Origin of the sequence: Rhodohalobacter sp. 8-1 (assembly GCF_038150125.1) — a bacterium.
Classification (GTDB): domain Bacteria; phylum Bacteroidota; class Rhodothermia; order Balneolales; family Balneolaceae; genus SW132.
In genome coordinates, this window is record NZ_JBBVMF010000026.1 from 1 (window position 1) to 48,359 (window position 48,359).

Sequence of the window (48,359 nt, forward strand, 5' to 3'; positions counted from 1 at the left end):
CTAAAATTTGGGAGCGCCGTAGGTGCGGTATATCCGCGCCCTTGCAAAAGGACCATACCCTCTTTACCCTACATTATTTTATTGAATCCGATTCAGATGATCTGTTCGAATTTTATGACTGAGGGTGAATTCAGATTCCGAATGATGCCGCACCTACTACGGAGCTTCTTTTCAACGAGGCATCATTATACCCCACGGAAATGCTGCGCATTCCAATAGGGCTACGGATATGCCGCCCCGAAACGGGTCTGGTTAAACCCTGAATAAGTGAATTCCATTCTTTTTGCCTGTGGTCTACAGGTTTAAATGAAACTTATTTTGTAGCCACTACATCCCCATTTTGCGGAAGTTGAGTTATGTAATATTCCTGAGTACGGCATTTTCAACTGTAAAATTATAGGCCAATAAAAACAATTATGTAGATGCTCTATTATTGAACATTGGGGTGTTTCAGGATCGACCTAGGTGTCATCCGCTTCGCGGATTAACGGGAATGTGCTGGCTCTTCCCAACTAAGCTGTCCAAAAAGTGTGCGGGCATCAAAAAATGTATCTATTAATATCGTCATGCCGGACCCGATCCGGCATCTCCTGACTCTTTTGAGAGGGGAGATCCCGCGTCAAACGCGGGATGACGAACTTTTTGGACAGCCTCGCTAAGTCTAATACGTCAGAACAGCCTGGCGGTCAACCCATCCATAAAGGCCATTTGCCAGCCTCACGTAATACCAATCTCCGTCTGCCTCGGGCGCCCGCTCGGTGGTGTGAACCCGCATGGTGTATCCTTCATACGCAGTACTTACAATTGCAGAGTCGGTAGCCGGCTGATCGTAAACGGTTGCTTCATTCTTCACGATCACACCCACATCATACCAGTTGTCCTGCAGAGACAGGAAAATGGAAAAGAAGAGAAGCATAATCGTAAGTACAGCGGAAACGGAGCTAAGCCGCTTGAAGAATTTTTTTAAGCCGGGTCGAAACCAAGCCGCAAGCATAAAGGCCGCTGTTAAATTCAGAAACAGGAGCCCGAGGACCATCAAACCGGTGCGACCGGGGTAATGATCCAGAAATTCAAAAAATCGATCCCATGGGAGCATTGGCAACACGGCAGACCGGCGGCTTAATCTGTTTTCGATCACGTCAAGCGATTGTCTTGCAAGTTCCTCTGTTTCACTGAACTCTGAAGCTCGCAGCATGTAGAATTTTGCTTTTCCAAGACTGTCGAGCTGAGCGTAGGCAACACCTAAATTTAACCAGAGCGCGCCTGATTCATATCCTTCCTGGTAAATATTTTTATACTGATTGATTGCATCTGAGTACTGCTGTTCCTCAAGCAAAGTGGTAGCCCGGTCGAACGCGGCTTGCTGTCCAAACGCAGCAGCTGCCTGAAATCCAAGGAACAGGATCATTATGGAGATAAAATGTTTCAAAGTGCCTTCTTTAAACTGGTGATAAGTTCTTCTGCTTTCTGAATATCAGATTCGATATCATCTTTTCCGGCCGTTGGGGCAAAGCTGATGGTATTGCATTTATCAAGAATGTACTTCGTTGATTTCAGTGTCTGCCCATTCACGGATTGCTGCTCAACGTTTTCAATGATTTCATTGTCGCTCAAGCCCGCTTCGGGAAGGCCAAGCTTATCGCTCACGTAGCCCGACACGGCTTTATGAATTTGACTGTACAGCTCTTTTGTGTCTTCGCCATCTGCCAGTTTAGATTTCGCCAGCTCGAGGCGTTCTGATGCAATTTTCTCAGCAAATTCAGATCGGCGGAATTTATTATCCCCCATAAGGCGGTCGATGTAATATTTTCTCCACCGGCCGATGATCAGTGCTAATACCGGAATCAGCAGAAATATCCAAAACCAAGCCCGCTGATACACAGCAGGCGATTGAACAGCTTGCCATGAGGCAAGGCCTGTTACAGGCTGGAGAACGTTTGCAGGCGTGTCTGCCGAAGATACAGTGGCGGGTGCGGGCGTCACTTCCAGCTCAATGGCCGGAAGCGTTCGATATCTATATCGGCCGGTAGCCGGGTCAAAAACAGCCACTTTTGCCGACGGGATAGTAAGCGAGCCGGGGGTACGGGTTACAAGCTGCTGGGTATAAATTTTTTCGCCACGTATCGTCAGGCCAACGCGTTCAATAGAGTTGGTTTCGTTAGGTGTGAACGTTTCGATTTCTTCAGGGATCGTAAATTCAGGCCGGCGGATCAGCGGAATATTTCCTTCCCCAGAAATTCGGGTTTCCAGCTCGAACGTCTCACCCGCTTCAATGCGTGTTTTATTCACAGTCCGCTCAACCTGAATATCACCGACAGCATTAATGTTTACAGAGGATTCATCCCGTTCGGGAAGGGGCCGAACCGTGAGTTCAACAGGTTCAGATGTTAATTCAACCCGTCGCTGGTTTGTCCCGGATCCGAAAAAACTGCCAAATGGATCATTCCGGCTGGTTTGTGTACGCATTCCGACGGTGAGGCCATATTCATTCAGCGTAAGTGAACCGCTACGAGATGGAAAAAGTGCGTATCGCAAAAGCGTCGCTTTCCTGTAGCGCACGCCGCTCAAAATAGTGGATTCAGCCCGGGGCTGTGATGCATTTTCAAGATCCTCTTTCCAGAAACCATCGGTGCTCCACCCAAAAGACGGCTGAAATGAGGTGACTTCAATACCCTGTTTAAAATAGAGGACGATATCGGCTACGATTTGCTGGCCCGGTACAGGTTCTTTATCATCGACCTCAACCTGCACAAAAATGTCGGGCATCTGCGGCCCGGTGTCTGAAAGATTTCCTTTTTCAATCACCTCAAAGCTGATGGGATCGGTTCGACGAATTTCTCCATCAACGACAACCTCAATGGCCGGCAATGTGTAAGTACCGATACTTGTGGCTATAAGTGTGTAAATGTACGAGGTAGTGCGTGAGGTTTGTCCATTAACAATCGAAATGCTCGTGCTCCTGGACGGGTTCGACGATATGACGTGCGCACCATTAATAACCGGAAGCTGTGGAAGCTGAGTACTGTGCGTACCTGAACTCTGCACCTCAATGCTGAGTGTAAACTGTTCGCCTGTAAATATTTTGGTTTCCGATAGCACCGCATCCAGAGAGACATCCTGGGCCTGTGCCCGGGTAGGGTGGAGGGCAGACAGGGCAAGCATCAGGAAAAGAAACAGTGTGGGTCCGTTTAAATAATTACCAATCTTTATCATTTGTGGATCCGGGGTCTTCGGCTTCTTTTTTCCTATTTTCAAGTAGTTGTCGCTCGAGCTGTTCGAGGGCATTTAAAATATTTTCGGCTTCCTCGCGGCTAATTTCATCGGGCTGAGGCAGATTCTGTTCTCCGGCTTCCTGGTCCTGGGGAGATCCCTCACTTTCATTATCCTGCTGATCCTGATCCTGATCCTGATTCTGCTGCTGATCTTGTTGGTTTTGGTCCTGCTCCTGTTCTTCTTCATTTTCATCCTGATTATCAGATGAATCCTGCTGTTGTTGCTGCTCTTGTTCTTGTTGTTTCTTCACCGACATCTCGTAGTTATGCTTAGCATCCGGGTCGCCGGGATTATTTTTCAGTGCGCTGCGGTAGAAATCAAGGGCTTCATCGTACATTTCTGCTTCTGACAGGGCTGTGCCTGCATTGTAATCGGCCCGGGCTTTTTCTTCCGGGTCAGTCATAAGCTGTTTGGCCATCTGAAATGACTGAACGGAAGCTTCCGATTCTCCTAATTTCGCCAGTGCACTGCCGAGGTTATAATGAAGGCGTGCATCATCCGGGTTTTCGTCAATCGCCTTTCTGTAGAGTTCCACGGCCATTTCATAATCCCCGCTTCGAAACGCGTCATTCGCTTTCCTCGCATCGTTCAGGGAAGATGCTGAAAGCACGGCAGTAAGAAGAATCAGAATAAAAATTCTCATATTCGTAAATAATTTATTGTGAATTTGAGCGAACTATGAAATTAGTGTCATTCAATTCTCATTTGTCGAATAAAGACCTGACAGCATTGCCGATCCCTCGGGGCTTTTCCGTCCCGACCCCTCGGGATGTCAGCGTCAAAAACAACGCTGTCAGATCCCCCATAGGGATCCCTTCGGGGCAGTGGGTGTAACGCTGTGGCAGTACCTTCGGCGGACAGGTTGCTTACGACATTTCATATTTGACTTAACGTTACTCGGTTTCGGCAAGTTCTAACGTTTCATCATCCATTTTCATATTCGTAAAAATCTCTGAAACATCATCATTCTCATCAAAACTGTCCATCATTTTAAGATTGGTACGTGCGGTATCGGGCTCGGCTTTGACTTCGGTGGCGGGAATACGAATCAAATTTGCCGATTCAATCTCAATTCCCTGCTCTTCGAGTGCATTGCTTACATCAAACAAATCTTCACGTGCCGTAATGATCTCAACAAAGTCATCTTCATTTATAACATCCTCAGCACCGGCTTCGATAGCGATCAGCATCAGTTCTTCATCGTCGAGCTCGGAATTTTCTATTTTGATGGATCCTTTTTGATCAAACATATAGGCCACTGAACCGTCAGTCCCCAGGTTACCGCCATGCTTGGTAAAGATATGTCGAATTTCGCCAACGGTTCGATTAAGATTATTGCTTGTTGCCTCAATGAAATAAGCGATACCGCCGGGGCCGTACCCTTCGTAGGTCACTTCTTCATAATTTCCCGACCCGTCATCAAGCTCGCCGGTGCCTTTCTTGATGGCTCTTTCAATATTATCTTTGGGTAAATTGACAGCTTTGGCGTTCTCTATAGCCAGTGAAAGCCGTGGGTTTGCGTCCGGATCACCACCGCCTTCACGCGCCGCTACGGTTATTTCACGGATATGCTTGGTGAAGGCTTTAGCGCGTTTAGCGTCTTCTTTCGCCTTCTTGTGCTTGATGTTGGCCCATTTGGAATGTCCTGCCATAATTAATAGAGCTATATGCTTGAAATGGATTTTTTGTCAATTTTGAATATAAGGGAAAAGCTAATTTTCACCTAATGCCGAATAAATCCTGGCGAGCTGCAATGGCTGTATCGGTAGATAGTGTACCCGGAGATTTATAAACGGTCTCGGGATTTGTTGAAAACCAATTCAGACTGTACACAAGTTAATATTACGGGCATCAGGTAACGTTCCGCAGTATCACAAACGTTTACAAAGTAGCCGAACGTATCCCTCACTTATTTTGTGTAAATTTAGACTGTAAATTTATAGGGTAAAAATTGTAAAAATGAATATAGGAATTGTTTGTTACCCAACATTTGGTGGAAGCGGTGTTGTAGCTACAGAGCTCGCGAAAGGGCTCGCCAATAAAGGGCATAAACTTCACATTTTAAGCTATTCACGGCCCGCCCGGTTAGACTCGCTTCGGACCGATATCACCTTTCATGAAGTAGACCTGAGCAGCTACCCGCTCTTTGAATATCCGCCCTATGACCTTGCGCTGGCCAATGTAATGGTTGATCTGATAAAGTTTGAGAAACTTGAAGTACTTCATGTCCACTATGCGATTCCGCACGCCACCAGTGCATATCTCGCTAAGCAGATATTGGGAGAACAGGCACAGCACGTGCCGATTATTACCACACTCCACGGAACAGATATTACCCTGATTGGAAGCGACCCAAGTTACAAAGATGTGGTTGATTTTTCCATCAATCAAAGCGACGGAGTAACGGCTGTTAGTGAGTACTTAAGGGAGGAAACCTATAAAAAATTTGATATCAAAAAGAAGATAGAGGTCATTCCGAATTTTATAGATCTTGACCGGTTTAAGAAATCCGACAAAAACCACTTCAAAAAAGCTCTTTGCCCGAATGGTGAAAAAGTGATCACGCACGTCTCGAACTTCAGGGAAGTGAAACGGGTGCCGGATGTTGTGTCTACGTTCCACAAAATAGTTGAAGGGGGTGTAGACGCCACGCTTTTGATGGTGGGTGACGGTCCAGACCGGCAACGGGCCGAACAGAGATGCCGGGAACTGAAAGTCTGCGGCAAAGTTCGATTTTTGGGTAAGCAGGAGCAGGTTGAAGAGGTGCTCTCAATCAGCGACCTGTTTTTGATTCCATCCGGCAGTGAAACATTCGGCCTTGCAGCACTTGAAGCCATGAGTTGCGGCGTACCTGTGATAAGCTCAAATATCGGCGGATTACCGGAAGTGAATGTTCACGGAGAAACGGGTTTTCTGTGTGAGCTCGGTGATATAGACGCTATGGGCGACTACTCACTGAAAATTCTGAAAGATGAAGAATTGCATTCTGAATTATCTAAAAATGCACGGAAAAGAGCGGAGCATTTTGAACAGAGCCGAATTGTTGAGGTGTACGAGGACTATTATAAAAAAGTTCGCGAAAGCTTATTAAGTTCAGCCCAATAACTTTTGGTTCTACCAGAAACATCGTGGGGTGGTTGTAAAATTTATGAACGATCGATTCAATCATATTAAATGTCGTCACTTATCAAACTTAACGCTATTGCAGATCCTTTGATTGCATCCCTTCGGGACCACTCGCCCCGAAAACCACGGGTCGCGTGTTCAGGATGACACGCTCATTAGTTGACGCGTAGGCGGCGTGGTTACGACTTAGATGTTCATTCCTGATGTGTGATCACGCCGCCGTTTCATCCTTTTAATTTGACGTCATTCTGCCTGCCCCGTGAGGGATGCCCAGGGCAAAGAATCTGTAAAAGCAGACAGTCTCGCACTATCAACCGCAATTAATTACAGTGCTTATCAGCTGCACGAGTCAATCGCTTTTATTAGATTTTATGAGAAAATATCCTTACAGGGTTATTTTAATTGCCCACAAACTTTCCGGTAGAACCTAAATTTTTGATCAACTTGTTGGATCCAAAGTAAGTTGCTCTACAACCTGGTCTCCAATAGCCAGTCCAGCAGTAGCAGCCGGACTCGGCGCATTTAACACATGAACCTGGTCCTGGCGTTTTTTGATCCAAAAATCATCCAGTATGTCGCCATTCTTTTTGAGCGCCATAGCCCGCACCCCAGCCGGTGATGGCGTAATATCATTAATTGTTATAGAGGGGATGAGTTTTTGGAGGTTTTCTAAGAATGCCCGCTTCGAAAACGAGCGGTAATATTCGTCAATTCCCTGCTGCCAGTGCTTGCCTGCGAGCTTCCAGAAGCCGGGAAAATTAACTGTTTCAATGGTATCCTGGAAATTGAAGGAAGTTTTGTCGTACCCCTCACGGTTAAATGCAAACACAGCGTTGGGGCCGCATTCAACCCCGCCTAGTGCCATTCGCGTAAAATGAACACCCAAGAATGGGAACTCAGGATTGGGCAGTGGATAAATCAATCCTTTAACTTTGTGTTCAGCATCGGGCGTGAGTTCATAGTATTCGCCCCGAAATGGAACAATTTGAATTTGGGGATCAACACCGGCTGATTTTGCCACCAGGTCGCTCTGTAATCCCGCGCAATTGATAACCTGTTTTGTCTGGAAATTCTCTTTTTCAGTTTGAACCCTCAGGTGCCCGTTTTCTGAAAAAACACCGGCCACTTTACGATTGAAGAGTATTTTGTTGTCTGATGGAGATGTGATCAAATCTGCGAGTACCCGGCAGACACCCCTGTAGTCAACAATTCCTGCACAGGGGACCCGAATAGCCTCAACGCCATTAACATAGGGTTCAATATCGTGGAGTTCTTTTTCGCCAATGAGCTCAATTCCTTCGATGCCGTTTTCAAGACCACGTTCGTAAATGCCATGGAGCCTCGGTCGTTCTTCCTCATCAGTAGCAACAATCACTTTTCCGCAAATGTCGTACTCCACCCCATGTTCTTTGCAAAAATCAACGAGTTGGTGCCGTCCGTTGATGCAGTTCTTTGCTTTGTAGGAACCGGGTGTATAATAGATCCCGGAATGAATGACACCGGAATTCCGGCCGGTTTGATGCACGGCCACGTCATTTTCTTTTTCAAGAACGAGTATGCTCAGCTCTGGGTGAGCGAGAGTAAATTTATAGGCAGATGAAAGTCCGACAATTCCTGCCCCGATGATGGTGATATCAAAAGTAGGATGAGTATCCATTTATTAAACCTGTTATTAAATTTATCTCAAAAAGATAGACCATGATTTTATTGAGAACAAATCAAAAGGTAACCGATGGCAAGACCAGCGTTACGAAAAAGTAAAATTGGAGGGCACCATTAAGTGCAGATATTCCGTTGAATAAATGCTATATTTATAGGATGTAATCAACGACAAGTTTTACCGATAAAAAATAATCACTTCATGAATATAAAGAGTTTTATTTTATTTATCTGCTCAGCGGCTTTGATGCTTTTGGGCGGGTGTTCTCAGGAATCTTCAGAACAGCAACAAACCTCTTCCAGTTCAGAAACATCCGGTGTTCCCGGACAGGACCTGACTGAACAGAGGGCTATTATTGAGAATGCAACGTTTACGGACCTTGATGGCAATCCTGTTGAACTTGATCAGTTTGAGGGCAAACTTGTACTGATTGATTTTTGGGAATCGTGGTGTGGACCGTGCCTGCAGGTGTTTCCGGCGATGGCAGATCTTCGCGAAGAGTATCCTGATCAGTTTGAAGTACTCGCCGTTACCGTTGGATTAACCGAAGGGCCCGAGGAAGCCCGGGCGTTTGCTGAAGAAAATGACTATCCCTTTACGTGGCTGTATGACGAAAACGGAGTGTTTGAAGAGCTTGGCGGCGCAGGTATTCCGTTTAAAGTTTTCATTTCACCCAGCGGTGAACTCCTTGAAATTGAAATGGGTTCGAGAGGGCGCGAAGGAGACTACAATAAGACAGAAGCAAAAATTCAGGAATATTTCTAAGAAAGCACATGCCTCTAAAGATTTGACCATAAAAGTGTTACCGTGAATGGGAAGAATTATTCACTTTTAATGAACACTTTTTTAAGGTTATCTGTTAAGTAGACGATCCAAAAATACAATTACAAAAAAAAGTTTGATGGAAAAAGAAGTCGACAAATTACCATATAAAGTTAAAGATATAACGCAGGCTAAATTTGGCCGTCAGGAAATTCGCCTGGCGGAAGCTGAAATGCCCGGCCTGATTGCAACGCGAGATGAGTTTGGGGAGGAAAAACCACTAAAAGGTGCCCGTATTGCGGGATGTTTGCACATGACCGTACAGACGGCTGTATTGATTGAAACGCTTGTAGAGCTCGGTGCAGAAGTACAGTGGTCTTCATGTAATATTTACTCAACTCAGGATCATGCGGCGGCTGCTATTGCTGAGTCCGGTGTGCCTGTGTATGCGTGGAAAGGAATGACAGAAGAAGAGTACGAATGGTGCATTGAACAGACACTCTTTTTTGAAGATGGCCAGCCTTTGAATATGATTCTGGATGATGGTGGTGATTTGACGAATCTTGTACTTGATAAATATCCCGAACTGGCTCAAAACATCCGTGGTATTTCTGAAGAGACCACAACTGGTGTTCTTCGCCTTTATGAAAGAATGAAAAATGATACTCTCACAATACCTGCAATTAATGTTAACGATTCGGTTACAAAATCGAAGTTCGATAACAAGTACGGCTGCCGGGAATCATGTTCAGACGCAATTCGCCGCGCTACAGACGTAATGATGGCTGGGAAAGTAGCCGTTGTTGCCGGGTATGGCGATGTGGGTAAAGGCTCTGCAGCCTCTCTTCGGGGAGCCGGAGCTCGTGTGATCGTTACTGAAATTGATCCAATTTGTGCGCTTCAGGCCGCAATGGACGGCTATGAAGTCAAGAAAATGATTGACGCAGTTAAGGAAGCTGATATTGTAGTAACAGCGACCGGAAACAAAGACATTCTCACGGAAGAGCATTTCCGCCTGATGAAAGACAAAGCAATTGTCGGTAACATCGGTCATTTCGATAATGAAATCGATGTGAAATGGCTGAAAGCGAACTCTGAAGAGGAGAACATCAAGCCGCAGGTAGATCTCTTTAAACTTGAAGATGGTAAAGAGCTGATCCTGCTTTCGCAGGGACGCCTGATGAATCTTGGAAACGCCACCGGCCATCCAAGTTTTGTAATGAGCAACAGTTTTACCAATCAAACCATGGCGCAAATTGCCCTTTGGAATGAAGAATTTGAGGTGGGTGTACACGTACTGCCAAAACATCTTGATGAAAAAGTAGCGCGTCTGCACCTTCAGAAAATTGGTGTTGAGCTCGAAGAGCTTTCTGATGAACAGTCCGAATATATCGGTGTTCCGCAGGAAGGTCCATACAAGCCTGAGCACTACCGGTACTAATTTTCGATCAAACCCGACCTTATTTAGCAAAAAGCCACGTGTAGAAGCGTGGCTTTTTCTGTTTGTGGCTGATATTTTTGAAAGTGGATCTACTGGAAAGTTTGATGGTACATTTAGACATTCGATAAGACAGCATGTGTTGCTTTTTCAGTTTCTTCTGGGAAATAGGGCGGCGTGACGACGTGGCCATATTAAAAAATCGACTACTGTGCCCACACCGCCCGCTTGTTATCTAATGAGCCTGTCATCCTGATCGAGCCATTGTAGTTGATGGCTCAGAGAAGGATCTGCAAAAGCTAAATGAGATAAAAAGCTATTTCCATAACGGGATAATCGAGAAAGAATATTGGATCAAAATCACACACCATTTTCGACAATTATAGGCGGCAGCGTAGTCAAAGATAAATTGGAACCGCTTTTAATTCACAAAACGTCAATTTCTTTTTGATTTATAAACTTCATCCGCTATACTTCGCGAAATCGAAAAATCGAAAAACATTTTTACCTGATGACATTTAACCTTCAATCCAACGCGTGCAAGATGATGTGTGCTATGCAAATGCAGATGTGCTGTATGAACTGCATCCGTTGGAATGATAGTGGATATCTCAGGTAATGAATTAAAGACCTTTTGATTTTAAAAACGCCCGCTCATCATTTCAGGTGAGCGGGCGTTTTTTTTGAACGCCTGTTTCCCTGTTGATGTGCGGCATCATTTCAAACAAGTAACCGCAACCACATCAAACTCAACAGATAAACAGATGAATACCAATTGGATACTATTTCTAACTCTTACCCTTCTTATTGCGATTTTAGGGCCCAATGACAGTCATTCCCAGGGAAGCATCTCGGGAACGGTCACGTCCGCGATCGACGATGAAGCTATTCCCGGAGTGAATCTGCTCCTGGAAGGAACAAGCCGGGGAACGTCTACCGACGCAGATGGAAACTATACCATCGAAAATATAGAGCCGGGAAGCTATAATTTAATCGTACGATTTGTGGGCTATCGGCCTGTAAACAGGGAAGTTACAGTTGAACAAGGATCTTCCCTTACTGTCGATATCGAGCTTTCTCAGGGTTCGCTAAATCTCGATGCCGTCGTCGTTACCGGAACAGGAGGCCCCGTAGAAGTTAAAAAGCTGGGAAATACGGTTGGCGTGATCGATGCAGAAACACTTCAAAACAGTCCGCTCCAAAATTTTTCAGATGCACTCCAGGGACGCATTCCGGGAATGGTAGGATTGCCGTCAAGCGGTGTAACAGGAGAAGGATCGCGAATCAGAATCCGCGGATCGTCCAGTCTTTCTCAGAGCAATGAACCCATCGTTTTTGTTGATGGGATTCGTGTAGATGCCGGTGGTGGATTTGGCGGCTCAGTTAGTGCCGGGGGAAGTGCATCACCGTCAAGGCTGGATGACATCAACCCTGAATCGATTGACCGGATTGAAGTACTGAAAGGTGCAGCCGCAGCAACCCTCTATGGTACAGAAGCATCCAACGGAGTGATCCAGGTGTTTACCAAAAATGGCCGGGTTGATGACTCGCAGTTTGATTTCAGGGTCTCACAGGGGTTAATCAGCTATCCGAAAAACTTTCCGGATAATACCGGGTTTGCAAGATCACAGGCCCAGGCCGACACAATGAGCGTGTACTTTGATGGCACGATCAGTCCTTATGAACTTGTCTCGGAAAACTATGTTCATCAGCTTTACGAAACAGGGTACAACCAGGAGTATTCCGGATCTCTGAGTGGTGGCCGCGAGGGTATCACTTATTTTGTAAACTTTCGGTGGACAGGAGAAGATGGCCCGCACAGTGGAGATAATATTCCCTATCCCGAAGGATTTGGCCCGCTGGCGGAAGACCAGTTAAGCCGGTTTCAAACCTCTGCCAACATCAGCGTATTTCCGGCGGATAACCTGCAGATTCGGTTTGGAACATCCTACAGTGATACCGGTCTCGAAACGTTTCAAACAGGAAACAACGTACAGGGAGTTACCTCCGGTGCTATTCATGGTAAACCGGAACTGGTTGGTTTTAAAAACCGCTCAGGCGCATCATACAGCGCAACTCTCCAAGAAAGACTTCAGCAGTCCGTCAGCCAGGATGTGAATTCCTTTAACAGCAGCCTTGGAATCAATTACCGCCCGCTGGACTATTTAACGATCGACGGGACATTTGGGGCAAGTTATACGAGCCAGTTTAGTGAATCTTCGCGCCCGTTTGGCTGGAATATTAATGATTATGCCAGTATCGAAACGGAAGGAGCACGACGAACGTCTGAGCGTTCAAATCTCAATCTGACAGCCGATGTAAAAGCGACGGCACAAAATCAGCTTGGAGAACGATTTGAGTCGACATTGATCAGCGGTTTCCAGGTGTATCAGCAACAGAACCTGGTTAGAAGCGGAACGGCCGTTGATTTTCCGGGACCAGGCCTGAATGTGTCAGGCGCAGCAGCAAATCAAAATCTGTCCGAACAATATATTGAGGAGACACAACTGGGCCTGTTTATTCAGGAGCAGCTTGGATTCGATGATTATATATTTGCCACCGTTGGCGGACGGTTTGATGCACACAGTGCATTTGGAGCAGAATTTAATAGCGTGTTTTATCCAAAAGCCTCGATTTCCTTTGTTCTGTCGGATGCCCCGTTCTGGCAGCAATCAAACCTGGTATCCTCACTCAGGGTACGTGCCGCTGTGGGTCAATCCGGACTCCAGCCCGGTGCATTTGATGCGCTCACGACTTACACCTCACTGACATCGGCAAATGGAGCAGGCATTGTTCCTGAAAATCTCGGGAATCCGAACCTGCGGCCGGAAGTGTCTACTGAATATGAGTTTGGCCTCGATGCCGGATTATTCAGCGAGCGAATTACAGCAGAAGCCACCTACTGGGACCGAACAGTGAGAGACGCTCTTGTGCAGCGGAACTTCCCTACGAGCGGCGGATTTCTGCAGCCACAGCTTGATAACATTGGCGAGTTGAAAGGTAAAGGCCTTGAGCTTGGCCTTCAGCTGAACCTGTTAAATAAAACAAACTGGTCTGCAGACATTTTTACAAATGCGGCCTACCTATGGGAGCAGGTGACGGATCTCGGTGGTGCGGCTCCTATCAAAGTGGGCGGCAGTTACCCACGATACCGGCAATTTTTGATAGAGGGTTATGCTCCCGGAACTAACTTTGGCGCTAAACTTCAGGACGCTCCATCAGGACACCTTCCACTCGATCAAAGAGGCCTGCTTGAAGCTCTTGGGCGCGATGCCTCAGGAGTTTCTGCAGGAGTGCCGGCAAACACTGATCTTGTGCTGGACTATCTTAACAGCCTGACACCGGAAACGGCGAGTCTCGAAGATCTGAACAACTATGTGCTTCTGGCTGATGAGGATGGAGACGGCGACCCGCTTGATCATCACCTTGGAAAACCCACACCCGACTGGCAGGGATCGTTTGGCGGTACCGTTCAGTTCAAGAATTTCAAGCTCTACACGCTGTTTGAGTATCGGGCCGGAAATTACTACGTCAATAATCTGACCGATGGGTTTCGTCAGCGAAGTGCGGGAATCGGACGGAATACGCCGGATGCTGCTCGCGTCGAGCGCGATTATATGACCGGAGGCGTGGATGCAGATTTCAATCCTCAAAACAACGGTCAGGTAAGATTGGCTGCCGCAAATGAGTGGATCAATGATCTGCTTGCTCTTGACCCGTTTGCCGGGTTAAATGTCATTCAGCCGGCAGATTTTATTCGTTTCAGAGAGGTAAGTTTTAGCTATGAACTTACCTCTAATGTAACTGACAGACTGAATATTAGAAATGCTTCCTTTACTGTATCGGGACGAAATCTTGCGCTCTGGACGAAGTATCCGGGGGTGGATCCCGAAGTGAATGCCATCGGACGTGGTGGTGGTAATAATCTTGAAAATAATTTCCTTCTCGGAACTGACGCCTGGAACATGCCGCTGCCGCGACGATTGTTATTCACACTAAAACTGGGGATATAAAATGAACAGATTCAGAACAAATTTTCACAAACCTGAAAATAAGACAAAGAAGATCATGAAAGATAAAACAGCCCCATTTTTTCAATTGAAATTACCATCAATAGCAGTCATATTCTTTACAGGGTTTGGGCTGCTTGCATGCGATATTCTTAACGTGGAAAATCCTAACAGCCTCGTCGAAGAAGACCTGGATAATCCTGCGGCGGCACCGGCAATAGCCAACGGAGCTGAGGCAACGCTCACTAACGCCCTGGGTGATCTGCTCGCTCCTTACTCCACGGTAACAGATGAACTTACGTGGATTGGAACCCGCGACGCCTGGCTTGCGCTGAATCATGGTGAAACCGATGATCCGCTTAATGAGTTTGTAGACGGTGCATACGCCTCCATCAACGAGGCACGCTGGACCGCAGATAATGCCATCCATCGACTTGAAGGGTTCCGTGAGCAAGGTTCCCTGCAGAGTATAACTCCGCTCGTTCGAAGTTATCTGTATGGGGCAGTAACATACCTGAGTATTGCTGAATCGTTTGATAATTTTGTGATCTCAGATCGTCAGGAAGCTGGGGAGCCCATTGGCAGGGAAAACCTCTATGAATTGATCGATACAGCGATTGAGTATACAGACGAAGGAATTGCACTGGCGACTAACGGGTCGGCATGGGAGACAAATCTGAAAGCTATAAGAGCCCGGGCTCTCTATTCGCGTGCACTTTGGAACCGATTGAAACCTCAGCTGAACACCCAGAGTCCACTTGTTGAAAGTTCAGAGGCGGTAACCGCAGCTCGAGAAGCCCTGGCGGCGATTGGCGAGGAAGCTAACTGGCGATTCCAGATCGAGGTTACCTCAGCAACTCCAAGCAATAATCTTGCTTTCCAGGTGAATGAACGACTCGAACTCCGGATATCTGAAGCATTCGCAGAGCCAAATTCAGAAAATACCAGGGTCGACAGTGTTACTTTGCAGGATCCGATCGATGAGATTCCGGCGCCATTCCTGGTAGAACAGGTCGAAGAGTTCACGTCGGCGGCTGAGTACGCAGATTATACAATCGTATCAGCCCGGGAACTGCACCTCATCATAGCAGAAGATGCAGCGGCCCGCGAGGATAACGGTGACTTTACAACTGCTATCAACAACCTCAGAGCTCTGGATGAATTGACAGATTTCAGTGGCCAGGTATCTGCAAGAGACCTTCTGGAACACTCCAGACAGGTGAATCTCTTTTTGCAGGGACGGCGACTTGCGGATCTCTACAGGTTTGGGAAAACCTCGCCCCAGTGGAATTCATCACGTGTCACGCCCGGCGTGTTCTTCCCGATTACCAACTCAGAAATAACTTCAAACCCAAATGTTGATTTTGGGGATTAAAAGGCAAGAACTACCTTCTTATGAGAACACATTTAAACCTGAGTTCGACTCTTAAATAATGATTTCAAAAAGTCCCCCTTAAAAAAGGGGGATTGAGGGGGATGTTCATTAGATCTATGAAAAAACGATGAACACCCCTCTAATTCTCCCCTTGTTAGAGGAGACTTTATACTGAATAAATGACATAGATTATAAATCGAACTGATGTTTTATAAATCAGAAAACAGCTTCAAATAACCAACCCAATGAAATCTACCATACCAGATACAAAACATTTGCCACGCATACTTAAATCATTCTTTCTGATCGGCGTGATCGCATTTCTGTTTACCCCGGCGCTTTTGGCTCAGAACGACTACTATTTCCCGGGTGATACGCAATTTGATGAGGCGATTCCCACTCCTGAAGAGTTCCTCGGCTACCCGATCGGGTCGCACTACACGCGTCATGACCGAATTGTGGATTACATGGAGGAACTGGCACGGGTGTCTGATAAAGCCAGTTTCCAGGTAATCGGTGAAACCGTGCAGCTTCGTCCCCAGGTAATTCTGACCATCACATCTCCTGAAAACCATACCAACCTGGAACAGATACAGCAGGAACATTTGACGCTGCTTGATCCGGATGTGGAAGTCGTGGATGCGGAAACAGCAAAATCGATCATCTCGCTTGCGTACAGCGTTCATGGAAACGAATCATCAAGCGGGGAAGCGGCACTTTTGACCGCCTACTACCTGGTGGCCAGCGAAAAGGAGGAAACACAGCAATTTCTCGATGAGGCGGTGATTCTGCTTGATCCGGCTCAAAATCCGGACGGACGCGATCGGGCGGCTCACTCGCACAACAGCTATAAATCCTTCCCGCCCGTGGCCGATCCCAATGATATCGAACATAACGAGGTTTGGCCCAATGGCCGCAGCAATCACTTCCTGCACGATCTGAACCGGGATTGGTTTGCAGTAACGCAGCAGGAAAGTGAGAACCGTGTAACGTTTTTTCAGCAGTGGTATCCAAATATCCAGATCGACTTTCATGAGATGGGAACCAACAGCACCTACTATTTGGAACCCACGCAGCCGGAGCGGACCTGGAATCCGGTGGTTCCCGAATACCGGTATGATGTGCTGGGCCCGTTGATCAGTAAATATCAGTCTGATGCCCTGGATGAACTGGGATCGCTTTACTGGACCAAAGAGGTGTTTGATAATATTTCTCCCATTTATGGTTCTACCTATCCGGATATTCTTGGAGGTGTAGGAATTACGTTTGAAGTGGGAAGTTCGCGCGGATTGGTACAGGAAAGTGTATCCGGAGATGTGACGTTCCGATCGACGATCCGCAAACACCTGATTACGGGTATTGCAACGGTCAGGGCAGGAGTATCTGAAAAAGAAGCTTTGTTCGACTATCAAAAAGAGTTTTTCCGTACGGGTATTGAAAAGGCTGAATCGCAGCCGGTAAGAGCCTACTATTTTGGTGATTCCGGCGACGTGACTCTGACGGACAAATTCCTGAATCTTTTGCTCACGCATAACATCGATGTGTACGCGCTTGATGAGCAGCAGGAAGTAAACGGAGAAACATTTGAGCCGGGGTCAGGATTTGTTGTACCCACCAGCCAGCCAAATTATCATATTCTGCACGATGTATTTGAATCTCACACCAGCTTTGCTGATAGTGTGTTTTACGATATCACGGCCTGGTCGCTCGCACCTGGTTATGGCATCAAACATGAGAAAGCAGAATCAGGCAGCTACGATCGGAACTGGGGAACGCAGGTGACTGAGCTTCCTGAACGGAATGGCGGTGTAGAAGGGGGGCAGACCGATTACGCTTATCTGCTGCCCTGGAGCGATTACAATGCATCAGCCGCACTTTATTCTTTGCTTGATGAAGGGTTGGTCGTGCGGAATGCCCATCAGCCGTTTGTAGCACCCACAAGAGTAGGAGAACGTGAGTTTGGCTACGGCTCAGTTATTGTTGCCGCCGCAGAGCAGAATATTTCAGAGCGGGATCTGTTTGAGGTTATTCAATCCACGGCAAATGAATTCAACCAAACATTCTATGCGACCGATACCGGGCTGAGCCGATCCGGAATCGATTTGGGCAGCCGGAATTCGCAGGTTGTTCATAAACCGGAAGCCGCCATCGTATTTGGAAACGGGGTGCGATCAACGGAAGCGGGTGAAGCGTGGTTTCTGCTCAACAGGCATCTTGGGATGGATATCACGAAGATTGATTCCGGTGATTTTTCCCGTGCTGACCTCAACCGTTACAACACAATTGTTCTTGTTGATGGCAATTATAATCAATGGAGTGATAGTACAGTGGAAAGCCTCCGAAGCTGGGTACGAGCAGGCGGGGTGCTGATTACCAGCGGCGGAACCAGTGAGTGGGTCATTCAGCAGGAAATCGTAACGGAAGATCTGCTTGCGGATGAGTCGGAAGAAGAGGCCCCAGAGTCGCCCCGGTTCAATTACGAAGAACGGGACGATCGCCGGCGCGCAAATTCAATACCGGGTATCATTCTGGAAGCTGATATTGATCCCTCGAATCCGATCGCCTTTGGAGTACCGAATCGCCGTCAGCTTTTTATTAAGCAAAGCGACAACTTCCTGAAACAGAGCAGTAATCCATACGGAACGGTTGCCAGGTTTACGGAAGATCCACTGGTTGCCGGATTTGTAAATGATAAAAATCTGGATCGGATCCGGAATACGGCAGCGTTGCTGGTCGCTGAAGAAGGGAGCGGTAAGGTGATTCTCTTTTCAGAAAACCCCAACTTTCGCAGCTACTGGCATACCACCAGCCGCCTGTTTATTAATGCGATCCTCTTTGGCCAGAATGTGAATATTTAAAAACCAAAGTTCGATTAATAATCAATTTCATTTATTCGGTACGGAGTCTCCCATAAAAAGGGGAGATTTCGAGGGGTGTTCATCGATTTTTCCACGATTTGTTAACGCATCCCCCTGAATCCCCCTTTTTTCGCCGTGGGCATCCCTTCGGGAAAGGGGGACTATTAATGTCCGTCTTTATTTAAGAATCGAACTCACAAGGTTAAAAAGCTCTCAAATCAATAAAGTAAAATAGCCCCGGCATTAAACCGTGGGCTATTTTACTTTAAGTGAAGAAATCAGTTGAGCGTTAACTGAACATTAAGGTTAAGCTCTACTTCGTCAGATACCACAATACTTCCCGCTTCTGTTACGGCGCTCCATGTGAGCCTCAACTCTTTCCGGTTCAGCTTGCCATTGATTTCAAATCTCGCTTTTGTATTTCCGTATGGATCCCGAACGGTTCCGCCGTATTCCATGTCCAGCTCTACGGTTTTTGTATTGCCGCGGATCGTTAGATCACCTGTAAGCTTATACACACCAATATCCACTTTCTTAAATGCAGTTGTTGTAAACGTTAGTTTCGGATGCTCGGCTGCATTAAAGAAATCAGCCGACTTCAGGTGCTTATCCCGGTCGTCATTTCCGGTGTCAATGCTGTCGATGAGAGCTTCAAACGTAATAGTTGCGTTTTCAAACTCGTCGTTATCCGTTTCGATGGATGCATCAAACTCTTTGAATTTGCCGGTTACTGTTGAAATCACAAGGTGCTTAACTTTAAAGGTGATTTCAGAGTGGGATTTATCGATTGTCCATTTGGTGAGTGTTTCAGTAGTCATATCTGAGATGTTATGATTGATGTTTAATTATTTAATGTTGAACTAATTACGCAGTTTTAAACTATCTGTCAATAGGGGAGTTAATTATTTTTTGTTCTACCAGAAAGTTTGTGGGTAAACAAAAATATTCGATATACGGCTTCTCATACAGTCTCATAAAGACAGTTGGATAAATCAGTACGCAAAACCAATTATTTGTGTTATTCGATAGGACAAAGTGTATTGCTTTTACAGATTCTTCATAAACCGGAAAATCACCGCTTTATTCAGAATGACAATTATTCGGCAAGAATGGAGGGCGGCGTGAAGACAAGGCGATATTGAAAAAACGACTATTGTATCCACGCCGCCCGTTTGTTATCCCATGAGTGTGTCATCCTGATCGAGCCAAAGTAGTTGATGGCGCAGAGAAGGATCTGCAAAAGCAAAGGTATATTATTTGATTTTTTTTTAAATCTTCAGAGAGATTGTTCACTGATTTTACTTCCAACACACAATCTTTCTGGTAGGACCCTTTTTTTTATGACACTCGGTGGGTTAAAAAATTTCAGAAGAAACGTTAAGTATTTTGAAGTGAGGCGACCGGAGAAAAATTGTTTAGTCATACTACGACCTTTCGCTGTCGGTCTTCATCAAACCCGCAGAAAGCGCTTTTGCATTTTTGTGAGTAAAATCCCTTCATTTACTGGTAAAAAACCGTATTTTTAAGGTTTTGATAATTCATAATAGAGTCGTTTAATGACCTATATTGCTTTTGCACTGAAAGAGAGAAAACTGCTTTCATTTGCAGTCTCATTTACATTTTTTTCAAGCTTTGGACAAACGTTCCTTATCGCGCTTTTTGTCCCTTTTTTTCTATCAGCGTTTGACCTGACGAACGCATCCTTCGGAACACTTTATTCGGTTGCTACGCTGACAAGTGCTGTCTCCCTGCCGTACCTTGGCCAGTGGATCGATCGAATTGCACTCCGCCGGTACAGCATGCTTGTTGCGCTTGGGTTGTTCACATCAGCTGTTCTCATGACGATCTCCTGGCATATATCAATCCTGTTTATATCGCTGGTGTTACTGCGGCTCACGGGACAGGGGCTAAGCAGTCATACCGCACAAACAACAATGGCGCGATTTTTCGATCATCAGCGGGGGAAAGCACTGAGTATATCAAATCTTGGATTTCCGCTGGGCGAGGCGATTTTTCCGGTAGCTATTGCGGGGCTGCTGGCACTATTTCACTGGCGGGTTACGTGGGGGATTATCTCGGCGCTGATACTTCTCGTGCTCATTCCCGCCATTTGGGTTTTAGTTCGTGAAAGTGAAACCGTGGCTGAAAAAGAGGATGAACGAAAACGGGATGTATCAACAAAAGAGAGCTATAAAATTATATTTAAACACCCAAAACTACTCTTTGTTTTACCATCAATTCTGCTTCCTCCATTTTGGGCAACCGGTCTATTTCTGTACCAGGTTTCATACGCCGATCAGCTGGGGTGGACGGCTGCAATCATCGCCTCATCATTTATAATGTTTGCGGCAACCCGAATACTCATGGGACTTTTTACAGGCCCTTTGGTTGATAAATATTCGGCGCATACTGTTTTCCCATTCTTTTTGATTCCAATGATACTCGGTTTTTTTATCGGCGGTCAGTTTTCGTCACCCTGGGCAGCGTTTGTGTATATGGGCCTGTTTGGTGCAACGTTTGGTATGGCGGGAACGGTGAAGTCAGCTCTTTGGACAGAAATGTTCGGATTGGGAATGATTGGTACTGTTCGCAGCCTATTCTCGTCAATTATGGTTGTAAGTACAGCTGCGAGCCCGTTTATTATGGGGCTCTGGCTTGACAGCGGCGTCACAATGCCATCAATCTTTCTCATTGCATTGGTAACGACTATCATCGGCGGGCTGTTTTCACTTCGTCTGCTGTTTGATGGGCAGCTGGAAGCCTGATTCTGTGTTAACAATAGCGGCAGGTTTTTAAACCCAACCTGATCTGAATCAGTGGGTTGCATTTATCAGGAATTTCACTTTCTTTGGATTTTGCAACTGAAGGAGTTCAAATGACATTTGAGATCGCTTTCGTACTTATTCTATTGGTCATCGCTACATACCTGTTCGTAACAGATCATATAACGTACGATGTAACTGCAGTTGTGATTATGGTCAGCCTGCTGGTCAGCGGTATACTAAGCCCGCAAGAAGGCCTTTCGGGATTTAGCAATCCGGCGACTATTACAGTAGCTGCCATGTTTATTTTAAGTGATGGAATCCGGCGCACCGGTATATTAAAAACCGCCGGCGATTTCTTCTCTGAACGTATGCTGGTTAACTTTAACCCCTGGCTGCTGTGCCTTCTGGTATTCATTGGAGTCGTCTCGGCTTTCATCAATAACACCGCCGCAGTGGCTATTTTCATTCCGGTAATGATGAGCATCTCCACCCGCATTGATGTTAGCCCGTCTAAGCTGCTGATGCCTCTCTCATTTGCCGGTATGTTTGGGGGAGTGTGCACGCTCATTGGTACGTCAACGAATATTTTAGTGAGTTCTATTGCTGTGGAGCGAGGCTTGGATGCCATTGGAATGTTTGAATTTACAGGCATGGGGCTGATTTTTCTCGTCTCCGGACTGCTGTTCATGTTTACTATTGGAATAAAAATGATACCTGAACGGAGAGAGCAAGGCAACCTCACCAAAGATTTTGAGTTGCAAGACTTTCTCACCGACATCATTATCAATTCAAAGTCTGACTTGTTAGGCAGAATTTTTGACAAAAAAGAGCTTACAGAAGAACTTGATCTTGATGTTATACGGATATTCAGGGAAGATATGGATTCATCAGCCCAGCGGAATAAAGTTAAGTTACGGTCCGGAGATACTATTCGGATCAGGGGAAACAAAGAGGAGATAAAAAAACTTGTGGCACGGGAAGATATTAGCCTCAAGCCACCGAGAGAGTGGGCTGATATAGACCTGCAACAAGGCCAGGATGCATTGGTTGAGGTGGTAGTTGCCCCCGAAGGCGGTCTGGATGGATCGAATTTAAGAAAGTACAACTTTTACCAAAAATTAGGTGCCGTACCCCTTGCAATACGTCATAAAGAGAGATTAAAGCATAATGATCTTACAGAACAGGAGCTTTCAAGCGGAGATTCACTGCTGCTGATCATGGATAGCGAACGACTGAATGAAATAGAATCTGATCCGTCCGTCATTATGGTTACCGATCCGGATATCATGACGCAGCGAAGCAACAAAACACCGCTTGCTATTTCAATAGTTGCCGGTGTGGTACTTACGGCAGCTCTTGGAATTACCTCAATTGTGGTTAGTGCTGTAACAGGTGTTGTGCTGATGATTTTGACCGGCTGTCTTAAAACGAGCGAAGCATACGATGCCGTGAACTGGAAAGTTGTGGTACTTCTTGCAGGTGTGCTGCCGCTTGGCACGGCTATGGATAAAACTGGAACGGCAGAATTACTCGCTAACATGATGATTTCAGGCCTTGCAGATTTTGGTCCGACCGCGCTGATGTCGGGATTCTTCTTGATTACACTTCTTATTACAGCCGTGATGTCGAACAACGCTTCAGCAGCGCTTCTGGCCCCAATTGCCATCCAGTCGGCATCCACAATGGGCGTAGAACCTGAGCCATTCCTGTATGCGGTCACATTTGCGGCATCGCTGAGTCTGATCACCCCATTTGGCTACCAGACCAACACGATGATTTATGGTCCGGGACAATATAAAGTTGTTGATTTTTTTAAGATTGGAATCTTACTTAATCTCATATTCTGGATTCTTGCAACTATCTTTATTCCCATTATATGGTCTTTCTGATGGACCTTTTAATTATATACCGGCCACGGCACGATTTTATCAAGTTTCGCGTTGAATACACCAAGATCAAAAAAAGATATCAGTACTATGAAATGGATGCTAACTTTAATATTTATAGGATTATCAATGACAGTCCAAAACTATGGTGATGAAACAGGTAACGACATGGAAGTAGCTACATTGGGAGCAGGGTGCTTTTGGTGTGTAGAAGCTATTTATCAGCGCGTGGAAGGTGTCGTGGACATTGAGTCAGGGTACGCAGGAGGCCATGTAGAGGATCCTACATACGATCAGGTTGTTCGCGGAAATACCGGCCATGCCGAAGTGGCGCGTATAACGTATGATCCTGAAGTTATTGATTTCGAAACTCTGCTCGAAGTATTTTGGCATACACACAATCCTACAACTCTCAATCGGCAGGGTAACGATGTTGGGCCGCAGTACCGGTCAGCTATTTTCTATCACAATGACGAGCAGAAACGAATCGCGGAAAAATCATTGGAAAAAACGGATGAGTCTGATCTTTGGGAAGATCCCATCGTTACGGAAATAACACCGCTTAAAAATTATAGTGTAGCCGAAAATTATCACCAGAACTACTATAACAACAATCCCAATGCGGGATATTGCTCAATTGTAATTGCTCCAAAAATCGCGAAGTTTAAAAAAGATTTTCCCAATTTGCTGCAAGACAGTATTAACTAACCTGAACCTAACCAAAATCAACCACCATGCTTAAAAACAGAATCCTTACCATCATTGCCGCGTGCTCACTGGCCCTGCTGATTTCTCTGCCTGTTGCTGCCCAGGAGCGCTCAAACGACGGCGCAAGAACTAGCCCCAATGCAGCCGTAAGCCAGACAATTGGTACAACCGAAGTTACGCTTACCTACGGCAGGCCAAGCGTGAACAACAGAAATATTTTTGGTGGACTGGTACCATACGATGAAGTCTGGAGAACAGGAGCAAATGAATCAACGGCTATTACCTTTTCTGATGATGTTCTTATCGAAGGAGAACGGGTTGAGGCCGGCACATATTCGCTCTATTCAGAACCAGGAGAAGAAACATGGAGCATCATTATCAATGATAAACTCTCATGGGGAACACAGTACGATATGAGTGAAGATGTACTTCGCGTGGAGGTTGATGCCGAAGAATCTTATTTCGTAGAACAGATGCTGATCTATTTTGAAGATATTTCGGAAGAAAGCGGAGATATGGTCATTCATTGGGCTGATACACGTGTTTCGGTACAAATTGAGCCTGTGAACGAATAACCAGCGCCCAATTACAAGATATGTTTCAAAAAAACTCCCGTGACTAAATTACGGGAGTTTTTTTATAAATTAATCAGCGCGTAAAGTCATTCTCGTCCATTTCCACTTTTCAGCAACAACCACTACCAGGGCTGCAGGCAGTTAAGGCTGGATTCATCTGAACTGCTTTAATTGTATCAACGCTGGGCTTAATTCCATATGTTTCTTTTGCAAGGCAATCGGTCTGTTTAGGAATCAGTTGAAAATGAGTATCACTGAATTCAACTCCATATCTGCCAATCGTGTCTGACTGATACTCTATTTCAACATCAAGATCATCGTCGCCAATCAAAGAACCGACTTTATTAAGGATACCGAGTAATTTCTCAGCAGATAATCGGTGCTGGTAATCCTCTGCAGTCCAGAGCTGCATGCTTACGGCCGACTCTTTCCTTATAGTGCCGCCACAATCAACAAAATGTTTGGTAGACAGACCTGCTTCAGTAATGTGAAAGTGAGCGGGAATGTCAGATCCGGCAGGTGTTTGGAAACGGACGCCATCAACCGTCTGAAGTGCTTTTTTAAATTCTGAAAGTTTCATGTGACTTGGGGTAAGTGGTTTTTGATTTATTCATCGTAATATTACGATTAAATAAACTTTATTCAAATAGTTTGATGAATTTTTTATGGTTTATAAATACCTGCCTTTTGCCTGATTTTGTTTGCTGAGTTTAAAGAAATGAATAGTAAACAGAATGATCGGTGATCCGGGAAAATCAAAGATACAAAGCTTTTCACAAGCCATATTGGGTTAGGGTGATTCTAAATAAAAAAGGTTCTACCAGAAAGTTTGTGGGTCCATGTTATAATCCTATGCATGGTCTGATTAAGCCAGGTGGTTCATAAGGAGATTATTCCAGCCATTTTATAGCACAAAACCTGTTGCTTTTTCAGATTCTTTGCCCAAGGCATCCCTCTCGGGGCACAATACGGAAAACCTCCGTTTTATTCCCGAGGGGCAGGCAGAATGACAATGATTCGGCTGGCGTGTCGGGCGGCGTGAAGACAAAGCGATATTGAAAACGACGAATGCACCCACGCGCCCACTTGCTAACAAATGAGCGCATCATCCTGATCGAGCCATTGTCGTTGATGGCGAAGAGAAGGATCTTCAAAAGCAATGGCCTATAATTTTAGAAAATTTTGAACATGTTCTGAGCGATTATTCACATATTTTGCCATCAACCCAAAAACTTTCCGGTAGAAACATAAAAAAGAAAGCCACAACTTGGATGTTGCAGCTTTCTTCTGTTGCGCGTCAAGTAAAAATGTTACTTAGCGGATGGGCTGTTGGCTGACAGGGTTACCGTCATAACCGTATGAGGAGACCCGGCTTCCTCCATCGCCTGAAGAACACTCTGCAGGCCCTTGAAGATATTTTGAGCCGGTCCATCGAGCATGGTTTCGTAGTGGGTAAGCTCCACATCAACACCATGACCTTTCATGGCCTCAATCTGTTCATAAATCGGATCCATGTAATTTCCCCCGCCCATCGGGTAAAGGGCAAATTTGGCGGACAGATCCTGTTCGACAGATTTAATCAAATCTTGATTCATGAGAACATCATCCGAATCCATATACGCATGGCCTTCGGTATCGCCCGGGCAGCCAACCGAAAACGTGGCGCTGTACACCACATGCTCGCCGGTTTTAGCAATCTCCAGAAACGCAGCCTGAGTGACATCAAATATATGCGGAATACGGCCTCTTACGATTGTGCTCACACGATCCGTTTTCATCCATACTTTAGACGAATCTACTTTTTTGATGGCCGTCAAAATAAGATCGGCAAAGTTATCACACATAGGATAGAGTGAAAAACTGACGCCAGCTATTCGCGGTTGATCCTGGTTTTCTTCAGACATAGTTGAGTTTTTTAGTTAAATGTTCTAATCGGCTTAAAATCTGAATTCAATTTCAGCAAATACGTGACGTGGCGGCTGAACGATGTAGCCCGGTGTGTCGATTGCGCCATCGAAATTGGTATCAAGCGGTGCGCCGTTTGTGAAATAAAGTTCGTCAGTAATGTTATTGATTTTAACTGAAGCGGTGATGTTGTTTCTAAGCCGCGCATCGACACCCAGATCTGTTTTAAAAAATGATGGTAAGATCATATCACTCTGGTTGGTCAGTTCGAGGTACGCTTCGCCCATAAAACGTCCTGAAAGCGTTACATCGAGCCATGCCTGCGGCGAGTAGGTAAGTGAACCATTGATCAGCCAGTCCGGGCTCAGGATCGATTCAACATCCTCATAAACCTGGTCAGACCCGCTTGGTGAAAATGAGGCAATGTTTGTCTGCATCCACGTGGCGTTTCCGGAAAGCGTGAATTGTCGGTGCAGAATCCATCGTATCTGTGCCTCCAGGCCATAACGTGAACTTTCATCGATATTTTCACGAAGCTGAATAAATCCTTCCGGAATGTAGTCGCCTGTTGGAGAGATTTCGTTGCTGAACTTCATAAAAAATCCATTCAGTTTACCTGCGAACCGGGTAGAGCGAAAGCGAAATCCGCCCTCGTAATCATTCACATATTCAGGCTTAACTGAGTTGGGATCACTTACCACATCAAGGTTCGAGGCATTGATATTTGTGGCGCCCAGAATATCCTGCCGGGTGGGTTCACGTCCGCTTCGTCCGAATGACGTGTATACGTTAAAATGATCATTAATGAAATAAGTAACCCCGATTTTTGGGCTTAGAAAGGTGTATTGGCGCGTAGGAACATCAACCTGCGAAGCAGAGACGTTTTGATCTGCCAGGTATGAGAGGTCCGGGTTCAGATCAAGCCAGACGGCACGCAGCTGTAAATCGCCATAGAGCTCAAGGTCTCCAAATCTTCGCGAGGCTTTCACGAAGGTGCTGATCTCATCCTTCTTAGATTCATCACTGTAAAAAGTAGTTTCACTCTGGGGTTCAAACGATTCTTCATTGACGCGATCGAATCGGTAGGCGTGCAAACCGCCAGACAGATTAATCCGGTCTCCTTCGGCAAACTGAAGGGTAGACTGCAGACCATAGTGATCGTTAAACAAGCTGAAAATTTGCTGAATGAACTCGCCATCTTGTCCTGCATAACCAACGGGAAAATCACCGCCGGCACCACCGTAGTATAGAGATGAGGTTAGTGTGAGCTGATCAGTAAAACCCCTGCCATACTGAAATTGCAGAAACTGCTGTCCGAAATTATCGATGTCGTGAACCGACAGATTGTTTGTGGTGGGGTCTTCCCTAATTTGATCAATTGGGATGTGCGTGTAGGCAAGCTCATTCTTTGTGAAGCCGGTGAAAGCTGTCACTTTGAAGATATTGCGGCTCCCAAAATATCCGCCCGACATAAAAAACGAACGTGAGTCGGTACCACTGTTATCTCGATATCCGTCTGATTCTGTTTTGCTAAAGCGGCTGTAGAGTCCGTAATTGTCAATCGAGCCCGTGTTCAGCTCAGCACTTGCGCGGTAGGAGTTAAAAGCGCCGCCAGAGAGTTTCAAGCCGGCGGATGGGGCATCCATTACAATATTACGGGACTCAAAATTAATAGACCCGGCGTACGATGCCGTTCCATGAGTGGTTGTACCCACACCACGCTGCACTTGTACCGACTGGATGCTGTTTCCGAAATCGTTGAAATTAGAAAAGAACACACCCTGGTCAATCATGTCGTTTAGCGGAATGCCGTTTAAGGTCATGTTGATGCGGGTTTGATCCATCCCGCGCAGACGCATGTAGCCGTAATTGGCAAAACGGGTTCCGGCGTCTGAGTGCGTTAGTATAGATGGCGTGAGCCGTTCCAGCGTGTAGATAGGATCCTGGCCGATATTATCCTGCTCAATTTCGGCTCGGGGAATGGTGGTTTGCGAAACAGGCGCCTGCGCATCTACCCGCACGTCATCCACAAAAATAGTGCTGCCGCGGAATGATGAGGGTGTTAGTGATATGGTAATAGGCTGATTCGTCCGGCCCCGTTCCAGGCTGACCTCTTTTGCGAAATAACCCACGTAGCTTACGATGAGTACAGGACTATCCTGATTCTGTTGCAGTTCAAGGCGAAACGATCCGTTTTGGTCGGTAACCGCTCCGTTCTGAGTTCCCTGTTGCAGAATGGTGGCTCCATGCAGCGGTTCGTTTGAAACGGAATCCTGAACAGTTCCCTGTATAGTTTGAGCTGAAAGCAGGTCCGGCCCGAAGAAAACGGCCAGCAGAAATAGAAATGAGTATAATTTTAACGTTTGAAACATGATGCCTCCATCAATTTACGATTCGATTGAAGGAGGGGGCACAACATTTTTGCTGATATCGATTGATATCATGCAGATGCTGCAGATCTCGGTTTCCCTACGCCGGTATAACCCGGTTCAGGTTCACAGGGTATGATCTCAGTCCCATTACTGCGGGACACCCCCAACCTTTGGTTGATTGATTAAAAGGTACGGCTGTTTGATGTGGGCTTCAAGAAAGGATTGCGGGTAAACAGTTTTTTCTTGAATGACAGAAACAGTTGCCTTTATGCAAGGCAGTGGCATTTAAATAAACATGTTGAAATTGCGTTATTCAAATGTGCAAACTATATTGATTATAGAACGAATCAGTCTATCATGCTGAAAAAAATTAAATCTTATCTGATATTTTTTAATAACAAGCCTTCGTATCATGTGGAAGGATCTGTCTATGGTGGACTCCGTATAGATATAGACAAATACTATTCTATCGAGGAGAACCAAAAAGAACTCGAAGAGATAAATAACACTTTTGGTAAAGTGTTTAGTAACAAAAAAACTGAACAAGAAGAAGAGCTTACTTCGATCACCTAAAATTGAATGCCCGCTCTGAACACAATTCTTATTCCGGTATTAGGTGGTTTTATATTTGTAAAATACAGCTATCTGACGCGATTTAGGGCAGTAAGGGATAATGGGTATGTGATTCTTTTTAAGTCTGCTGTGGTGGGACTGTCCTTTTATGGTTTTTCGTTTTTGCTATGGAGAGCTGCTATACTTGATGAATATGCCAATCCAAAAATACCTGAGTGGATAGAATTTCTTCATGATTTTCTAGCACATCCAGAACTATTGCCCGCTTTGCTTTCTCTTGTATTTATCGGGACTGCGCTAACCACGTTTAATTATATTCTCGATAAAGATGAAATGAAAAAAAGGATTATCAGACAGGATGATGATGCATTCGAAATGACACTTTTAAAGTCATTTGAAAGAAACAGTGAAGTTCTGATTACACTTGATAGCAGAAAGGTGTATATGGGGAAAGTAACCGATACGTATTTTTGTGTTAATGATGAAATTCAATCGATAATGTTAAATCCATTATCTAGTGGATATAGGGATTCAATAAATTTTAAAATAGAATTTACAACCTATTATGGCGAGATATATAAACAGATTATTGACAAACCCGAAGAATTTGATGTAAAGGTATCTGATTTTTCTGTGGCAATCCGATATGATAAAATTGTTTCCGTTAGTCCGTTTGATCCAAAGACGTATACAAAATTCAGAGAGTTAGGCACTAAATAAATACTGCTTATTCCATGGTACAAATGCTCAAGCAAGTTTGCACTGATCATTATAAAATTTCAGGCTTACTACCTAAACGAGTTGTAATGACAGCATCAAACAAAGTCCGCTAAATGATAAATTCATGCTGTCAAAGTTCAGGAATCACTGTATTTTAGCATTGAATTTGAAATACGCCCCAACGCTATGAAAAATTATTCATCTCAAGTCTGTCAAGCCATTGGTTTCGCTTTGTTTGTCCTGCTGTTTATCTCTTGTGCCCAGCCCGGAACAGAAGACTCAGCGGAGATTACGGTTGAGGACCATATCGAAAAATTGACAGATCCTGCTTACGAAGGGCGTCTTGCCGGTACGGCCGGTGAAGCGGCAGTGGCAAATTATATCGCGGATCAGTTTTTAGTTGCGGGATTGATGCCTGCCGGTGATGAAGGTACGTACATCCAGCAGTTTCCCCTCGAAGGGCCAATGCCGCAAGCCATGGATATTGAAAATTATATCTCCAGAAATGTTGTGGGATTTATTGAGGGAGACGGCAGAAGCGGACAATATATTATTATCGCTGCGCATTACGACTCGCAGGGGACCGGCGGGATTATCTCTATGAATGAAAGTGATGAACCGGTAATCCATCCGGGTGCAGATGATAATGCTTCAGGAGCAGCAGGACTGTTGGAGCTCGCTGACTATTTTGCGGATAACCCCATCCAAAAAAATATGCTCTTTATTGCATTTTCCGGTGAAGAGCTTGGTTTGCTTGGTTCGCGCTATTTTGTAGATCAGATGGAGATTTCGCCAGACAGCATCGCAGCTATGATAAATCTTGATATGATTGGTCGAATGACAGACAACGAACTTACAATTTTTGGGACAGGAACCTCAAACAGGTGGGACGAAATTCTCGGAACTGTTAAGACTGATTCGCTGACTATCACTCGGGCAGCATCAGGAGCAGGCGCAAGCGATCACACTTCATTTTACGAAGCCGAGATTCCGGTTCTCCACTATTTTACCGGAACTCATGAAAACTATCACCGCCCGTCGGATACCGCAGATAAGCTTAACATAAGTGGAATACATAAAGTTACTGAACATGTTATTGCGGTTGTTGAAGAACTGGATAGCTACGATGCCTCAGAAATCGAATTCAGAGAATCAACTAACCCTCACTCTACTACATTCGATATGGATGGCCCCACGCTTGGCGTTCTGCCCGACTATTCATATTCCGGTGACGGATTCAGGGTTGAGAGCGTACGCAGCGGGGATCCTGCAGACCGGGGAGGCATGCAGGATGGCGATGTGATTGTTCAAATGGGGGATGCCGAGATCTCGGATATTTATGGCTATATGGAGAAACTTTCAGACATCGAGGAAGGTGACCGTATTACCGTTGTAGTGAGGCGCGAAGGTGAAGAGGTTCCACTTGAAATTCAGTTTTGAAACCATCAAATAGTTACCTGATTATCTATGAGAAAGATGCTTATATCAAATAAAACGGCCTGCATTTTAGTATTGACTCTTCTTACTGCATCTGCCTGCTCCAGCGGCTATGAGCTGCCGGAAATGCCGGATGGTGTTCAAACAGTTTCTCTGCTGGGAGATACTCTTTACACGCCTGAGCTCGATCCGCAACTATCAGAGGAGTATGGAGACAGTGTGCAAACGGCTCTTCAGGAGTACAGGCGTGATCCCGAAAATGCTGAAAGCCTGATATGGCTCGGCCGGCGTGCCGCTTATCTTGGTGAGTACAGGGAAGCCATTGAAACGTTTACAGAAGGAATTTTTAAACATCCGGATGACCCGAGAATGTACCGTCACCGCGGCCATCGCTACTTAACGCTGCGAATGTTTGATCGGGCTATTGCTGATTTTGAGTCAGCCGCAGAGCTCATGCGAAATATGGAAGACCGGGTTGAACCTGACGGGCTTCCAAACGATCAGAATCAGCCAACAAGTACACTAAAATCAAATGTATGGTATCATAAGGGATTAGCTCATTATGTTCAGGCAGAGTATCCCGCGGCTATTGATGCGTATGAGAATGCCCTGGAGCTGGATCTGACCCAGGATATGCGAATCGCAACTCTGTACTGGTACTACATGGCGCTCCGACGAGACGGTCAGGTAGAAAAAGCAGGCAGGGCAATTTCGGAAATATCTGAAGACATTGAGGTTATTGAAAACGAAGCCTATCTGAATCTTTTGCTGGTGTTTAACGGGGTGTTCCGGGCTGAACGGCTGATGGAAACCACTGAAGATGCGCTGCAGAATGCTACGCTTGGTTACGGCATTGGAAACTGGCACTACATGAATGGCAGGGAAGAGCGGGCGATAGATATCTGGGAGCAGGTGTATGACGAGGGCAACTGGCCCGCGTTTGGTTATATCGCGGCTGAGGCGGAACTGGCAAGGATGCGGGACTGAGATGTTATTCTTATGTGGGTTCAATGAATGTACAAGTTGAATAGCACCAGATAAGTAATAGTTTTAAAAAATCAGTGGATAAGGTTTTAACCTCTCCTCCGCGGAGGAGACAGCGCATTAGCGTCCAGCGAGTGCGCAGAGGTGGGTCCGTTAAGGCTGGGTGATTGATTCTTGAACCAGAGTTGTTTCACTAACTTGTCCTTCAATGAAGGCTTCAAAATCCTATCTCTTCCGCCTGAGAGTTCGGCATCTACTTCCGGCTCTCATAAACCACAAATTTCTTATTCTGTGTAAGAACTTGAACAGACCTGAAAAACTTTTTTAAAAAAGGTTTGTAGCCCAGGTGCTGATTGGCAACGCAGACAAACCTGCTGCCGGGTGTTAAAACGCCGGCTACCTCACGAAACAGATCCACAGATATCTCAATATTCGTTTCGTGCCCAAAATGAAATGGCGGATTTGAGATAGCCAGATCTATACTTTGATCTTCCATCTCATCCAGCGTATCGGTCCAGTGAAATGTGGAAATATTCTTATCCACATTTAATTTGGACGATTCAATAGCAAGAATGGAATCGTCCATTAAATGAAACTGCCTTTCTTTATTGGGATCCTGAAGTTGCAAAGCCTTTGAAATCACGCCGTTACCGGACCCCACATCAAGTACCGCCTTCTCGGTTTCGCTGAGGCTGAAATTGTCAAGTAAAAACCGGGTTGCGTAATCTACCTGACCGTATGAAAATACGCCCGGATACTGGCTTAGAGTCTCGGTGTGTTTCCCATTGAATAAATGAGAAAACGTTTCAATGAATGAGACGTCAGGCAGCGGTTTCTTCTTACTTAGTACCAGAATACGTGACTTTTTCTGTGCCAGACTCTGGTCAACCTCTTCAAAATAATCTCCGGCTATCTCCAGCAGGGCAGGGGTGAAATATTTGGTCATGAACGCGCAGATAGCTATGCCATCATCTGACAAGGATTCTGATAGTTTATGCAGAAAAAATCGGAACAGGTCGACTGATTTTGGAATTTGCATCAGTCCGATATCGACGGACTTAGGAAGACTACTGAACGGTGTATAGAATTGCTCTGCTTCGACCGTGATAATGTTCAGGCGGGAATTCATCAGGATTGACTTCTCCTGGCTCTTCCGGTGGATCACGGCATGAGGCTTTAATTCGGCTAAATGGCAGCTCAGATAGCCGAAGCGGTCATTATAAATGGCAATCGATTTGCCGGCAACATCCATCCCGTCAAGTTGCTCCAGTATGTACTCGTCACCCGCATTCCAGGCCCGCAGTGATTTATTGGACGTTTCCGGGTACCGGTGAATAGTTAAATTTGTAGACATGTAATTCAGACCCCAGTCATTATAATGAATGTTAAGTTTTTAGTGTTGAGTTATTAGTTGACAAAAAAACTAAACACTAAAAACTCAGCACTTAAAACTAACTACGCCTGAGCCACCTCATCCATCCGAACACCGACCAGGCGGCTTATACCGGTATCGGGCATCGTAACGCCGTACATCATTTCCGCTTTCGACATCGTTTTCTTGTTGTGAGTGATGATAATGAATTGTGTCTCTTCGCTGAATGAGCGGATCATCGACGCAAAGCGCTCAATGTTAGCATCATCAAGCGGGGCATCAACTTCATCAAGCACACAAAAAGGTGATGGTTTTACAAGGTAGATTGCAAAAAGCAGCGCGATTGCAGTCAGGGTTTTTTCACCACCGGACAGCTGGCTGATACTCGACGGCCGCTTCCCGCGTGGGTTTGCCCTGATCTCAATTTTGGCCTCCAGCGGATCGTCAACATCCTGCTCGATCAGCAGATCGCAATAGTCATCTTCCTCAAAGAGAGTGTGAAACACAGAGTGAAAGTTTGTTCTAATCTTCTCGAACGTTGTGTTGAAACGCTCGGTTGCAGTTTCATTAATCTCATCAATCGTCTGACGCATCTCCTTTTCGGCATCGGTAAGATCTGCAATCTGTTCCTCGTAAAAATCGAGCCGTTCTTTCTCCTCTTCGTACTCTTCGATAGCGAGCGGGTTCACATCGCCGATTTTATTTAGTTTTTGCTTCAGCCAGCTTACACGATTTTTAGCCTCATCGGCCGTCATTTCCTCCGGCAATTTCTGCTTGAGCTGATCCATGAGAATACCATAGGTTTCCCAGATATAATCTGATAACGACTGTGCCTGCATTTCGAACTTCTCTTTTGCCATTGTGAGATGGTGCACAAGTTCGGTATTGACTTCTTTTTTGCGCCGAAGCTCTTTCAGAGAATCATCAATCTCTTTGATGTTACCGCGTTCTTTAGCTGTCGCTTCTTCCGCTTCTGACAGCTTTTCGTCGGCGGCTACCTTCATCTCCCGGGTATTTTTCAGCTGTTTCTCTGTTTGTTCAATTGATTCGGTATAGGTTTCAATTTTCTCAGCACTTTCGGCCATCATCTTTTTCCGGGACCCCAGCCGATTCTGAACGGATTCAATTCCGCGTTCGGCACGCTCAATTTCTTTTTCGAGATTTTCAGCTTTGTTCTTTACGTCTTGATGCTTAAGCTGGGCGTCATTATAGCGGTTTTGTGCAATAGCCCTCTCATCTTCAAGTGATTCCAGTTTTTCCTTTTTCTTATTCTGAAGATCGGTCAGTTCAATGATCTTCTCCTGCAGCTCTTTCTGCCTTGGCTGAAGCGTATCGAGTTTTTCTTCTGCTTGCTCTCTATTTTCAGAGATATTCTCTTTTCTCTTGGTCAGATCGCCAATATTCTTTTGGTAGACCTGTATGCCCGACTGGTATCGGCTGATCTCCTGCTCCAGCTTCCGAATCTCTTTCTGCTTCTCTTTGATGAGTTGGCGTACGGTTTCCGGGTTCAGTTTGCTGAGTTTCTCTTCAACCTCAGCAAGCTCTGCTTTTGCTTTTTCGAAATCCTGAGTGTAGCCCGAAAGTTTCGACTGAAGTTTCTCAAGCTTATCCTTAATTCCAAGCCGGATGCCGGCTTGTTTATTTTTACTTCCGCTTTTATAAAATTTATCGCGTGTAATAAGATCGCCATCATACGAAACGGCACTTGTGATTCCATCTGGCAGGGGAGTGGCTTTCTTGAGGGATTCTGTAAGCATCACCGATCCTGTTAGCAGCTGTGTTATGGTATCAAATTGTTTTTCTGTATTGATGTGGGCATAGATCGATTCATCAGCCACATCATATGAGCCGCTAAGTTCGGCAAGCGGGATAAAGGTGGCGCGGCCCTTTTTATTCTCCTTCAGCAAGGCAGAAGCGCGAACTGCATCGTCCATGGAATCAACGACCAGGTAATGAATTGAGTCGCCCAGGGCAGCCTCAAGTGCGGCTGCTTTATCTTCGCCCGTCTGGAAAATATCTCCGACAGATCGAAGCGTATTGAATGAATCGGAATGATGCTCTGTGAGCCAGGCGACCGATCCCGGCAGTCCTTCGTTCGATTCGGCCAGGCTCTCCATCAGCGAGATCTCAGAACGGGCTGATTCCATCTTACTTTTTGCAGATCGCATCAGTTCGCGCAGTTCTTCCCGTCTTGCCTGGAGTAATTCCCGCTGTTCATTTACCTGGCTGAGTTCTGTTTCCAGCTCTTCCAGTTCACTATTTGTCTTTGCAAGTTTATTTCCGGCAATACCCAGCTCACCTTTAGCATTCTCAATTTCGTCTTCAAGGTCTTCAATATCCCGGTTAATTCGCAGCTGATCATCTTCACTGTTTTCCAGCTTCGATTCCAGTTTGATACGGTCTGACTGTATATCCCGCAATTTCTTATTGACGTTACTCACTGAGATTTCATGCTCATACAGCTCGTGACGAATTTTCGTATAGTGCTGTTGGAGTGCGTTGAACATCTCTTTAGATTCCTGAAGGCTTTTTTCAGACTGATCAAGTGTATCGGAAAAATTATTCAGCTGCTTTTCGTTTGTCTCTTTCAGTTCCCGGAGCTCCTGAAGATCCGTTATGCTCTGTTCAATATCCTTCTCGTGGCCTTCGATGACTCCCTTCTCATTCTTAATCTTCTCACGAACAATTCGAAGATTCGTATCCATCTCTTTGATCGAGTTACCAAGCTGACTTACCCGCCGCTGCGCTTCGCCCTGAAGTCGTTCTTTGTCGATTAGTCGATTTGCAGCTTTTTCTTCTGCCTCTTCAAGCTCCTCCAGTTTAGATGAAATAGTGCGTTTCTCTTTCTCTGCATTCTTGATGCGTTCTTTAAGAGGAGTCAGTTCTTCCTGGATCAACTCATGCTGAGTTCGATTGTAGGCTTTATCAAGCGTAACCAGCTCATCGCGGTATTTCTTTGCTTTCGCCGCTTTTTCAGCCTGAATTTCCAGAGATCGTGTTTTCTTGCGCACTTCCACAAGGATATCCTCAAGCCGCTGCAGATCTTTCATCGTCTGATCCAGTTTTCGGAGCGTGCGCTTGCGCTGGTCTTTGTATCGAGTCACACCGGCTGCTTCCTCAAACAGTCGGCGGCGATCGTTGTTGCGGTCGTTCAAAATCTCTTCCACCATTTTAAGCTCGATCACAGAATAGGCATCGGAACTCATGCCGGTATCCATGAACAGTTCCATGATATCTTTTAGCCGGCAGGGTGTATTGTTAATCAGATATTCACTGTCGCCCGAACGGTAGAGCCGTCGGGTGATGGTGAGCTCACTGTATTCGGTGGGAAGAATTCCTTTATTGTTCACAAAGGTCAGGGACACGTCGGCCAGGCCAAGCGCCTTCTTTTTTGCCGTTCCGTTAAAAATAACGTTGCTCATTGAGCTCGAGCGAAGCAGTGTAGGCCGCTGTTCTCCCAACACCCATCGGAGGGCGTCCACGATATTTGATTTACCGCACCCGTTAGGTCCCACAATGGCAGTAATTCCCTTGTCGAACTTTACGTGTGTTTTATGGGCAAAGCTTTTAAAGCCGTGCAGTTCAAGTTCAGATATATACATAGAGTTGAAAAATCAATAAAACAGAAAATGCCGGAGATAGATTAAGCCGGCATTTTTGAGAATCGTAAACAAATTATGAGAATCGTAAACAAATTAAATGAACCTGGCTGATCCGGCTCGAATTTTGAAAAAAAGAAATCTCCCGTAGTACTATTTATGTGTGAGTCAGTCAATTAAACACAAATAACTACAATCTATTATCTGCTATCTAAAATCTTACTTACACCGTCATTATTTCTTCTTCTTTTTTCTCGAGCAGCTGATCCACTTTTTCGATGTAGGTATCGGTATATTTTTGTATTTCTTCTTCGGCTTCGAAGCGGCTGTCTTCAGGGAGCGATTCGCTCTCCACTGTTCTTTTTATTTCATCATTTGCGTCTCTGCGCGTATTTCGAATGCTGATGCGTGCTTTCTCCCCAACTTCCTTGGCGTGCTTTACCAGTTCTTTCCGTCGCTCTTCAGAAAGGATGGGCAGCGGGATGCGAATGGTACTTCCATCGTTGCTTGGATTAAGACCGAGTCCGGCAGACATGATCGCTTTTTCAATGTCTTCAAGAACAGATTTATCATATGGCTGTACTGTAAGAAGGCGTGGTTCTGGTGCACTCACATTCGCAAGCTGGTTCAGTGGTGTTTGAGAGCCGAAATAATTAACCTTTACGTTATCAAGCAGCGCGGGGCTGGCTTTTCCTGCCCGGATGTGTGAGAATTCCTTTTTTGCGAAAGCAACAGCTTCACTCATGCTCTCTTTTGCGGTATCAATTATGAGTTGCAGATCTTCAGGTATCATATCGCCGATTTTAAATGATTAGATAATAGGTAATAGACAAGCAATAAATTTACGAATTCTCAGGCTCATCCCAAACAACGGTCGTGCCTACAGGTTCTTCTGTACAAACAACTTTCTTGAAATTTTCCGGTACATTCATGTCAAAAACTATGATCGGCGTTTTATTTTCCCTACAAAGGGTAAATGCCGTCAAGTCCATTACATCGAGACGCATATCCAACACTTTATCACCTGATATAGAATCGAATTTTTTTGCATCTGTATTTTTCTCAGGGTCAGAGTCGTAAATGCCATCTACACGAGTACCTTTTAAAATCACGTCTGATTCTATTTCTATGGCACGAAGAGCGGCGGCAGTATCGGTCGTGAAATAAGGATTGCCGGTACCTGCGCCAAAAATAATAACCCTGCCTTTTTCAAGGTGACGGATGGCACGGCGCCGGATGTAGGGTTCTGCAATCTCTTCCATTCGGATAGCGCTCATCAGGCGTGTATGAACCCCTTTGCGTTCAAGTGCATCCTGAAGTGCCATACTATTGATCATCGTTGCAAGCATGCCCATATAGTCGCCCTGGACACGATCCATGCCTTCAGTAGCGCCTTTCACACCGCGAAAGATATTTCCTCCGCCAATCACAATTGAGATTTCGATTCCTTCTTCGTGAACCGATTTAATTTCGTCGGCATACAGGGTTAGTATATCACCATCAATGCCGTGACCTTGCTTGCCGAGAAGAGCCTCGCCGCTTAGCTTTAACAGTATACGCTTATATTGATTTGCCACGTGTTACACAGTTTAGAAAGTTAAGATCAAAAAAAAGGCCGCCAAAATTGGCAGCCTTAAAATAGTGAAGTGAATTAAGATTCACCAAGCTGAAGCCGATGGAACGACCTCACCAGCGGAGCATCATTTTGCTCGAGATACTCTTTTACAGAAATAGCATTGTCTTTTACATATTTCTGCTCCAGTAAGACTCGCTCTTCATAAAACCGGCGAAGCTTTCCTTTCGCTGCTTTCTCAGCAATCTCTTTTGGTTTGCCTTCATTGATGAGCTGATCTTTTGCAATTTCGAGCTCTTTCTCAACAACGCTTGCATCCACATTGTCCCGTACAACGGCCAGCGGATTCATAGCTGCAATCTGCATGGCTACGTTTTTACCAATCTGGTCGTCTTCAACCTGGTCTTCAAATTCTACAAGCACACCCAGTTGATTACCGGGGTGAATGTAGTCTACAAGGCCGCCGTCGGTTTTTACAAATACAACTTTATTGATTTCAATCTTCTCGCCAATCTTTCCAATCATTGATTCCAGGTGTTTTTCGATGGTCATTCCATCAACTTCTTCCTGGAGTAGTTCGGAAACAGTGGCTATCTCATTTTCAAACGCGACGTCAAGAAATTTTTCGGCCTGATTCTGAAAATCTTCGTTACGAGCTACAAAATCAGTCTCGCAATTGATCTCAATCATTACTGCTTTTGTGGCATCATCGCTGATACGAGATAGAACCAATCCCTGGTCTGCTTCTCGATCGGCACGTTTTTCGGAAACTTTCTGGCCTTTTTTACGCAGAAACTCAATGGCTTTATCCATGTCGCCACCACTTTCCTTTAGGGCTTTCTTACAGTCCATCATTCCTGCGCCGGTTTTATCGCGCAGTGATTTTACATCTTTTGCACTAATACTCATGGTTATAAACTTAAATTCTGTTGTAGTTATTTAGATTCTTCTTCGCCTGATTCATCAGACTCAGCTTCTTTTGGTTCAGCACTTTCTGTCTCATCTTTAGTGCTTTCACTTGTTGCCGGTTTTTCAGATTCTTCTTTTGTCTCTTCAGTTTTAGACTCAGAACCTGATTCTGATGTATCATCGCCCTCATCTTTGCGTCGGCGTCGTTTTCGGCGTTTTGTAGGAGTTGCTGCATCTTTCACAGAAACGTCTTTATCCTCGGCTTCGCTCTTAGACTCAGTTCGTGCTTCCTGAGCAGCTTCTTCCATCAGCTCTTCTTCTTTCAGGGCTTCGCGCTCTGCGTTTCCTTCAATGATGGCATCGGCAACCTGTCCGGTAACCAGCTGAATGGTTCGTGCAGAGTCATCATTTGCCGGGATAATATGATCCGGAGTGTCAGGGTCACTATTAGTGTCAATCATTGCTACAATTGGAATGTTCAGCTTAACAGCTTCATTCATCGCAATGTTTTCTTTTGTGGTATCGACCACAAAAATGGCACCGGGAAGTCTTGTCATGTTTGCAATACCACCAAGAGTTGCCTCAAGTTTTTCTTGCTCGCGCTCGAGCATCAGGCCCTCTTTCTTGGTAAGCTCTTCAAACGTACCGTCTGTTTTCATCTGCTCAATCTCTTCCATACGAGAGATGCTTTTGCGGACAGTACTAAAGTTTGTAAGCATACCACCCAACCATCTGTGAGTGATGTAAGGCATTCCACAACGGATCGCTTCTGTTTTTACAATCTCCTGTGCCTGCTTTTTGGTTCCGACAAAGAGAATAGTTTTGCCGGCTCTTGCCAATTTAGTAACCTCGTCGAGGGCTTCCTGCAGGTAATGATGAGATTTCTTAAGGTCGATGATGTGGATGCCGTTTCGGGGCATAAAGATGAATTCTTTCATCTTAGGGTTCCAACGGCGTGTCAGGTGACCAAAATGGGCGCCTGATTTCAATAGTTCTTGTACGGATGCTGCTTTAGGCATTATATATGTGTATTTATTTTTGAGTTAGTCCTCTACACAGGTCATCCCCGATGCGCTAATCCCGGGTTGAATGATTCAGAGCCGGAACACTCGGCGAAGGGTCGCTGCGTATGTGTTTTGCAGGGTTCAGGGTACAAGGTGCAGGTTGCAGGGTACAAGGAATCTTGAACTCCGAGCCATGAACCTTGTAAACGGTGACCAGGGCAGTTTTGGGAAACGGAATGTTTCCACCTGAACCTTGCGCCCTGCACCTTGATTATCTTTTACTAAACTGGAATTTCTTCCGTGCTTTTGGCTGGCCATACTTCTTACGCTCAACCATGCGGTCGTCACGCGTCAGAAGACTCAGCGCTTTGAGCTTGTCGTGAACGTCATCGTGATGATCGTCCAGCGCTCTTGCCAAGGCAAGAGAAATTGCGCCGGCCTGACCTGTCACACCGCCGCCGCGAACCGTTACTTTAAAGTCGTACTGACCTTCAAGCTCAGTAGCGTCGAGTGGCATTTTGGCTACGTTGATACGTGCCTGGGTGCTCAGGTATTCATCAATGGGCTGGCCATTAACAATAAATTTCCCCGTTCCCGGCTTAACATATAAGCGGGCGGTAGAAGTTTTTCGTCGTCCTATATAATTTTCTTTTGGCATATGAACTAAGTTAGTCGATCTCTATTTTTTCGGGTGTTTGAGCGGTCAAATTATGAACCGGTCCGGCAAAAATCCGGATATTCTTCATCAGCTTTCTGCCCAGCTTATTTTTGGGAAGCATTCCTTTAACAGCATACTCCACTAATGATGTAGGATCTTTCTCCATCATCTCAGCCGCGCTAGTGAAAATTTCGCCGCCCGGGTAACCGGTGTGACGGAAATACTGTTTATCGGTCATTTTCTTACCGCTGAGCGCAATTTTTTCTGCGTTGATAACAACAACGTTATCACCCACGTCCATGTGGGGCGTAAACTCGGGCTTATTCTTGCCGCGAAGTATAGATGCAACCCGGCTGCTTAATCGTCCTAAAGGTTGATCTTCAGCGTCAACAAGAACCCATTTTTTCTCAATGGTGCTTGGTGTGGCCGTAAATGTTTTATTACTAATCGTATTCACGAGATTCTCTTTTTGTTTTGCAAAATTGACAAGTCGATCAAAATAAGGGTAATAAATTTTGATTGCAACAGCTCAGACAGAAAACCTTTATGTAGAGACATGGCATTTCTCGAGTCACAAAAGAACACAGATGCAAGCAGGGGGGCGACGATAGGCTGCGGAGTGACGATGCCATTTCGAGAAATGCAATGTCTGTGTGGTGGCAAGATGAGATATGTGAGGAGACATAGCATGTCTGAAGCTACTGAAGGATTATAAAGCCGCATTGTAATAATGAGAGAATAAGAAACACCGGTGCTGTCTCGAGACATGCTATGTCTTTTGGTGGCAGGATTTGGGCAGTAAGAGACATAGCATTTCTAGTGCTTTTGAATGAGGTCGAGGGTGCCAGGAGTAAAGAGACGTAGATGAACGTAGATTCTGTCGCGAGAAATGCCATGTCTGGTGGCAGGATTTGGTTCATGAAGAGAAATAGCATTTCTATTGCTGTTGAATGACACCGTAATTGCCCGTAGTTATGATAAGAAAAGCACTCTGGTACTGACTCGAGAAATGCCATTTCTGTTAGTGCTACCTCGAGAAATGCCATGTCTAATATCTCCTCCGAATTGTCACAGATATTATCCTAAAAAAACTGTATTTTGAGCAATTAAAAGAATATTAGGTCAGGCGCTTATTTTATACGGCAAATGATCGTTGTTCTTCGCCAATGCAGGAATAAAAGCGTTTGTCACTCAGACATTTTTTTGAGTCTGACTGACCCCCACATGCAGGCAGTAGCACGATTTAAATAAACACAAAAAGCAACTGAGGTTTTCAATAATGGCCGATAAGAACTCATTATCAAATACAAAAGTACCGATTCCCGGTGTTGAGGGAAATATCCACGCATACAGTCTTAAAAAGCTGGAAGAGATGGGATATGGATCTGTCAGCAAACTTCCGTTCACGATTAAAGTGCTACTGGAAGCTGTGTTACGTGAATTTGACGGATATACCGTCACAGAGGATGATGTGAAAGTTCTCGCTGAATATAATGCAAAGAATCCACAGGGTGAGATCCCTTTTAAACCCTCGCGCGTGGTGCTTCAGGATTTTACCGGTGTGCCCGCTGTTGTTGACCTTGCTGCACTCCGGTCTGCCATGAAGCGAATGGGCGGAAATCCCACATCCATCAACCCGCAGGTACCGGTCGATCTGGTGATTGACCACTCTGTCCAGGTTGACATGTTTGGGAAAGATGCCGCACTTATGTTTAATGTGGAGCGCGAGATGGAGCGTAATAATGAGCGCTATGAATTTTTGAAATGGGGACAGAAGGCGTTTGATAACTTCCGTGTAGTGCCTCCGGGCCGCGGAATTGTTCACCAGGTAAACCTTGAGTACCTGGCAAAAGGTGTCTTTACTCGAAAAGAGGATGACGGCACAACCGTTGCCTATCCCGATACGCTTGTGGGAACCGACTCTCACACCACGATGATTAACGGACTCGGAATCCTTGGCTGGGGCGTTGGTGGTATAGAAGCGGAAGCCGCGATGCTGGGTCAGCCTATTTATATGCTCGTTCCTGAAGTGGTTGGTGTGAAGCTGACCGGTAAACTTCGTGAGGGTATTACGGCTACTGACCTGACACTGACCGTCACCGAAATGCTGCGTCGACATGGTGTGGTTAGTAAATTTGTGGAATTCTTTGGCCCGGGACTGAGCAACATGAGTCTGCCGGATCGTGCCACGATTGCAAATATGTCGCCTGAATACGGCGCTACAATGGGATTCTTCCCGATCGATAGCGAGGCACTGCGCTATATGCGCCGAACCGGACGGGATGAAGAGCTGGTGAACTTGGTTGAAGCGTATACAAAAGAGCAGGGGCTTTTCAGAACCGACGATACGCCTGATCCGGAATTTTCAGAAACGCTTGAGCTCGATCTCGGTGATGTGGAAACATCGCTTGCCGGTCCCAAACGTCCGCAGGATCGCATCACACTTCCAAATATGAAGAAAACGTTTGAATCTTCGCTCACAAGCGATGATCCTACGATGGGATTCAATCTCACACAGGAGAAACTGGCCAATAAGGGAATTTTCAAAAATGGCCAGACGATTGAGATGAAGCACGGAGATGTGGTGATTGCGGCCATCACAAGCTGCACGAACACATCCAACCCAAGCGTAATGCTGGGGGCGGGTATTATCGCCAAAAAGGCGATAGAAAAAGGAATGAAAGTTCCTCCATACGTGAAAACGTCTCTTGCACCCGGTTCGCGTGTTGTCACTGAATATCTGAACGAAGCCGGCCTTACCGATTATATGGATCAGCTTGGATTTAACCTTGTTGGATATGGATGCACAACCTGTATCGGTAACTCCGGTCCGCTGCCCGAAGCGGTTGAAACAGCCATTAAAGAGGGTGATCTGATTGCAGCCGGCGTACTTTCCGGAAACAGAAACTTTGAAGGCCGTATCCACCCATGGGTGAAAGCGAATTACCTGGCGTCACCACCGCTTGTGGTAGCATACGCGCTTGCAGGTACGGTTGATATAGATCTGGAGCACGAACCTGTTGGAAAAGACAAAGATGGCAACGATGTCTATCTGAAAGATATCTGGCCGACATCTGATGAAATCAAAGAGTTTCTTGATGAAGCGATTCGGCCGGAACTGTTTGACAGGATGTACAGCGACATATTTGAATCTGAAACCTGGGATGAGATTCCAGTTGGCGGCGGCGAGCTATATGAGTGGAAGCCGGAATCAACCTATATTCAGGAGCCTCCTTTCTTCCAGGGAATGGGTGAAACCCCGGAACCAATCAAGCCAATTAAAGGCGCCAAAACACTTGTGAAAGTGGGTGATTCTATCACAACCGACCATATTTCGCCGGCTGGTAATATCAAGCCGGAAAGTCCTGCAGGCGAGTATCTGATTGAAAACGGTGTTGAGGTCAGAGAGTTTAACTCTTACGGATCACGACGCGGAAACGACCGTGTGATGACACGCGGAACGTTTGCGAACGTGCGGTTCAAAAATCAGCTGGCACCGGGTAAGGAAGGCGGATTTACGAAGTACCATCCAACGGGCGAGATCACGACGATCTTTGACGCAGCCGAACGCTACAAAGAGGATAATACGCCTCTTATAGCGCTGGCCGGCAAAGAGTACGGAACCGGATCAAGCCGTGATTGGGCCGCAAAAGGGACCATTCTGCTTGGTGTGAAAGCCGTGATTGCTACGTCGTATGAGCGAATTCACCGATCGAACCTGGTGGGTATGGGCGTTCTTCCGCTGCAGTTTGCAGATGGAGAAAGCCATGAAAGCCTCGGACTCGACGGTTCGGAGGAATTTACCATCCACATCGATGACGATCTGAAGCCGCAGCAGACCGTGAAGGTGGAAGCGAAAAAAGCCGATGGATCTGTCGTGAAATTTGACACAGTCAACCGTATCGACACACCGGTTGAGATTGATTATTTCCGCAACGGCGGTATCCTGCACAAGGTACTTCGCGATTACGTGGAAGAGGATAAGAAACAGCAAGCCTGATCAGATTAATTGGGTTTAGATTATTCAAAAGCCTTCGGAATAGTAATTCCGGGGGCTTTTTTGTTGAAATCCATTTTCTGAAATAGTGAAATGGAGAGAATTTCAAACTTAGAAACTCAGTTTATGACAAATTTACTTTGGGTCGCAGCAGGAGGTGCTGTGGGAGCGGTCCTACGCTACCTTTTATCAATGAAGGTCGCTGCTGAAACAGGCGCAGGATTTCCTTGGAGTACATTAACAGTAAATATGGTTGGCTGTTTGGTGATTGGGATAATGTGGTCCGTCACTGAGCATAAAACCATATCAGACGGATTTCTGCTATTTGTGATGGTTGGATTGATTGGCTCATTTACCACATTTTCTACGTATGGACTTGAAGGTATACAGCTGATTCAGTCAGGTAAGCTGATGGCGGGATTTGGCTATGTGCTGCTTAGTAATTTGATTGGGTTGTTGCTCGTGGCTATTGGTAAGTCTATGCTTGATCGATTTTTTGCTGTGATGGGTGGGTGATATAAAAGATCAACCCTCTTTTATAAAAACTGGTGAGTGCTAAAAGGTGTTGATTGGATTTTGGAGGGCTACCATCGGTAATTATTTAGCGGCACTAAATGGTTTCGAGCCGATGGTTTTAGGTTGTGTTTTCGGTTACCCGGGGCGCTGCCCCGGGCTGTGTTATGTAACCCTTTCAGGGTCTGGCTTTTAAGTTGTTCGGAAAACCTCCAAGGATTTCAAAAACCTTGGAGGTTTTGCCTCAACCGATACTTTTCTGGATACACTCATCAACCGTCTGTGCGGTTTGCAGAATGTCGATATTCTTCTGCCTGATGAAACCAGCTTCTGCAGCGTGATGTATCATATCAAGCAAGGGCGTGTAGAAACCATTCCAGTTCAGGAGCGTGACAGGTTTATCCATGATACCAATCTGGTTCCAGGTGATGATCTCGAATAGCTCTTCCATCGTGCCGAAACCGCCGGGCAAAGCTACAAATGCATCAGAAAGATCAGCCATCGTAAATTTGCGTTCGTGCATGTCGGCAACGGTAATGAGTTCGGTGACGCCGGTATGAGCTACTTCTTTGCTGAAAAGATTTCCTGGGATAACGCCGGTGACCTCACCGCTGTTCTCCATCACGGCGTTTGCCAGCGTTCCCATCACACCAAGAGATGACCCGCCGTACACAAGCCCGATATTCCTGTGGGCGAGTTCACGGCCAAAGCTTTCCGCCATTTTCAGGATGGATGGATCGTTGCCGTCTGATGATCCGCAGTAGACACAAATTTTCATGAGGGAACTTTGGTCATGCGGCTTAATACATCGTCAAGTTTATCAAGGAAAAACTGGACCTGCTCAAGCGTGTTATCTTTTCCAAAGGAGATACGAATACTTGAATTGGCGAGCTTGTCCGGCAGACCGATTCCTTTTAAAACGTGAGACGGCTCAACGGCACCTGACGTACAGGCAGATCCGTTTGAGACACAAATTCCCTCTATATCGAGATTGAGCAGTAACATCTCTCCATCAAGGCCTTTTTCAGTGGTAGCATCTTCCATCGGAAATGAGAGATTGATAATATGCGGCACGCCGTCATCTACAGGACCGTTGATGCGATAACGACCTTTCAGCCTCTCTTCAAGACCGTCAATCAGTTTGCCTCGTAAGTTGGAATAGTGCGTTCTGTGTGCGTCAAGATTGGCGATACAGTAGTTAAGCGCTTCTGCCATTCCCACAATTCCGGCCACATTTGATGTGCCGCCACGGCGCCGGCGCTCCTGCGATCCGCCCTGAAGCCATGGCAGCCAAGGGGTGCCGTTTTTAACATAGAGCACGCCAATTCCTTTAGGACCGTAGATTTTATGACCGCTCATACTCAGCAGATCAACGCCAAGCTCTTTTACGTTGAGCGGCATTTTTCCGACGCTTTGTACCGTATCCGAATGAAACGGTACTTTTCGTTCTTTACAAGTCGCGGCGATTTCCTTGATTGGAAGAATCGTACCGATCTCGTTGTTTACATGCATCAGGCTAACGATGGCCGTCTCATCAGAAATGGCCTCCTTAACCTGTTCGGGCGTGATCATACCGGTAGAATCTGGTTCAAGATATGTTACCTTGCACCCTTTCATCTTCAGGCTTTCTGCCGGATGGATAACCGCATGGTGTTCTATAGGCGAGGTAATGACCTCAGTTTTTCGGGTGGCGTTTACCACGCCTTTGATCGCCGCGTTATCGCTTTCGGTGCCGCCGCTTGTGAAGATGATTTCTGATGGCTCCGCTCCAATAAGCTTGGCAACGAGCTCACGCGCATCTTCAATGGCCACTTTAGTTGCACGCCCGAACTGGTGTGCGGAGTCGGCGTTTCCAAACTGTTGCTTGTAATAGGGCAGAATTTCCTCCAATACTCCATCATCAACGGGAGTGGTGGAAGCATGATCAAAATAAACTGAGTCCATAAAGTCTCTTTAAAGATTAGGTCCGTAAAATATTGAAATTAGCTCTTAAAAACAGGTGCTAAAAATTGATTTGATGAGTACGGCCAAAAATCAACTGACCGATATCTGAGAAAAATTTCAAATCGGGAGTTCCTTATCTTATTTTTATTAATGATTTTAATCTTGAATAATAATGGAGACTCATGGCTAAGCTGACTATAAAAGATCTAGAATTGAAAGGTAAAACCGTGCTGATGCGGGTAGATTTTAATGTTCCGATCAAAGAGGGTAAGATCGGAGACGATAATAGGATTGTGCAAGGAGAAGTTACCCCATTATTCTAAATTAAACCCACTCAAGTACATATAAAACAATAAGTTATTA

General features: G+C 45.6%; 35 protein-coding genes, 1 pseudogene and 1 riboswitch. Of the genes and pseudogenes, 17 read left to right on the forward strand and 19 right to left on the reverse strand.

Features of this window, described 5'->3' with window-relative positions:
- Positions 1-661: 661 nt before the first annotated feature.
- The 4 genes from AABW11_RS18020 to AABW11_RS18035 form a co-directional block, all read right to left on the reverse strand.
- The gene (locus AABW11_RS18020) at positions 662-1,429 is read right to left on the reverse strand and encodes an SH3 domain-containing protein (RefSeq protein WP_340106662.1); all 768 of its coding nucleotides are present in this window, start codon (positions 1,427-1,429) and stop codon (positions 662-664) included.
- Positions 1,426-3,213, reverse strand: a complete 1,788-nt coding sequence (locus AABW11_RS18025; RefSeq protein WP_340106664.1) for a BatD family protein — start codon at positions 3,211-3,213, stop codon at positions 1,426-1,428. Before AABW11_RS18025 ends, AABW11_RS18020 begins: the two co-directional genes overlap by 4 nt.
- Positions 3,197-3,916: a tetratricopeptide repeat protein gene (locus AABW11_RS18030; RefSeq protein WP_340106666.1), complete on the reverse strand. Its 720-nt coding sequence runs from the start codon at positions 3,914-3,916 to the stop codon at positions 3,197-3,199. Before AABW11_RS18030 ends, AABW11_RS18025 begins: the two co-directional genes overlap by 17 nt.
- Positions 3,917-4,166: 250 nt before the next feature.
- Positions 4,167-4,925, reverse strand: a complete 759-nt coding sequence (locus tag AABW11_RS18035) for a YebC/PmpR family DNA-binding transcriptional regulator (RefSeq protein WP_340106668.1) — start codon at positions 4,923-4,925, stop codon at positions 4,167-4,169.
- Between the two features lie 307 nt (positions 4,926-5,232).
- On the opposite strand from AABW11_RS18035, the gene bshA reads away from it, so the two are divergent.
- Positions 5,233-6,378: an N-acetyl-alpha-D-glucosaminyl L-malate synthase BshA gene (gene bshA / locus AABW11_RS18040; RefSeq protein ID WP_340106670.1), complete on the forward strand. Its 1,146-nt coding sequence runs from the start codon at positions 5,233-5,235 to the stop codon at positions 6,376-6,378.
- Between the two features lie 460 nt (positions 6,379-6,838).
- Here bshA and lhgO read toward each other — a convergent pair whose 3' ends face one another.
- Entirely contained in the window at positions 6,839-8,056 is a 1,218-nt protein-coding gene (lhgO, locus tag AABW11_RS18045; protein ID WP_340106672.1) for an L-2-hydroxyglutarate oxidase, read from the reverse strand.
- Between the two features lie 204 nt (positions 8,057-8,260).
- On the opposite strand from lhgO, the gene AABW11_RS18050 reads away from it, so the two are divergent.
- The 5 genes from AABW11_RS18050 to AABW11_RS18070 all read left to right on the forward strand — a co-directional run bounded on the left by AABW11_RS18050 (position 8,261) and on the right by AABW11_RS18070 (position 18,502).
- Complete coding sequence (locus AABW11_RS18050) at positions 8,261-8,824, forward strand: TlpA family protein disulfide reductase (RefSeq protein ID WP_340106674.1); 564 nt, start codon at positions 8,261-8,263, stop codon at positions 8,822-8,824.
- A 136-nt stretch (positions 8,825-8,960) separates the two neighbouring features.
- On the forward strand, positions 8,961-10,262 hold the full coding sequence (gene ahcY, locus AABW11_RS18055; protein WP_340106676.1) for an adenosylhomocysteinase: 1,302 nt from the start codon (positions 8,961-8,963) through the stop codon (positions 10,260-10,262).
- 761 nt (positions 10,263-11,023) lie between these two features.
- Positions 11,024-14,272, forward strand: coding sequence for a SusC/RagA family TonB-linked outer membrane protein (locus tag AABW11_RS18060; RefSeq protein ID WP_340106678.1), 3,249 nt, complete (start codon positions 11,024-11,026; stop codon positions 14,270-14,272).
- Between the two features lie 55 nt (positions 14,273-14,327).
- Positions 14,328-15,644 (forward strand): hypothetical protein, encoded by a 1,317-nt coding sequence (locus tag AABW11_RS18065; protein WP_340106680.1) that lies wholly within the window; start codon positions 14,328-14,330, stop codon positions 15,642-15,644.
- A gap of 245 nt (positions 15,645-15,889) precedes the next feature.
- Entirely contained in the window at positions 15,890-18,502 is a 2,613-nt protein-coding gene (locus tag AABW11_RS18070) for a M14 family metallopeptidase (RefSeq protein ID WP_340106682.1), read from the forward strand.
- A 278-nt stretch (positions 18,503-18,780) separates the two neighbouring features.
- Here AABW11_RS18070 and AABW11_RS18075 read toward each other — a convergent pair whose 3' ends face one another.
- Positions 18,781-19,320: a YceI family protein gene (locus AABW11_RS18075; RefSeq protein WP_340106684.1), complete on the reverse strand. Its 540-nt coding sequence runs from the start codon at positions 19,318-19,320 to the stop codon at positions 18,781-18,783.
- A gap of 738 nt (positions 19,321-20,058) precedes the next feature.
- Between AABW11_RS18075 and AABW11_RS18080 the strand changes: the two genes are divergently transcribed.
- The 4 genes from AABW11_RS18080 to AABW11_RS18095 all read left to right on the forward strand — a co-directional run bounded on the left by AABW11_RS18080 (position 20,059) and on the right by AABW11_RS18095 (position 24,436).
- A complete protein-coding gene (locus AABW11_RS18080) occupies positions 20,059-21,267 on the forward strand; it encodes an MFS transporter (protein WP_340106686.1) in 1,209 nt (402 codons plus the stop codon).
- A 110-nt stretch (positions 21,268-21,377) separates the two neighbouring features.
- Complete coding sequence (locus AABW11_RS18085) at positions 21,378-23,156, forward strand: SLC13 family permease (protein WP_340106688.1); 1,779 nt, start codon at positions 21,378-21,380, stop codon at positions 23,154-23,156.
- A gap of 165 nt (positions 23,157-23,321) precedes the next feature.
- Complete coding sequence (gene msrA, locus AABW11_RS18090; protein ID WP_445263800.1) at positions 23,322-23,861, forward strand: peptide-methionine (S)-S-oxide reductase MsrA; 540 nt, start codon at positions 23,322-23,324, stop codon at positions 23,859-23,861.
- 26 nt (positions 23,862-23,887) lie between these two features.
- Positions 23,888-24,436 carry a DUF2911 domain-containing protein gene (locus tag AABW11_RS18095; RefSeq protein ID WP_340106692.1) on the forward strand — a complete coding sequence of 183 codons (549 nt, stop codon included), beginning with the start codon at positions 23,888-23,890 and terminating at the stop codon, positions 24,434-24,436.
- A gap of 109 nt (positions 24,437-24,545) precedes the next feature.
- Here the strand turns inward: AABW11_RS18095 and AABW11_RS18100 are convergent, their stop codons facing one another.
- The 3 genes from AABW11_RS18100 to AABW11_RS18110 all read right to left on the reverse strand — a co-directional run bounded on the left by AABW11_RS18100 (position 24,546) and on the right by AABW11_RS18110 (position 28,713).
- Positions 24,546-25,016, reverse strand: coding sequence for a DUF6428 family protein (locus tag AABW11_RS18100; RefSeq protein WP_340106694.1), 471 nt, complete (start codon positions 25,014-25,016; stop codon positions 24,546-24,548).
- A 730-nt stretch (positions 25,017-25,746) separates the two neighbouring features.
- A complete protein-coding gene (locus tag AABW11_RS18105) occupies positions 25,747-26,340 on the reverse strand; it encodes a YkoF family thiamine/hydroxymethylpyrimidine-binding protein (protein WP_340106696.1) in 594 nt (197 codons plus the stop codon).
- A gap of 33 nt (positions 26,341-26,373) precedes the next feature.
- A complete protein-coding gene (locus tag AABW11_RS18110; protein WP_340106698.1) occupies positions 26,374-28,713 on the reverse strand; it encodes a TonB-dependent receptor in 2,340 nt (779 codons plus the stop codon).
- Between the two features lie 77 nt (positions 28,714-28,790).
- Positions 28,791-28,888, reverse strand: a riboswitch (TPP riboswitch).
- A gap of 182 nt (positions 28,889-29,070) precedes the next feature.
- Here AABW11_RS18110 and AABW11_RS18115 point away from each other — a divergent pair.
- From AABW11_RS18115 to AABW11_RS18130, 4 genes are all read left to right on the forward strand, one after another.
- Positions 29,071-29,286 carry a hypothetical protein gene (locus AABW11_RS18115; protein WP_340106700.1) on the forward strand — a complete coding sequence of 72 codons (216 nt, stop codon included), beginning with the start codon at positions 29,071-29,073 and terminating at the stop codon, positions 29,284-29,286.
- A gap of 6 nt (positions 29,287-29,292) precedes the next feature.
- A complete protein-coding gene (locus tag AABW11_RS18120; RefSeq protein WP_340106702.1) occupies positions 29,293-30,006 on the forward strand; it encodes a hypothetical protein in 714 nt (237 codons plus the stop codon).
- 186 nt (positions 30,007-30,192) lie between these two features.
- Entirely contained in the window at positions 30,193-31,446 is a 1,254-nt protein-coding gene (locus AABW11_RS18125) for a M20/M25/M40 family metallo-hydrolase (protein ID WP_340106704.1), read from the forward strand.
- A 27-nt stretch (positions 31,447-31,473) separates the two neighbouring features.
- Positions 31,474-32,430 carry a tetratricopeptide repeat protein gene (locus AABW11_RS18130; protein ID WP_340106706.1) on the forward strand — a complete coding sequence of 319 codons (957 nt, stop codon included), beginning with the start codon at positions 31,474-31,476 and terminating at the stop codon, positions 32,428-32,430.
- 250 nt (positions 32,431-32,680) lie between these two features.
- On the opposite strand, the gene AABW11_RS18135 is transcribed toward AABW11_RS18130, so the two are convergent.
- The 8 genes from AABW11_RS18135 to rplM all read right to left on the reverse strand — a co-directional run bounded on the left by AABW11_RS18135 (position 32,681) and on the right by rplM (position 41,999).
- A complete protein-coding gene (locus tag AABW11_RS18135; RefSeq protein WP_340106708.1) occupies positions 32,681-33,781 on the reverse strand; it encodes a class I SAM-dependent methyltransferase in 1,101 nt (366 codons plus the stop codon).
- Between the two features lie 101 nt (positions 33,782-33,882).
- The gene (smc, locus tag AABW11_RS18140; protein ID WP_340106710.1) at positions 33,883-37,401 is read right to left on the reverse strand and encodes a chromosome segregation protein SMC; all 3,519 of its coding nucleotides are present in this window, start codon (positions 37,399-37,401) and stop codon (positions 33,883-33,885) included.
- A 220-nt stretch (positions 37,402-37,621) separates the two neighbouring features.
- Complete coding sequence (gene frr, locus AABW11_RS18145) at positions 37,622-38,188, reverse strand: ribosome recycling factor (protein WP_445263801.1); 567 nt, start codon at positions 38,186-38,188, stop codon at positions 37,622-37,624.
- Between the two features lie 52 nt (positions 38,189-38,240).
- Positions 38,241-38,975 carry a UMP kinase gene (gene pyrH / locus AABW11_RS18150; RefSeq protein ID WP_340106714.1) on the reverse strand — a complete coding sequence of 245 codons (735 nt, stop codon included), beginning with the start codon at positions 38,973-38,975 and terminating at the stop codon, positions 38,241-38,243.
- 74 nt (positions 38,976-39,049) lie between these two features.
- Entirely contained in the window at positions 39,050-39,880 is an 831-nt protein-coding gene (tsf, locus tag AABW11_RS18155) for a translation elongation factor Ts (protein WP_340106716.1), read from the reverse strand.
- 26 nt (positions 39,881-39,906) lie between these two features.
- Positions 39,907-40,899 (reverse strand): 30S ribosomal protein S2, encoded by a 993-nt coding sequence (rpsB, locus tag AABW11_RS18160; protein WP_340106718.1) that lies wholly within the window; start codon positions 40,897-40,899, stop codon positions 39,907-39,909.
- A 256-nt stretch (positions 40,900-41,155) separates the two neighbouring features.
- The gene (gene rpsI / locus AABW11_RS18165; protein WP_340106720.1) at positions 41,156-41,542 is read right to left on the reverse strand and encodes a 30S ribosomal protein S9; all 387 of its coding nucleotides are present in this window, start codon (positions 41,540-41,542) and stop codon (positions 41,156-41,158) included.
- Positions 41,543-41,552: 10 nt separating this feature from the next.
- Entirely contained in the window at positions 41,553-41,999 is a 447-nt protein-coding gene (gene rplM / locus AABW11_RS18170; protein ID WP_340106722.1) for a 50S ribosomal protein L13, read from the reverse strand.
- Positions 42,000-42,821: 822 nt separating this feature from the next.
- Here rplM and acnA point away from each other — a divergent pair.
- Both acnA and crcB read left to right on the forward strand, forming a co-directional pair.
- The gene (acnA, locus tag AABW11_RS18175) at positions 42,822-45,542 is read left to right on the forward strand and encodes an aconitate hydratase AcnA (protein ID WP_340106724.1); all 2,721 of its coding nucleotides are present in this window, start codon (positions 42,822-42,824) and stop codon (positions 45,540-45,542) included.
- A 123-nt stretch (positions 45,543-45,665) separates the two neighbouring features.
- Complete coding sequence (gene crcB / locus AABW11_RS18180) at positions 45,666-46,055, forward strand: fluoride efflux transporter CrcB (RefSeq protein ID WP_340106726.1); 390 nt, start codon at positions 45,666-45,668, stop codon at positions 46,053-46,055.
- A 241-nt stretch (positions 46,056-46,296) separates the two neighbouring features.
- Here crcB and AABW11_RS18185 read toward each other — a convergent pair whose 3' ends face one another.
- Positions 46,297-46,830, reverse strand: a complete 534-nt coding sequence (locus AABW11_RS18185; RefSeq protein WP_340106728.1) for an LOG family protein — start codon at positions 46,828-46,830, stop codon at positions 46,297-46,299.
- Positions 46,827-47,996: a cysteine desulfurase family protein gene (locus AABW11_RS18190; protein WP_340106730.1), complete on the reverse strand. Its 1,170-nt coding sequence runs from the start codon at positions 47,994-47,996 to the stop codon at positions 46,827-46,829. The genes AABW11_RS18185 and AABW11_RS18190 overlap by 4 nt, the downstream gene beginning before the upstream one ends.
- Positions 47,997-48,178: 182 nt before the next feature.
- Between AABW11_RS18190 and pgk the strand changes: the two are divergent.
- A pseudogene (gene pgk, locus AABW11_RS18195) lies at positions 48,179-48,292 on the forward strand (phosphoglycerate kinase); the annotation flags it as partial.
- Between the last annotated feature and the right edge of the window lie 67 nt (positions 48,293-48,359).

Excerpts from the sequence above, each read along its gene's own strand:
- AABW11_RS18120 (WP_340106702.1), top strand. The coding sequence starts at position 29,293 with ATGCCCGCTCTGAACACAATTCTTATTCCGGTATTAGGTGGTTTTATA.
- AABW11_RS18025 (WP_340106664.1), bottom strand. The coding sequence starts at position 3,213 with ATGATAAAGATTGGTAATTATTTAAACGGACCCACACTGTTTCTTTTC.
- AABW11_RS18075 (WP_340106684.1), bottom strand. The coding sequence starts at position 19,320 with ATGACTACTGAAACACTCACCAAATGGACAATCGATAAATCCCACTCT.
- AABW11_RS18105 (WP_340106696.1), bottom strand. The coding sequence starts at position 26,340 with ATGTCTGAAGAAAACCAGGATCAACCGCGAATAGCTGGCGTCAGTTTT.
- AABW11_RS18065 (WP_340106680.1), top strand. The coding sequence starts at position 14,328 with ATGAAAGATAAAACAGCCCCATTTTTTCAATTGAAATTACCATCAATA.
- AABW11_RS18095 (WP_340106692.1), top strand. The coding sequence starts at position 23,888 with ATGCTTAAAAACAGAATCCTTACCATCATTGCCGCGTGCTCACTGGCC.
- lhgO (WP_340106672.1), bottom strand. The coding sequence starts at position 8,056 with ATGGATACTCATCCTACTTTTGATATCACCATCATCGGGGCAGGAATT.
- tsf (WP_340106716.1), bottom strand. The coding sequence starts at position 39,880 with ATGAGTATTAGTGCAAAAGATGTAAAATCACTGCGCGATAAAACCGGC.
- bshA (WP_340106670.1), top strand. The coding sequence starts at position 5,233 with ATGAATATAGGAATTGTTTGTTACCCAACATTTGGTGGAAGCGGTGTT.
- AABW11_RS18125 (WP_340106704.1), top strand. The coding sequence starts at position 30,193 with ATGAAAAATTATTCATCTCAAGTCTGTCAAGCCATTGGTTTCGCTTTG.
- AABW11_RS18110 (WP_340106698.1), bottom strand. The coding sequence starts at position 28,713 with ATGTTTCAAACGTTAAAATTATACTCATTTCTATTTCTGCTGGCCGTT.
- ahcY (WP_340106676.1), top strand. The coding sequence starts at position 8,961 with ATGGAAAAAGAAGTCGACAAATTACCATATAAAGTTAAAGATATAACG.
- crcB (WP_340106726.1), top strand. The coding sequence starts at position 45,666 with ATGACAAATTTACTTTGGGTCGCAGCAGGAGGTGCTGTGGGAGCGGTC.
- AABW11_RS18100 (WP_340106694.1), bottom strand. The coding sequence starts at position 25,016 with ATGAAACTTTCAGAATTTAAAAAAGCACTTCAGACGGTTGATGGCGTC.
- AABW11_RS18130 (WP_340106706.1), top strand. The coding sequence starts at position 31,474 with ATGAGAAAGATGCTTATATCAAATAAAACGGCCTGCATTTTAGTATTG.
- rpsB (WP_340106718.1), bottom strand. The coding sequence starts at position 40,899 with ATGCCTAAAGCAGCATCCGTACAAGAACTATTGAAATCAGGCGCCCAT.
- smc (WP_340106710.1), bottom strand. The coding sequence starts at position 37,401 with ATGTATATATCTGAACTTGAACTGCACGGCTTTAAAAGCTTTGCCCAT.
- AABW11_RS18115 (WP_340106700.1), top strand. The coding sequence starts at position 29,071 with ATGCTGAAAAAAATTAAATCTTATCTGATATTTTTTAATAACAAGCCT.
- AABW11_RS18190 (WP_340106730.1), bottom strand. The coding sequence starts at position 47,996 with ATGGACTCAGTTTATTTTGATCATGCTTCCACCACTCCCGTTGATGAT.
- AABW11_RS18080 (WP_340106686.1), top strand. The coding sequence starts at position 20,059 with ATGACCTATATTGCTTTTGCACTGAAAGAGAGAAAACTGCTTTCATTT.
- AABW11_RS18185 (WP_340106728.1), bottom strand. The coding sequence starts at position 46,830 with ATGAAAATTTGTGTCTACTGCGGATCATCAGACGGCAACGATCCATCC.
- AABW11_RS18030 (WP_340106666.1), bottom strand. The coding sequence starts at position 3,916 with ATGAGAATTTTTATTCTGATTCTTCTTACTGCCGTGCTTTCAGCATCT.
- AABW11_RS18070 (WP_340106682.1), top strand. The coding sequence starts at position 15,890 with ATGAAATCTACCATACCAGATACAAAACATTTGCCACGCATACTTAAA.
- msrA (WP_445263800.1), top strand. The coding sequence starts at position 23,322 with ATGGAAGTAGCTACATTGGGAGCAGGGTGCTTTTGGTGTGTAGAAGCT.
- AABW11_RS18035 (WP_340106668.1), bottom strand. The coding sequence starts at position 4,925 with ATGGCAGGACATTCCAAATGGGCCAACATCAAGCACAAGAAGGCGAAA.
- AABW11_RS18085 (WP_340106688.1), top strand. The coding sequence starts at position 21,378 with ATGACATTTGAGATCGCTTTCGTACTTATTCTATTGGTCATCGCTACA.
- AABW11_RS18135 (WP_340106708.1), bottom strand. The coding sequence starts at position 33,781 with ATGTCTACAAATTTAACTATTCACCGGTACCCGGAAACGTCCAATAAA.
- AABW11_RS18050 (WP_340106674.1), top strand. The coding sequence starts at position 8,261 with ATGAATATAAAGAGTTTTATTTTATTTATCTGCTCAGCGGCTTTGATG.
- AABW11_RS18060 (WP_340106678.1), top strand. The coding sequence starts at position 11,024 with ATGAATACCAATTGGATACTATTTCTAACTCTTACCCTTCTTATTGCG.
- acnA (WP_340106724.1), top strand. The coding sequence starts at position 42,822 with ATGGCCGATAAGAACTCATTATCAAATACAAAAGTACCGATTCCCGGT.
- rpsI (WP_340106720.1), bottom strand. The coding sequence starts at position 41,542 with ATGCCAAAAGAAAATTATATAGGACGACGAAAAACTTCTACCGCCCGC.